The 57671-nt window shown below is 61.4% G+C and carries 47 protein-coding genes (2 of these 47 cut by a window edge); 22 read left to right on the plus strand and 25 right to left on the minus strand.

The features are described from left to right. On the plus strand, positions 1-126 hold the 3' portion of the coding sequence (locus ACYU81_RS00255; protein WP_460985846.1) for an alpha/beta fold hydrolase. The gene continues 963 nt to the left of window position 1, outside the view; the window shows 126 of its 1089 coding nt (coding positions 964-1089); the start codon falls outside the window, past its left edge; the stop codon is at positions 124-126. 45 nt (positions 127-171) lie between these two features. Further along, complete coding sequence (locus ACYU81_RS00260; RefSeq protein ID WP_460985847.1) at positions 172-1344, plus strand: acetyl-CoA C-acetyltransferase; 1173 nt, start codon at positions 172-174, stop codon at positions 1342-1344. A 45-nt stretch (positions 1345-1389) separates the two neighbouring features. Here the strand turns inward: ACYU81_RS00260 and alr are convergent, their stop codons facing one another. From alr to ACYU81_RS00290, 6 genes are all read right to left on the minus strand, one after another. Beyond that, positions 1390-2436 carry an alanine racemase gene (gene alr, locus ACYU81_RS00265; protein ID WP_460985848.1) on the minus strand — a complete coding sequence of 349 codons (1047 nt, stop codon included), beginning with the start codon at positions 2434-2436 and terminating at the stop codon, positions 1390-1392. A 253-nt stretch (positions 2437-2689) separates the two neighbouring features. Next, complete coding sequence (locus ACYU81_RS00270; protein WP_460985849.1) at positions 2690-4675, minus strand: acetyl-CoA carboxylase biotin carboxylase subunit; 1986 nt, start codon at positions 4673-4675, stop codon at positions 2690-2692. 169 nt (positions 4676-4844) lie between these two features. After that, positions 4845-5846 carry a biotin synthase BioB gene (gene bioB / locus ACYU81_RS00275; RefSeq protein ID WP_460985850.1) on the minus strand — a complete coding sequence of 334 codons (1002 nt, stop codon included), beginning with the start codon at positions 5844-5846 and terminating at the stop codon, positions 4845-4847. Continuing rightward, the gene (gene scpA / locus ACYU81_RS00280; RefSeq protein ID WP_460985851.1) at positions 5843-7996 is read right to left on the minus strand and encodes a methylmalonyl-CoA mutase; all 2154 of its coding nucleotides are present in this window, start codon (positions 7994-7996) and stop codon (positions 5843-5845) included. The genes bioB and scpA overlap by 4 nt, the downstream gene beginning before the upstream one ends. Positions 7997-8168: 172 nt before the next feature. Beyond that, positions 8169-8606: a methylmalonyl-CoA epimerase gene (mce, locus tag ACYU81_RS00285; protein WP_460985852.1), complete on the minus strand. Its 438-nt coding sequence runs from the start codon at positions 8604-8606 to the stop codon at positions 8169-8171. 87 nt (positions 8607-8693) lie between these two features. Next, positions 8694-10226: an acyl-CoA carboxylase subunit beta gene (locus tag ACYU81_RS00290; RefSeq protein ID WP_460988073.1), complete on the minus strand. Its 1533-nt coding sequence runs from the start codon at positions 10224-10226 to the stop codon at positions 8694-8696. Positions 10227-10349: 123 nt separating this feature from the next. On the opposite strand from ACYU81_RS00290, the gene ACYU81_RS00295 reads away from it, so the two are divergent. Next, positions 10350-11765, plus strand: coding sequence for a helix-turn-helix domain-containing protein (locus ACYU81_RS00295; protein ID WP_460985853.1), 1416 nt, complete (start codon positions 10350-10352; stop codon positions 11763-11765). A 72-nt stretch (positions 11766-11837) separates the two neighbouring features. Continuing rightward, a complete protein-coding gene (locus tag ACYU81_RS00300; RefSeq protein WP_460985854.1) occupies positions 11838-12554 on the plus strand; it encodes a 2OG-Fe dioxygenase family protein in 717 nt (238 codons plus the stop codon). A gap of 1 nt (position 12555) precedes the next feature. Here ACYU81_RS00300 and gor read toward each other — a convergent pair whose 3' ends face one another. Both gor and pgi read right to left on the minus strand, forming a co-directional pair. Beyond that, positions 12556-13902: a glutathione-disulfide reductase gene (gene gor / locus ACYU81_RS00305; RefSeq protein WP_460985855.1), complete on the minus strand. Its 1347-nt coding sequence runs from the start codon at positions 13900-13902 to the stop codon at positions 12556-12558. Positions 13903-13969: 67 nt separating this feature from the next. Beyond that, entirely contained in the window at positions 13970-15475 is a 1506-nt protein-coding gene (gene pgi, locus ACYU81_RS00310) for a glucose-6-phosphate isomerase (protein WP_460985856.1), read from the minus strand. A gap of 178 nt (positions 15476-15653) precedes the next feature. On the opposite strand from pgi, the gene lepB reads away from it, so the two are divergent. The 4 genes from lepB to era all read left to right on the plus strand — a co-directional run bounded on the left by lepB (position 15654) and on the right by era (position 18456). Further along, positions 15654-16478: a signal peptidase I gene (gene lepB / locus ACYU81_RS00315; protein WP_449472415.1), complete on the plus strand. Its 825-nt coding sequence runs from the start codon at positions 15654-15656 to the stop codon at positions 16476-16478. Next, entirely contained in the window at positions 16433-17146 is a 714-nt protein-coding gene (gene rnc / locus ACYU81_RS00320) for a ribonuclease III (protein ID WP_460985857.1), read from the plus strand. Before lepB ends, rnc begins: the two co-directional genes overlap by 46 nt. Before the next feature lie 79 nt (positions 17147-17225). Further along, positions 17226-17510 (plus strand): GIY-YIG nuclease family protein, encoded by a 285-nt coding sequence (locus tag ACYU81_RS00325; protein WP_460985858.1) that lies wholly within the window; start codon positions 17226-17228, stop codon positions 17508-17510. A 37-nt stretch (positions 17511-17547) separates the two neighbouring features. Beyond that, positions 17548-18456: a GTPase Era gene (era, locus tag ACYU81_RS00330; protein WP_460985859.1), complete on the plus strand. Its 909-nt coding sequence runs from the start codon at positions 17548-17550 to the stop codon at positions 18454-18456. Between the two features lie 57 nt (positions 18457-18513). Here era and topA read toward each other — a convergent pair whose 3' ends face one another. From topA to plsY, 3 genes are all read right to left on the minus strand, one after another. Then, complete coding sequence (gene topA / locus ACYU81_RS00335) at positions 18514-21069, minus strand: type I DNA topoisomerase (protein WP_460985860.1); 2556 nt, start codon at positions 21067-21069, stop codon at positions 18514-18516. A gap of 74 nt (positions 21070-21143) precedes the next feature. Next, positions 21144-22226 (minus strand): DNA-processing protein DprA, encoded by a 1083-nt coding sequence (gene dprA / locus ACYU81_RS00340; protein ID WP_460985861.1) that lies wholly within the window; start codon positions 22224-22226, stop codon positions 21144-21146. Next, on the minus strand, positions 22223-22822 hold the full coding sequence (plsY, locus tag ACYU81_RS00345; RefSeq protein WP_460985862.1) for a glycerol-3-phosphate 1-O-acyltransferase PlsY: 600 nt from the start codon (positions 22820-22822) through the stop codon (positions 22223-22225). The genes dprA and plsY overlap by 4 nt, the downstream gene beginning before the upstream one ends. 270 nt (positions 22823-23092) lie before the next feature. Between plsY and murI the strand changes: the two genes are divergently transcribed. The 4 genes from murI to ACYU81_RS00365 all read left to right on the plus strand — a co-directional run bounded on the left by murI (position 23093) and on the right by ACYU81_RS00365 (position 28040). Beyond that, positions 23093-23896, plus strand: a complete 804-nt coding sequence (gene murI / locus ACYU81_RS00350) for a glutamate racemase (RefSeq protein ID WP_460985863.1) — start codon at positions 23093-23095, stop codon at positions 23894-23896. Positions 23897-24050: 154 nt separating this feature from the next. Next, positions 24051-25271 carry a 5-aminolevulinate synthase gene (hemA, locus tag ACYU81_RS00355; RefSeq protein ID WP_449472429.1) on the plus strand — a complete coding sequence of 407 codons (1221 nt, stop codon included), beginning with the start codon at positions 24051-24053 and terminating at the stop codon, positions 25269-25271. A gap of 50 nt (positions 25272-25321) precedes the next feature. Further along, on the plus strand, positions 25322-26314 hold the full coding sequence (locus ACYU81_RS00360; protein WP_460988075.1) for a ligase-associated DNA damage response exonuclease: 993 nt from the start codon (positions 25322-25324) through the stop codon (positions 26312-26314). 142 nt (positions 26315-26456) lie between these two features. Continuing rightward, positions 26457-28040, plus strand: coding sequence for a cisplatin damage response ATP-dependent DNA ligase (locus ACYU81_RS00365; RefSeq protein ID WP_460985864.1), 1584 nt, complete (start codon positions 26457-26459; stop codon positions 28038-28040). Positions 28041-28044: 4 nt separating this feature from the next. Here the strand turns inward: ACYU81_RS00365 and ACYU81_RS00370 are convergent, their stop codons facing one another. After that, the gene (locus tag ACYU81_RS00370; protein ID WP_460985865.1) at positions 28045-29394 is read right to left on the minus strand and encodes a hypothetical protein; all 1350 of its coding nucleotides are present in this window, start codon (positions 29392-29394) and stop codon (positions 28045-28047) included. Between the two features lie 135 nt (positions 29395-29529). Here ACYU81_RS00370 and ACYU81_RS00375 point away from each other — a divergent pair, with 135 nt between their 5' ends. Continuing rightward, positions 29530-29877: a GFA family protein gene (locus ACYU81_RS00375; protein ID WP_460985866.1), complete on the plus strand. Its 348-nt coding sequence runs from the start codon at positions 29530-29532 to the stop codon at positions 29875-29877. A gap of 54 nt (positions 29878-29931) precedes the next feature. Here ACYU81_RS00375 and ACYU81_RS00380 read toward each other — a convergent pair whose 3' ends face one another. Further along, a complete protein-coding gene (locus tag ACYU81_RS00380) occupies positions 29932-30330 on the minus strand; it encodes a DUF1801 domain-containing protein (RefSeq protein ID WP_460985867.1) in 399 nt (132 codons plus the stop codon). Between the two features lie 122 nt (positions 30331-30452). Between ACYU81_RS00380 and ACYU81_RS00385 the strand changes: the two genes are divergently transcribed. The 3 genes from ACYU81_RS00385 (at position 30453) to ACYU81_RS00395 (ending at position 34280) form a co-directional block, all read left to right on the plus strand. Then, complete coding sequence (locus tag ACYU81_RS00385) at positions 30453-31658, plus strand: saccharopine dehydrogenase family protein (protein WP_460985868.1); 1206 nt, start codon at positions 30453-30455, stop codon at positions 31656-31658. Between the two features lie 109 nt (positions 31659-31767). Beyond that, positions 31768-32940 (plus strand): carboxynorspermidine decarboxylase, encoded by a 1173-nt coding sequence (locus ACYU81_RS00390; RefSeq protein WP_460985869.1) that lies wholly within the window; start codon positions 31768-31770, stop codon positions 32938-32940. Between the two features lie 149 nt (positions 32941-33089). Beyond that, positions 33090-34280 (plus strand): type III PLP-dependent enzyme, encoded by a 1191-nt coding sequence (locus ACYU81_RS00395; protein ID WP_460985870.1) that lies wholly within the window; start codon positions 33090-33092, stop codon positions 34278-34280. A 67-nt stretch (positions 34281-34347) separates the two neighbouring features. Here the strand turns inward: ACYU81_RS00395 and ACYU81_RS00400 are convergent, their stop codons facing one another. From ACYU81_RS00400 to ACYU81_RS00435, 8 genes are read right to left on the minus strand one after another with little or no spacing between them, the layout of a single operon-like run. Next, a complete protein-coding gene (locus ACYU81_RS00400) occupies positions 34348-35562 on the minus strand; it encodes a class I SAM-dependent RNA methyltransferase (protein ID WP_460985871.1) in 1215 nt (404 codons plus the stop codon). After that, the gene (locus tag ACYU81_RS00405) at positions 35559-36950 is read right to left on the minus strand and encodes an NAD(P)H-hydrate dehydratase (protein WP_460985872.1); all 1392 of its coding nucleotides are present in this window, start codon (positions 36948-36950) and stop codon (positions 35559-35561) included. The genes ACYU81_RS00400 and ACYU81_RS00405 overlap by 4 nt, the downstream gene beginning before the upstream one ends. After that, the gene (locus ACYU81_RS00410; protein ID WP_460985873.1) at positions 36947-37330 is read right to left on the minus strand and encodes a hypothetical protein; all 384 of its coding nucleotides are present in this window, start codon (positions 37328-37330) and stop codon (positions 36947-36949) included. The genes ACYU81_RS00405 and ACYU81_RS00410 overlap by 4 nt, the downstream gene beginning before the upstream one ends. After that, positions 37311-39032, minus strand: a complete 1722-nt coding sequence (ilvD, locus tag ACYU81_RS00415; protein WP_449472452.1) for a dihydroxy-acid dehydratase — start codon at positions 39030-39032, stop codon at positions 37311-37313. Before ilvD ends, ACYU81_RS00410 begins: the two co-directional genes overlap by 20 nt. Before the next feature lie 44 nt (positions 39033-39076). After that, positions 39077-39793, minus strand: a complete 717-nt coding sequence (locus ACYU81_RS00420) for an N-formylglutamate amidohydrolase (RefSeq protein WP_460985874.1) — start codon at positions 39791-39793, stop codon at positions 39077-39079. After that, positions 39790-40659: a 4-(cytidine 5'-diphospho)-2-C-methyl-D-erythritol kinase gene (locus ACYU81_RS00425; protein WP_460985875.1), complete on the minus strand. Its 870-nt coding sequence runs from the start codon at positions 40657-40659 to the stop codon at positions 39790-39792. Before ACYU81_RS00425 ends, ACYU81_RS00420 begins: the two co-directional genes overlap by 4 nt. Then, positions 40646-42277 carry a tetratricopeptide repeat protein gene (locus tag ACYU81_RS00430; RefSeq protein ID WP_460985877.1) on the minus strand — a complete coding sequence of 544 codons (1632 nt, stop codon included), beginning with the start codon at positions 42275-42277 and terminating at the stop codon, positions 40646-40648. Before ACYU81_RS00430 ends, ACYU81_RS00425 begins: the two co-directional genes overlap by 14 nt. A 16-nt stretch (positions 42278-42293) precedes the next feature. Further along, on the minus strand, positions 42294-43946 hold the full coding sequence (locus tag ACYU81_RS00435) for an electron transfer flavoprotein-ubiquinone oxidoreductase (RefSeq protein WP_460985878.1): 1653 nt from the start codon (positions 43944-43946) through the stop codon (positions 42294-42296). Between the two features lie 138 nt (positions 43947-44084). Here ACYU81_RS00435 and ACYU81_RS00440 point away from each other — a divergent pair, with 138 nt between their 5' ends. The 4 genes from ACYU81_RS00440 to ACYU81_RS00455 are packed head-to-tail and all read left to right on the plus strand — an operon-like array spanning position 44085 to position 48219. Continuing rightward, a complete protein-coding gene (locus tag ACYU81_RS00440) occupies positions 44085-44795 on the plus strand; it encodes a uracil-DNA glycosylase family protein (protein WP_460985879.1) in 711 nt (236 codons plus the stop codon). Then, on the plus strand, positions 44792-46579 hold the full coding sequence (locus ACYU81_RS00445) for a lytic transglycosylase domain-containing protein (RefSeq protein WP_460985880.1): 1788 nt from the start codon (positions 44792-44794) through the stop codon (positions 46577-46579). Before ACYU81_RS00440 ends, ACYU81_RS00445 begins: the two co-directional genes overlap by 4 nt. Then, positions 46579-47106, plus strand: coding sequence for a molybdenum cofactor biosynthesis protein B (gene moaB, locus ACYU81_RS00450; protein WP_460985881.1), 528 nt, complete (start codon positions 46579-46581; stop codon positions 47104-47106). The genes ACYU81_RS00445 and moaB overlap by 1 nt, the downstream gene beginning before the upstream one ends. Positions 47107-47151: 45 nt before the next feature. Next, positions 47152-48219 carry a PA0069 family radical SAM protein gene (locus ACYU81_RS00455; protein WP_460985882.1) on the plus strand — a complete coding sequence of 356 codons (1068 nt, stop codon included), beginning with the start codon at positions 47152-47154 and terminating at the stop codon, positions 48217-48219. Here the strand turns inward: ACYU81_RS00455 and dnaE are convergent, their stop codons facing one another. Further along, on the minus strand, positions 48220-51762 hold the full coding sequence (gene dnaE / locus ACYU81_RS00460; protein ID WP_460985883.1) for a DNA polymerase III subunit alpha: 3543 nt from the start codon (positions 51760-51762) through the stop codon (positions 48220-48222). It lies immediately after the preceding gene. Positions 51763-51931: 169 nt separating this feature from the next. On the opposite strand from dnaE, the gene ACYU81_RS00465 reads away from it, so the two are divergent. Next, positions 51932-53740, plus strand: coding sequence for a diguanylate cyclase (locus ACYU81_RS00465; RefSeq protein ID WP_460985884.1), 1809 nt, complete (start codon positions 51932-51934; stop codon positions 53738-53740). Here ACYU81_RS00465 and ACYU81_RS00470 read toward each other — a convergent pair. Continuing rightward, a complete protein-coding gene (locus ACYU81_RS00470) occupies positions 53726-54415 on the minus strand; it encodes an ABC transporter ATP-binding protein (protein ID WP_460985885.1) in 690 nt (229 codons plus the stop codon). The genes ACYU81_RS00465 and ACYU81_RS00470 overlap by 15 nt on opposite strands. Next, entirely contained in the window at positions 54408-55658 is a 1251-nt protein-coding gene (locus ACYU81_RS00475) for a lipoprotein-releasing ABC transporter permease subunit (protein ID WP_449472472.1), read from the minus strand. Before ACYU81_RS00475 ends, ACYU81_RS00470 begins: the two co-directional genes overlap by 8 nt. Before the next feature lie 459 nt (positions 55659-56117). On the opposite strand from ACYU81_RS00475, the gene ACYU81_RS00480 reads away from it, so the two are divergent. Then, complete coding sequence (locus ACYU81_RS00480) at positions 56118-56582, plus strand: Hsp20 family protein (protein WP_460985886.1); 465 nt, start codon at positions 56118-56120, stop codon at positions 56580-56582. 47 nt (positions 56583-56629) lie between these two features. On the opposite strand, the gene ACYU81_RS00485 is transcribed toward ACYU81_RS00480, so the two are convergent. Beyond that, a protein-coding gene (locus ACYU81_RS00485) for a potassium transporter Kup (protein ID WP_460985887.1) crosses the window boundary here: on the minus strand, positions 56630-57671 show its 3' portion. Its footprint extends 887 nt past the window's final position; only the last 1042 of its 1929 coding nucleotides appear in the window; its start codon lies beyond the right edge, outside the window — the gene reads right to left on this strand; it ends in the stop codon at positions 56630-56632.

Here is a 57671-nt window from a genome sequence, read left to right on the forward strand (position 1 = left end):
GCCGCACCGGAACTGGCCGAGGGTTTTACACTGCAACTCGGCCATGTCGGGATGATCGTCGGAAGCAACGCCCGTCACCTGCTCTGGGACCCGCTGTCTCTATGGCTTTCAACCCATGGAGGTTGATGATATTGCAACTGCGAACTGAAACCCTTCATTGAGGACAGGACTTTGTCAGACATCGTCATCACCGCTGCAAAGCGTACCGCCGTCGGCAGTTTCATGGGCGCATTCGGGTCCACGCCTGCGCACGAGTTGGGACGCACCGCCATCATCGCGGCGCTCAATCAGGCCGGGGTAACCGCTGAGGAAGTCGACGAGGTCATATTGGGCCAAGTCCTGAGTGCGGCGCAGGGGCAGAACCCCGCGCGTCAGGCCGCCGTTAACGCCGGAATACCTGTGGAACGCACCGCCATCGGCATTAACCAGCTGTGCGGATCGGGCCTCCGCGCCGTCGCGCTCGCGGCGCAGGCGATCAAGGCGGGCGATGCGCGCATCATGATCGCAGGCGGGCAGGAAAGCATGTCGCTCGCCCCCCATGCGCAATATCTGCGTGGCGGCGCGAAGATGGGTCCGGTCTCGTTCATCGACACGATGACGCATGATGGCCTGACCGATGCGTTCAACAACTATCATATGGGCGTCACCGCCGAAAATCTGGCGGAACGGTATCAGATCAGCCGCGAAGCGCAGGATGCGTTCGCCGTGGCAAGCCAGAACAAGGCGGAAGCCGCGCGAGCTTCGGGCCGGTTCAGGGACGAGATCGTCCCGGTGACCGTAAAGGGCCGCAAGGGCGATACCATCGTCGATGCCGACGAATATATTCGCGCTGGCGCGACCCTGGAAGCAATGCAGGGCCTGCGCCCGGCGTTCAAGAAGGACGGCAGCGTAACCGCAGGCAATGCCAGTGGCATCAATGACGGTGCTGCCGCACTCGTTCTCATGACCGCAGCCGATGCCGCCCAGCGGAGCGCTGCCGTACTTGGGCGCATCGCAGGCTTTGCTACCTGTGGGGTGGACCCTTCCATCATGGGCATCGGCCCCGCCCCCGCGTCGCGCAACGCGCTGGCCAAGGCGGGTTGGTCGCTGGCCGACCTCGACCTGATCGAAGCGAACGAGGCTTTCGCGGCCCAGGCGCTGGCGGTAGGTCAGGAACTGGGATGGGACCCGGAAAAGGTCAATGTGAACGGCGGCGCGATCGCCATCGGCCATCCGATTGGAGCATCGGGCGCGCGCGTGCTGACCACGCTGCTTTACGAAATGCAGAAGCGCGATGCGAAGAAGGGCCTTGCAACCCTCTGCATCGGGGGTGGCATGGGCGTCGCCATGTGCATCGAAAGATAATGGGTAATTGGGCCGCCGGATCAAGTTCGGCGGCCTACCACATCCTTATTCCCATAGCCGATCGTAACGGGGACCAAGGCCGGTCAGCAATTCATATTGCGATAGGCCGGATAGCGACGCGGTCGCGGGCAAGTCATATGCGATGTCGAGCCAATCCCCTTCCGACACCGACGGCATCGCAGAGACATCCACCGCGACGAGGTCCATCGAAACCCGTCCCACGACCGGCAGTTGAACGTCGCCCGCGCTAACCATCCCTCGGCCGGAAAAGCAGCGCAGATATCCGTCCGCATAGCCGATGTTCAACACGGCTATTTCCATGTCGCGCTCGGCGATATGAACCGCGTTATAGCCGATGCCATCGCCTGCGAGCACATGACGCCTTTGCAGGACCTGCGCCTGGGGAAAGACGACCTGCGCGATGTTTCCGGCGGCTTCGGCTCTGGGGATGCCGCCATAAAGCGCCAGTCCCGGCCGCGTCAGGTCAAATGCATAGGCTTGCCCCAAGCAAATGCCCGCGCTGTTCGCCAGGCTGTAACGGCGCGCGGTAGCTTTACCAGTTAGGGCGCCGAACCGATCAAGTTGCAGTTTGCTTAGCCCGGTATCCTCATCGGCCGACGCCAGGTGACTGAGCAGCGTGTCGACCGTCAACCCGTCCAGAGCGGCGGCGACGTCACTCCGCCAATCCAGTCCGAGCCGGTTCATGCCCGTATCGACCATGACGTCGCAAGCGCCTCCGCCCGCCGCCTTCCACCGCGCGATCTGATCCGCCGTGCAGAGAACAGGCCGCGCACGCGACGCGATCGCCGTCTGCATATCCTCGGAGCGCACGCCGTGGAATACCGACAGGTTGATCCCATCCTGCAGCATCGGCTCCAGCAAAGCCGCTTCAGCCCAGTTTGATACGAAAAAGTCCCGGCAGCCCGCGACAAGCAGTCGGCGCATCACCTCGACCGCGCCGGTGCCGTATCCGTTCGCCTTGATAGCGGCGCCACATGCTGCGCCGCCGCTATGCCGTTGCAACCAGCGCCAGTTGTTCACAAGTGCGCCGCCATCTAGGCGAAGGTGCAGCGGAGCGGTAAATGCGGTCATCGCCGTTGCGATAGCGGCATCCAGTACAGGCGTCGAGGGTTTCCAGGGCGCGGCTTCTTGCTCCGGGGTCAGCGGCACTGCCGACGTGACAGCCTTTGAAAGCTGGACCCGTCATGCAATCGCGGACAGCCCGTCGGCCCCTGAAAGACCGAGCCTGATGCAGCCCCTATCGGCTTACGCAGCGCGGGGTTTGGGCATCAACAAGATCTGGGCGCGGAAAGGAGACAATCCCCACCGCGCCCAACTCCAATTCCTATTCCAGTTCCAGAATGATCGCGTCCACGGGCAGGCTTTCGCCTTGCGCGGCCGAGACGCTCTTCACCACGCCCGCCTTGGCAGCGCGCAGGATATTTTCCATCTTCATCGCCTCGATCACGGCAAGCGGCTGACCGGCTTCGACCTTGTCGCCTTCCGTGACGTGCAATGCGACGAGCAGGCCCGGCATCGGACAGATCAGGAAGCGCGACAGATCGGGCGGAATCTTTTCGATCATGTGCTTGGCATGGACCGCTGCATGGGCGGGCAAAATGCGCAGCTTGTGGCTTGCGCCATGAGCCGTCAGCACGAAGCCGGAGCGAACCGGCGCGATCTTCACCGCCAGCAATTCCTCGCCAAACTCCGCCTCGATCAGGCGATCACCCGGTGTATATTCCAGCGCCAGGTCGATCGCTTCGCCATCCACGGTGACGTCATCCCCGTTGATGACCACGCCATGGACCGCCTCGCCAATCTTCACCTGCCAGCTGGTGGGAGCGCGCAACTTCTTGCCAAGCTGTCCATCGATGCGGCGGGCACGATCGGCCTGCGCCATCGCTGCGAACGCGCCAATCGCCGAAAGCTTCTTCAGCAGCGTTTCGGAAGCGGGCGCGCCGGTAAAGCCATCCGGATATTCCTCGGCAATGAAGCCGGTGGTGATGTTGCCTGAACGGAAACGCTCATGCTGCATCAGTGCTGATACGAAATCGATATTGTGGCCCGGCCCCTCGATCTCGAACTGGTCGAGCGCCGCGATCTGCTTGTCGATCGCTTCCAGACGGGTCGGCGCCCAGGTGATCAGCTTGGCAATCATCGGGTCGTAGAACATCGACACTTCGCCGCCTTCGACCACGCCGTCATCAACCCGCACGCCATCGCCGGTTTCGGGTGGATTGTAGCGGATCAGGCGGCCCGTTGAGGGCAGGAAGCCACGATAGGGATCTTCGGCATAGACGCGGTTCTCGATCGACCAGCCGTTGATCTTCACATCTTCTTGGGCGAAGCTCAGTTCCTCACCATTGGCGACGCGGATCATCTGCTCGACCAGATCAAGGCCGGTGATCTCTTCGGTGACCGGATGCTCGACCTGCAAGCGGGTGTTCATTTCCAGGAAGTAGAAGCCGTCGCCGGTCTTGTCCGCGCCCGACACGATCAGTTCGACCGTGCCCGCGCTGAAATAGCCGACCGCGCGCGCCAGGGCGACGCACTGCTCACCCATCTTCTTGCGCATTTCCGGCGAAACGAAGGGCGAAGGCGCTTCCTCGACTACCTTCTGGTGGCGGCGCTGGATCGAGCATTCACGCTCATTGAGGTAGACGATATTCCCGTGCTGATCGCCCAATATCTGGATTTCGATATGGCGCGGGCTTTCGATGAACTTCTCGATGAAAACGCGGTCATCGCCGAAGCTGTTGAGACCCTCACGCTTGGTTGCCTCGAAGCCTTCGCGGACGTCCTGCTCGCTGTAAGCCAGACGCATGCCCTTGCCGCCGCCGCCGGCCGAAGCCTTCATCATCACCGGATAGCCGATCTCGTTTGAGATCTTCACGGCATGTTCGGTGTCCTCGATCACGCCGACATAGCCGGGGACGACATTGACGCCCGCTTCCATGGCAAGCTTCTTGGATTCGATCTTGTCGCCCATCGCGGCAATGGCATTGGCGGGCGGGCCTACGAAGATGATACCCTCCGCGTCCAGCGCCTTGCGAAAGCTCTCGCGCTCCGACAGGAAGCCATAGCCCGGATGGACTGCATCAGCGCCGGTATCCTTGCAGGCCTGAATGATCTTCTCGGCGATCAGATAGGACTGGGCGGCAGGCGACGGGCCGATATGCACGGCTTCATCGGCCAGCAGCACGTGCGGCGCGCGGGCATCGGCGTCCGAATAGACCGCCACGGTCTTGATGCCCATCTTCCGCGCGGTGCGGATGACGCGGCACGCAATTTCGCCACGGTTCGCGATCAGGATCTTGGTGATTGCCATTATCTATCCTTGCCCCAGTCCTATTTTCGGCCGTGCGGGCCGAGCTAATTCAAAGCTCACCTCTTCCGTCATGCCGGACTTGATCCGGCATCCCGCTGCCTTCTCTCCACGCAGGGAAGAAGCGGGACCCCGGATCAAGTCCGGGGTGACGAGCAGGTGGGTGTTTCGGTTACTCAGCCGCTTCCAGATGCCCGTGCGGCTGCGCCATCATCGGCGTCAGCCCGAGCTTCGCAAGCAGCGCGCTATCCTTGTCATCCCCGGCATTGGCTGCGGTGAGCAGCTTGTCGCCGGTGAAGATGCTGTTCGCGCCCGCCATGAAACAGAGCGCCTGACAGGCTTCGCTCATGCTCTCGCGGCCGGCGGACAACCTCACCATCGACTGCGGCATCACGATCCGAGCCACGGCGACCGTGCGAACGAACTCGACCTCATCGATCTTGGCGAGCGGCGTGTCCTTCAGCATGTCGCCCAGCACGGTCCCAGCCACGGGCACCAGTGCGTTGATCGGCACGCTCTCAGGATGCGGCATGGTCGCCAGGGCATGGAGAAAGCCGATCCGATCCGCCCGCGTCTCACCCATGCCGACAATCCCGCCGCAGCACACATTGATGCCCGCCGAACGCACATTTTCCAGCGTCTCGATCCGGTCCTCAAAGGTCCGGGTGGTGATAACGTTGGCGTAATTTTCCGGCGAGGTGTCGATATTATGGTTGTAATAATCCAGCCCCGCATCCGCGAGCTGCTTCGCCTGATCGGACGAGAGCATCCCCAGCGTCATGCAGGTTTCCATGCCCATCTGGCGCACGCCCTTCACCATTTCGATGAGCTTGGGCATGTCCCGTTCCTTGGGATTGCGCCACGCCGCGCCCATGCAGAAACGGCCCGAACCATGATCCTTCGCCTGCGCCGCCGACTGTAGCACCGCCTGCACGTCCATCAGCTTGGTAGCTTTCAAGCCGCTTTCCGCTTCGGTCGACTGGCTGCAATAGCCGCAATCTTCCGGGCAACCGCCAGTCTTGATCGACAGCAGCGTCGAAAGCTGCACCTCATTGCGCGGAAAATTCGCGCGATGGATCGACTGCGCTTCGAACATCAGGTCGTTGAAGGGTAGGTCGAACAACGCGGCGATTTCGTCGCGGGTCCAATCGGTGCGGGCAGCAGTCTCGGTCAAGCGGCTTCCTCCAGCCCCGCGGGGGGCATGTTGTGGCCGAGGAGGCGCAGCACATCGGCGGCGCATTCCACGACGTTGGAGCCCGGTCCATAAATGCCCTGCACGCCCGCGTCACGGAGATAGTCATAGTCCTGCGGCGGGATGACGCCGCCCGCGATCACCTTGATGTCGTTGCGGCCCTTTTCGCGCAGCTGCCTGATGAGCTCAGGGATCAGCGTCTTGTGCCCCGCAGCCAGCGACGAAGCGCCCACCACATCTACGCCGCTATCCAGCGCCAGCACCACCGTTTCCTCCGGCGTCTGGAACAGCGGGCCGGACACGATGTCAAAGCCCATGTCCCCAAAAGCGGACGCGATCACGTTAGCGCCCCGGTCGTGGCCGTCCTGTCCCATCTTGGCGATGAGGAGTTTCGGTTTGCGACCGAGGCGCCGCTCGACGGCCTGCACGCCGTCAAGAACCTGTTTCCAGCGGCTGTCCTGCGCATAGGGCTTGCCATAGACGCCCTTCACCGGCGTCGGCACGGTGCCGTAGCGATCGAAGCTGTCCTCCATGGCGGAGGAAATCTCGCCCAGCGTGGCGCGCGCGCGCGCCGCTTCGACCGCATGGGCGAGCAGATTGTTTTCGATCGACTGCGGACCCGCAGCAGCTTGACGCAGCGATTCCAGCGCAGCCTGGCACTTGGCCTCGTCGCGCTCGGCCTTGACCCGGTTGATGCGGGCGATCTGCGCCTCGCGCACCTTGCTGTTATCGACCTCCAGCGTTTCGAGCAGGTCTTCGTTCGCCAAACGATATTTGTTGACGCCGACGATCACATCCTCGCCCCGGTCGACCCGCGCCTGACGAGCCGCTGCCGCGGTCTCGATCATCGCCTTGGGCCAGCCTGCCGCCACGGCCTTCGCCATGCCGCCTTCTGATTCCACACGGTCGATGATCTCCTGCGCCGCATCGACCAGTTGCTGGGTCAGCGCCTCGACATAATAGCTGCCACCCAGCGGATCGACGACATTGCACATGCCGGTCTCTTCCTGAATGACGATCTGCGTGTTGCGCGCAATGCGGGCCGAGAAGTCGGTCGGCAGCGCAATCGCCTCGTCCAGCGCATTGGTGTGCAGCGACTGGGTGCCACCCAGCATCGCCGCCATCGCTTCGATGGTGGTGCGCATGACATTGTTATAGGGGTCCTGCTCGGTCAGCGACACGCCCGACGTCTGGCAATGGGTGCGCAGCATCTTGGAGCGCTCGTCCTGCGCGCCCAGCTTCGTCATCACCCGATGCCACAGCACGCGGGCAGCGCGCAGCTTGGCGATCTCCATGAAGAAGTTCATGCCGATGGCGAAGAAGAAGCTCAGACGCCCCGCGAATTTGTCGATGTCGAGGCCCGAGGCCACACCGTAGCGCACATATTCCGCGCCGTCCGCGATGGTGAAGGCCAGTTCCTGGACCTGCGTCGCGCCCGCTTCCTGCATATGATAGCCGGAGATGGAGATGCTGTTGAACTTGGGCATCTCGCGCGAGGTGTAGCCGAAAATGTCGGAGATGATCCGCATCGACGGTTCGGGCGGGTAGATATAGGTGTTGCGGACCATGAACTCCTTCAGAATGTCGTTCTGAATGGTTCCGTCCAGCAGCTTGCGCTCAACCCCCTGCTCCTCGCCCGCGACGATAAAAAAGGCGAGGATCGGGATCACCGCGCCGTTCATGGTCATGGATACGGACATCTTGTCGAGCGGAATGCCGTCGAACAGGATCTTCATGTCCTCGACGCTGTCGATCGCCACGCCCGCCTTGCCGACGTCGCCGACGACGCGCGGATGATCGCTGTCATAGCCGCGATGGGTGGCGAGATCGAAAGCGACGCTGAGGCCCTTCTGCCCTGCGGCCAGGTTGCGGCGATAGAAGGCGTTGGATTCCTCGGCGGTCGAAAAGCCTGCATATTGTCGGATGGTCCAGGGGCGGCCCGCATACATGGAGGCGCGCACCCCGCGCGTGAAGGGCGCGAAACCCGGCAAGCCCGGTTCGACGGTCACATCCTCGGCAGTGTAGAGCGGTTTGACGGTGATCCCTTCTGGGGTCTCCCAGTTCAAATCCTTGCCCTTCACTTCCTTGGCGGCGGCGGTCGCCCACTGATCCAGCGTCGGCTTGTCGGTCATCTGTCCCATTCCTTTCCTCGCCCCTTCAGGGGAGAGGATACGCAGGCTTGTCAGCTTGGCTGACTAGCCGAAGTTGGAGAGGGGGTGGCGTGCCCCGCCCCTCTCCGCTGCGACTAAGGCCTACTACGCAGGCCCAAGTCTCGCCGCCTCTCCCCTGAAGGGGCGAGGCAAATCAATGCGCCTCTTTCGGCGTCTCCATGATCTCGGTCAGCACCCCGTTCATATCCTTGGGGTGAACGAAGAAGATCAGCGTCCCATGCGCCCCGATGCGGGGTTCGCCCAGCACCTTCTTGCCCAGCCCTTCGAACCACGCTTTGGCTTCATGAATGTCGGGCACCTCATAACACATATGGTGCTGCCCACCCGCCGGGTTCTTGGCGATGAAACCGTAGATCGGGCTGTTCTCACCCAAAGGTTCGATCAATTCGATCTGCGTGCCTTCAGTGCCGTTCTCCCCCGGCGTATCCACAAAGCATACCTTCACCCCCTGCGCGGGCAGGTCGAACGGCTCATGCGTCAGCGTCGCGCCCATCACATCGCGATAATAAGCGAGCGAGACTTCCAACGAAGGCGTCGCCACGCCGATATGGTTCAAGCGACCGAGTTTCATCACATCTTCCCTACTTCGTCACCCAGCGAAAGCTGGGGTCTCGTGAGGCACGAGATGCCAGCTTCCGCTGGCATGACGCTTATCTAATCAAAGCGGAATATTGTCGTGCTTCTTCCACGGATTCTCCAGGCTCTTGTTGCGCAGCTTGCGCAGCCCCAGAGCAATCCGCTTGCGGGTCGAATGCGGCTGGATCACCTCGTCGATGAAGCCCTTGCCCGCCGCCACGAACGGATTGGCGAAGCGGTCTTCATATTCCTTGGTTTTGTCCGCAATCTCTTCAGGCGTCTTGCCACGGAAGATGATCTCCACCGCACCCTTCGCGCCCATCACCGCGATTTCCGCAGTCGGCCACGCATAGTTGAGGTCGCCTCGCAGATGCTTGGAGCTCATAACGTCATAAGCGCCGCCATAGGCCTTGCGCGTGATGACGGTGATCTTCGGCACGGTCGCCTCGGCATAGGCGAACAGCAGCTTGGCGCCATGCTTGATGATGCCCGAATGTTCCTGCGCGGTGCCCGGCAGGAAGCCCGGCACATCGACGAAGGTCACGATCGGAATTTCGAACGCATCGCAGAAGCGGACGAAACGCCCGGCCTTTTTCGATGAATTAATGTCGAGCACCCCGGCAAGCACCATCGGCTGGTTGGCGATGATCCCAACCGTCTTGCCCTCGATCCGGCCGAAGCCGCAGAGGATATTGCCCGCATGAGCAGGCTGAACCTCGAAAAAGTCGCCTTCGTCCACGACCTTGCGGATCAGCTCATGCATGTCATAGGGCTGGTTCGCATTGGCCGGGACGAGCGTGTCCAGGCTCTCCTCCATGCGGTCCCACGCATCAGCGCTCGGCCGCTCGGGCACCGGCTCCCGGTTCGACGCGGGCAGGAAGTCCACGAAATCGCGGGTCGCCAGCAGCGCCTCGATATCATTCTCGAAAGCCACGTCCGCCACGCCCGACTTGGTCGTGTGGGTCACCGCGCCGCCCAGTTCTTCCTGCGTCACGATCTCGTTGGTGACGGTCTTCACCACGTCGGGGCCGGTCACGAACATGAAGCTCGAATCCTTCACCATGAAGATGAAGTCGGTCATCGCGGGTGAATAAACCGCGCCGCCCGCGCACGGCCCCATGATCACGCTGATCTGCGGCACCACGCCCGACGCCAGCACATTGCGCTGGAAAATCTCCGCATAGCCCGCCAGCGATGCAACGCCTTCCTGAATGCGCGCGCCGCCGGAGTCGTTAAGACCGATCACCGGCGCGCCAACCTTCAGCGCCATGTCCATGATCTTGCAGATCTTCATCGCATGCCGTTCGGACACCGCGCCGCCATAAACGGTGAAATCCTGGCTGAACACGAAGACTAGGCGGCCGTTGATCGTGCCCGATCCAGTGACGACGCCGTCGCCCGGAATATGCTGTTCATCCATGCCGAAGTCGACGCAGTTATGCTCGACATACATGTCGACTTCTTCAAAGCTGTCTTCGTCCAGCAGGACTTCCAGACGCTCCCGCGCGGTCAGCTTGCCCTTGGCATGCTGGGCATCGATGCGGCGCTGGCCACCGCCAAGGCGCGCGGCCTCGCGCTTGGCTTCCAGCTGTTCGATAATGGCGAGCTTCGACATATAGAATATCTCTCCGGCAACGGGACGGTCGGCTTCATCTGTCCCCTTTCCCTGCTTTCGCATTTTTCGCAAATGCAAATTTGCCAATTTGCAAATCACCATTTCGCAAATTAAGAGCCGCGCATGGCACGAGGCAATCGTATTTTCGCAGGTCCACGGCTGCGGCAGCTCCGCCTGGACCACCGGATGGACCAGGCCACTATGGCGCAGGCGTTGGGGATTTCCGTCTCTTATCTCAGCCAGCTGGAAAATGACGACCGCCCCCTGACCGCCAAGGTAAAGGCTGCCGTTGCCAGCGCCTTCCCCACTGATTGGGCCAGCTTCGACAGCCGCGAGGAAGAGCAGTTGCTCGGCGCCTTCACCTATGCGCTGGCCCATCCCGAGCTTCCCGGCCCTTTGATGGAGCCGGAAAGGATCGAGAAGCTGCACCTCCAATTTCCGGAGTTCGCAGCCCGCTACATCGACCTCTACAACGCCCATATGCGCGCGAATGAGCGCATCAACATGATCGAAGAAGCGATCGCCAACGATCATGAGGTGCAGGCGCGCCTTCCTTGGGAAGCGGCGCGCGACTGGTTTCATGAGGCGGGCAATTATGTCCACGCGCTCGATTGCCTAGCGGAGGACATGGCGTCCAGCTTCACCGCAGGCCAGGTGCTGGACGAAGGCATGCTGGTGGAGGCGCTGGCACGGCGGCACGGCATCGAAACGCTGATCGCCGACACGCCCGATTCCGCCCTGCGCGCCTATTCGTCGGCCGATCGGCGATTGTTCGTCAACGCGGCTTTGCCCATCGAAAGCCGCAAGTTCATGCTGTCTCACCAGCTCATGATGCTGGAAGGGCAGGCCGTGATTGCCGACGTCGTGAACCGGGCCGCCTTGCCGGTTGAAGGCGCCGACCGACTGCTGGCCGTCGGTTTGGGCAATTATGCAGCGGGCGCGTTGCTGATGCCTTACGCCCAATTCCGGCAGGCCGCGCGCGAAGTACGCCATGACATAGATCGCCTCAGCCGCCGCTTTGGCGTCAGTTTCGAACAGGCCTGCCATCGCCTCTCAACCCTTCAGCGGCCCGGCCTGCGCGGAATCCCCTTCTTCTTCTGCCGCGTCGACATGGCGGGTAACATCACCAAGCGGCACAGCGCCACTCGCCTGCAATTCGCCCGTTTCGGTGGCGCCTGCCCGTTGTGGAACGTACATGAAGCCGTCGCCATACCCGACCGCATCAATGTTCAGCTCGGCGAAACGCCGGACAGCGTGCGTTACGTGTCCATGGCCAAGGGTTTGGTAAAGCCTTCGGGCAGCTATTCGCGCACCCCGCGCCGCTACGCCGTTGTTTTGGGATGCGAAGTCGCCCATGCGGCGAACTTCGTCTACGCCGACGGGCTACAGTTGGAGATGGAGGGGGCAGCCACCCCCATCGGCATAACCTGCCGCCTCTGCCCGCGCCAAAGCTGCGACCAGCGCGCCTTCCCGCCCGCCGACCGGCCGATCCGGGTCGATCCGGACAACCGCCAGATTGTGCCTTACTGGATCGGCTGATCCGCTGCGCCAGCACCCAGCTTGCGGAAACTGGCCCTTTGCGGGCTTCTCCGGCTGCTTAAGATCGGACTTATGGACCACGGCCTTTTTCACGGCGCCGAATTGCAGGCAGACCTAATGCGCGATGGCTTTGCCCGCATCGCCGGACCTCAAATGCTGGCGATGCTGAAAGCCGATGCAGGATGCTGGACGCAATTCGCCGATAGCTGGAATGACCTTGGCCCCGACCTCTACATGGCGGACGGGGGACGTTATCGTCGGCGGCGGCACGCCGCATTTCGCTGTGAGCAGGGACGTTTTACGCGCAAGCCGCACCAGCCACATTTTCAGAGCCGCGACTATAACCCCCTTAACGGAGACGTGCAGCGCTGGTTCGACCCTGTCCATCAGGAGACGATCGACAATCCTGTCACGCAGGCGATCTTTGCTTTTTGCGCGGCAAACTTCGGAGCCGATAGCGCGCGGGAGTGGCATGTCGAAATGCACCAGTTCCGCATCGAAACGCGCAAGGACCATATCGGCCGCCCGACGCCTGAGGGACTCCACCGCGACGGAGTGGACTGGGTCCTGGTGATGCTGATCGAGCGGCGCAATGTGGACGAAGGCGTGACTCGCATCGGCGCGCCCGATGGTACGGCGCTGGGGGAGTTCACCCTCGCCCGGCCGGGGGATACGGTGTTGATAGACGACCGCCGCATCCTGCACGGCGTCACCGAAATCCGTCCGATCGATCCACGGCAAGCCGCGTGGCGCGATGCACTGGTCGTGACCTTAGCGGCGGCCCGCTGACCTATTTCAGCAGCACCAGTTCTTCGGCCATGCTGGGGTGGAGCGCCACGGTGTCGTCAAACTGCTGCTTGGTCAGTCCCGCTTTCACCGCTACCGCCGCAGCCTGTAGAATCTCTGGCGCATCCGGGCCGATCATGTACAATCCAACCACGCGGTTCGTGGTCGCATCCACCACCATCTTGTACAGCGCGCGTTCGTCCCGGCCCGCAAGAACGTTCTTCATGGGGCGGAAGTCTGAAGTATAGACCTTCACCGTCCCCAGCTTGTTCTTCGCCTGGGCTTCGGTCAATCCTACGCCAGCCAGGGGCGGATGACTGAATACGGCGGACGGGACGCATTCATAATCCACGGTCCTGGGATTGTCGCCAAACACCGTGTCGGCGAAAGCATGACCTTCCCGGATGGCGACCGGCGTTAATTGCAGCCGGTTCGTAACGTCGCCGACCGCATAGATGCTCTCGCAACTCGTGCGGCTATAATCATCGACCTTGATCGCGCCCTTGTCGTCCAGCTCCACGCCTGCATTTTCAAGGCCCAAGCCCTCGACATGCGGCTGGCGTCCCGTCGCAAACATCACCGTATCGCAGGGGATGGGGTCACCATTGCTGAAATGCATGCAAAGCGTGCCATCGTCATTTTTCTCGATCCGATCCATCTCCGCATTGAAGCGGAACTGGATGCCCTTCATCGTGGAGATCTGGAGCAGCCGATCGCGGATCTGCTCGTCATAGCCGCGCAGCAGCGTCGATGATCGGTTGACGATGGTCACATGACTGCCAAGCTGATGGAAGATGCCCGCAAATTCATTGGCGATATAGCCGCCGCCGACAATCACCATCCGCTTGGGCGCATCCTCAAGATGAAAGGCTTCGTTGGACGTGATGCCATGCTCCGCTCCCTCCATTTCCGGGATCGCGGGCCAGGCCCCCGTCGCGACAAGGATGTATCTGGCGCTGATTTCACGGCCGCTTGAGAGCTTCACCGAATGCGGTCCGGTGATCGTGGCGCGTTCCGCGATCAACTCGACCTTATGACTCTCCAGCGTGTTCCTGTAGAGCCCTTCCAACCGATCGACATCGGCCAGCACATTGTCGCGCAGGACTTTCCACTCGAAGTCGCAGTCGGGGACATGCCAGCCAAAGCGTCGCGCATCCTTCAAATCCTCGGCGAAATGGGCGCCGTAGATCAGGAGCTTCTTGGGCACGCAGCCTCGGATGACGCAGGTGCCGCCAACCCGATACTCCTCGGCGACCGCGACCTTCGCGCCATGCGCCGCCGCCACGCGCGACGCACGAACCCCTCCCGATCCCGCACCAATGACGAAAAGGTCGAAATCGTAGTCGGTCATGCTGCTCTCCGCTGGATGGAGGCCGGATATGGCGGCTATCCAGCGGAGTTACAATCATCTTAGGGCTCTATGCACCGCCTAACGCCAGCTCGATCAGTGCCATGGTCGAGGGGTCAAAGCCCTTCGCCCCTTCCGCCTCGATCGACTTGGCGATTTCCTTGCCCAGTTCCACGCCGAATTGATCAAAGGGGTTGATCCCCATCAGCACGGCGTTGGCAAAGGTACGATGCTCGTAAAAGGCGATCAGCGCGCCCAGCGCATCGGGCGTCACATCCTCCAGCAGGATGGTGGTGGACGGGCGGTTGCCAGGATAGGCGCGGGCGGGATCGGCCGCATTTTCCTTGCCCCGCATCAACGCCGCCCCTTGCGCGAAGCAGTTGACCAGCAGCGCCCGGTGATGCGCCGGATCCAGAGCATGGCCAGGCTCGATCGAAGCGACGAATTCGACCGGCGCCACGATAGTCCCCTGATGCAGAAGCTGGAACACGGCATGCTGCGCGTCCGTGCCCACGCCACCCCATGTAATCGGCGCTGTCGGCCCATCGACAGGCTGGCCATCGCGCGTCACGCTCTTGCCGTTGCTCTCCATCTCCAGCTGCTGGAGATAGGATGGCAGCAGCCGCAGCCGCTCGTCATAGGCGAAAAGCGCGCGCGTCTGGCACCCCACGACACGCGCATAATATTGGTCCACAAAAGCCGCGATCAGGGGAGCGTTATGAGCAGGATCGGACAGCCGGAAATGCCGATCCATGGCCGCCGCGCCTTCCAGCAGGCTTTCAAACGCATCCCAGCCAAGCGCCAGCGCAGCCGGGAAGCCGATGGACGACCAGAGTGAATAGCGCCCGCCTACCGTCTCGGAAAAGGGCAGAATACGCGTTTCGTCAACGCCCCATTCGATCGCCTTGTCAGGGTTGGCCGTCAGGGCGATCACCTTGCCATAGGGATCATCCACCCCCGCCTCGACAAGCCAGTTGATCGCGCTTGCGGCGTTCAACATGGTCTCGGTGGTAGTGAAGGTTTTGGACGCAACGGCGATCAGTGTTGCTTCCGGATCGAAGCGCGACATCGCCCGCTCCAGCGCGGTCCCGTCAACATTGGACACGATCGCCACGTCATAGCGGGCACCGTCGCCTCCCAGCGCGTCGATGATGAGGTCAGGTCCCAACGCCGACCCGCCGATACCGATGTGCAGGATGTGACGGATCGGTCCCAGCGCCTCCCCCTCGATCGCGTCGATCAGCGCGCGCATACGGGCGTGCAGCATCTTTGCGCGCGACACGCTTTCCGCATTGCCTTCGCCCCGTTCGGCAGGATGCTCGGCGGCGCGACCTTCGCTATTATTGATGGGCTCACCCGCGAAAAAGGCGTCACGCCATTTGGCGAAGTCCTTCTCCTCGGCCAGCTTCAGAAAGCCGTCCAGCAGATCGCTGGTCAGATGCGTCTTGGACCAGTCGAAACGGATAGGCCCCTGGGTCAGCGTGAACTTGCTCAGCCGGTTCGGATCCGCTGTGAAGATGGGCTTCAATTCGGGCTGCGGGAGGGCCGCAATGGCCTCCAGTGCAGGGCTGGACATGAAGGGTAAATCCTCTTTTTCAGTGGTTAGCGACGACGCCGCACCTGTCGATTCTCCCGTCTCTTACCCAAGCGTAACGGCCAATGCACCGCCCGCTATGCTTGACGGCGGGTTTACAACGCAGCAAAAGCCGCAACGGCCTGTTTTCAAGGCGGATCGAAGGACTAGACAATATAGCATGAGCGCAAAATCCGAAACGCGGGACTTCCTTTGGTTTCTCGCTAAGCTGGCGGTGTTCGTCTTTGTCCTGCGCAGCTTCATCGTCTCTCCGTTCAATATACCGTCTGAATCGATGCAGCCCCGCCTGTTGATCGGCGACTATCTGCTCGTTGCCAAATGGCCCTATGGCTATTCGCACTACTCGCTGCCTTTCAACTTGCCGCTGATCCCCGGCCGCATCCTAGCATCCACGCCCCAGCGCGGCGATGTGGTGGTTTTCAAGGCGCCGCCTACCCAGAAGATTGATTATATCAAGCGGGTGATCGGCCTGCCCGGCGACATGATTTCGGTACGCGGGGGCACGGTCTATCTGAACGGTCAGGCCATTCGGAAACAGAGGGTCGCCGACCTCGTCATCCCCGTCTCACCTAACATGGTCGATGCTGCAGCCAAGGAGGGCAGCCCTTCCCCCTGTTACCGCCCGAAGTTCGAGGAAGATGCAGCGAGCGGCGGGCGTCAGTGCCGTTATCCGCAATATCGTGAGACATTGCCCGGCGGCAAAAGCTACAACGTCCTCGATCTCGTGCCGGACGGCGCCGCCGACGACCGCGACACGGTGCTGGTGCCCGAGGGCCATCTGTTCATGATGGGCGACAATCGTGATCGCAGCGCGGACAGCCGATTCCCGGCGGTTGAAGGCGGCGGCATCGGGCTGGTGCCCGAGGAAAATCTGGTTGGAAAGGCGATGATCTCGGTCTTCTCCACCGATGGCAGCGCCAATTGGCTGCTCCCTTGGACATGGTTCACCGCAGCGCGCTGGAACCGCATCGGGGAAGGCTTTTGACCAAGGCCGACACGTCTGGCTGGCTCGCCGGGCTGATCGGACGAGCGCCTAGGGACGAAGCGCCTTTTCGTCAGGCGCTTACTCATGGCAGCGCGAATGCCGTCAATTATGAACGGCTGGAATTTCTCGGTGATCGGGTGCTTGGCCTGATCGTTTCCGAATGGGTTTACGAGCGTTTTGCCGGAGAACCCGAAGGCAAGCTGTCGCGCCGCTTCAACGCGCTGGTGTCGGGTGAGACGTGCGCCGAAGTAGCGCGCGCGGCTGGCGTCCCCACGCATCTTATCCTGGGTAAACAAGCCCGCGACGACGGCGCGGCCGACAGCGACAATGTGCTGGGTGACGTCATGGAGGCCCTGATCGGCGCGCTTTATCTGGAAGCAGGCATTGACGATGCCCGCAGGCTAGTGCGTTGTCTCTGGGCCGACCGCGTGGACACGCAGGAAAGCGCGCCAAAGCATCCCAAGTCCACCCTTCAGGAATGGGCCGCCGCCAACCGCCGCAAACCCCCGGAATATGCGATGACTGACCGCTCCGGGCCACACCATGCGCTGCGCTTCACGGTGACCGTGAGCATCAAGGGCGCAGGTGAAGCGAGCGCAACGGGGGGAAGCAAGCAAGAGGCGGAGACGGCTGCGGCGAAGGCGTTGTTGGATAAGCTGAACGGCTGAGTCCTGTTTTCCAACGTGCTACTTACGCCCGTTCGCCCTGAGCTTGTCGAAGGGCTTCACTTCCCTTCTTCGAGCCAACATGCCTTTCTACACCTACATGCTCCATTGCAGCGATCGCAGCTTTTACACCGGCCACACAGACGATCTGCAAACCCGGATCGCTCAGCATGAAGCGGGCGCGGTCCCTGGTCACACGCAAAACCGCCGTCCGGTAAAACTGGTCTGGTCGCAGGAGTTCGGAACACGTATGGAGGCGCTAGAAGCCGAACGCCAAATCAAGGGCTGGAGCAGAGCCACAAAGCTCGCTCTGATCCGAGAAGATTGGAGACTAATCTCCACATTGGCGCGCCCAAAATTAAAGTAGAGCCCTTCGACAAGCTCAGGGCGAACGGAGTTTTTGTTTGACGATTGATCCCGAATCCCCACGCTGCGGCGTCATCGCCATAGTCGGCGCCCCCAACGCTGGTAAATCCACGCTGGTCAACGCCCTGGTCGGCCAAAAGGTCGCGATCACCAGCCCCAAGGCGCAGACGACCCGCACCCGCGTCATGGGCGTCGCTATCGAAGGCGACACGCAAATTGTCCTGGTCGACACACCCGGCATCTTCGCCCCAAAGCGCCGCCTCGACCGCGCGATGGTTCAGGCCGCATGGGGCGGCGCGCAAGGCGCTGACCTGATCGCATTGATTGTCGATGGGAAGGCGGGCCTCGGCTCAAAGATGGAGCCGATCATCGAAGCGCTGATACATCGCCCTGAACGCAAATGGCTGATCCTCAACAAGGTCGATATCGCCATCAAGGAGAAGCTGCTGGTCCACACCCAAAAGCTTTACGAACGAATTGGCTTCGAAGAGACATTCTTCATCAGCGCCGCGACCGGCGACGGTCTCGCTGAACTCAAGACCGCCTTCGCCAATGCCATGCCCGAAGGCCCCTGGCACTTCCCGGAAGATCAGGTCTCCGACGCAACCGACCGCATGCTGGCCGCCGAAATCACCCGCGAGCAGCTTTATCACCAGCTCCACGCCGAACTGCCTTACGCGGCCGCGGTCGATACGGAGCAGTATAAGGAACGCGAAGACGGCTCGGTCGAAATCCATCAGCAGATCCTTGTCGGCCGTTCCAGCCAGCGTGCCATCGTACTCGGCAAGGGCGGTCAGCGCCTCAAGGAAATCGGTTCAAAGGCTCGGGCCGAACTGGCGCAGCTGCTGGGCGTCAAGGTCCACCTCTACCTCCACGTCAAGGTGAAGGAAGATTGGGAAGACGACCGCTTCATCTACCGCGACATCGGGTTGGATTGGGTGGAGTAGTCTTGCAGCCACGTGCTCCTGCGCAGGCAGGAGCACGCTGCTTATTCCGGTGGCGGATTACTCCGCCGCCGCCTTCTTCTTAGCCGGAGCCTTCTTCGCCGCTGGCTTTTTAGCCACAGCTTTCTTGGCCGGGGCCTTCTTTTTCCCCTTCTTCGCAGGCGCCGCAGCCGCCCGCGCATCGATCAACTGCGCCGCTTCCTCCAGCGTCAATGCATCCTGCTCGATCGTCTTGGGCAAGGTCGCATTGGTCGTGCCGTCGGTTACATACGGACCATAGCGCCCCGCCATCAGCTTGATCTCGGCCTCGGTACGCGGATGCTTGCCCAGCACCTTGAGCGGATCACGCGACGCACCACCACGCGGCCCCTTGTTCGCCGCGTCCGCCAACTTGGCGACAGCGCTGTTCATCCCCACCTCGAAAATCTCGGCGGTGGAGGACAGCCGACCATATTTGCCGTCATGCAGCAGATAAGGCCCAAAGCGTCCGATATTCGCGACGATCGGCTTGCCCGTTTCCGGATGCAGCCCGACCTCACGCGGCAGGCTCAATAGCTTCACCGCCCAATCCAGAGTCATCTCGCCATCGGGCAGGTCCTTGGGGATGGAGCCGCGCTTGGCCTCCTTGCCCTCGCCCATTTCGATATAGGGACCAAAGCGCCCGGACTTGCGCACGATATCCTGCCCGGTTTCGGGATGCTGCCCCAGCACCTCCGGCCCCTTGTCATCACCGCCATCGCTGCCGCCCGGTTGCCCGAACTTGCGCGTAAATTTGCACTCCGGATAGTTGGAGCAGGCGATGAACGCGCCGAACCGGCCGCCACGCAATGCCAGCTGTCCGTCGCCACACATCGGGCAGGCACGCGGGTTGCTGCCGTCCGCCTTCGGCGGGAACAGCATCGGCTCCAGGAACTTATCCAGTTCAGCCGTGATGTCGGAAGGCTTCTGCTCCATGACCTCGGCGGTCTTGGGCTTGAAGTCGCGCCAGAAGGCCTCCAAAACGGCCTGCCATTGCGCCCGGCCGCCCGAAATTTCGTCCAGCTCATCCTCAAGGCCCGCCGTGAAGTCGTAGGACACATAGCGTTCGAAGAAGCGCTCAAGGAACGCCGTCACCAGCCGTCCGCTCTCCTCGGCGAAGAAGCGGTTCTTCTCCACCCGCACATAGTCGCGGTCCTTGAGAACCTGCAGAGTCGAGGCATAGGTGGAAGGCCGCCCGATCCCCAGCTCCTCCAGCTTCTTGACCAGCGATGCTTCCGAATAGCGCGGCGGCGGCTGGGTGAAATGCTGCTCCGCCGTCACCTTCTTTTCGGCAGGCGCATCGCCCGCCACGAGACGCGGCAGCAGCTTGCTGTCATCATCCTCGGCATCGTCGCGCCCCTCTTCGTAGAGCGCCAGGAAGCCCGGAAAGATCACCACCTGACCTGTCGCTCGCAATGCATGCTGTCCCGTGCCATCGACCAGATCAATCACCGTCCGCTCCAGTCGCGCCGAAGCCATCTGGCTCGCCAGCGCGCGCTTGAAGATCAGGTCATACAGCCGTGCATGATCGCCCGATCCAACCTTGTCGCGGCCGAACTCGGTCGGACGAATGGCTTCGTGCGCTTCCTGCGCATTCTTGGCCTTGGTCTGATATTGGCGCGGTTTCTCCGGCAAATATCCGCCGTCATAACGCTCCGCGATCGCCTTGCGCGCGGCGGAAATGGCGCTGCCGTCCATCTGCACGCCATCAGTACGCATATAGGTGATCGCGCCATCCTCGTAGAGTTGCTGCGCGATCCGCATCGTATGGCTCGCGGAGAAGCCGAGCTTGCGCGCCGCCTCCTGCTGCAAAGTCGATGTCGTGAACGGCGCGGGAGGATTGCGCGAAACGGGCTTCGTCTCGACCTTTTCGACCGTAAAACGACCAGCCTCCACGTCCGCCTTCGCGGCCATGGCGTCGCCTTCCTTGCCGATGGTCAGCCGGTCGATCTTCTCGCCCTTCCAACGCACCAGCCGTGCGGTGAAGCCCTGGCCGCCTTGCTCCATCTCGGCCGCGACCGACCAATATTCCTGAGCGACGAAGCTCTCAATCTCACGCTCACGTTCAACCACCAGACGCAGCGCCACCGACTGCACGCGTCCGGCGGATTTCGCCCCCGGCAGCTTACGCCACAATACCGGCGACAGCGTGAAGCCCACCAGATAGTCCAGCGCCCGCCGCGCCCGATAGGCGTCGATCAGATCTTCATCCAGCGCTCGCGGCTTCGCCATCGCATCCAGCACTGCCGCCTTGGTGATCGCGTTAAAGGTCACCCGGTCCACGGTCGCAGGCAGCGCCTTCTTCGCGCGCAGCACTTCCTGCACATGCCAACTGATCGCTTCCCCTTCGCGATCAGGGTCAGTCGCGAGAATCAATCGGGTCGCCTTCTTGGCCTCATCTGTGATGGCCTTGAGCTGCTTGCCCTTGTCGCCATAATTCTCCCACTGCATGGCAAAGCCCGCGTCGGGGTCCACCGACCCGTCCTTCGGCGGCAAGTCGCGGATATGGCCATAGCTGGCGAGGACGTGGAAATCGCCGCCCAGATATTTCTCGATGGTCTTCGCCTTGGCTGGCGATTCAACGATGACAAGCTGCATTAATGCCCCGGTTTTTGAGTTCTCTCACGTACACGCGCGAGTCTGGAAGGCGGTGGCACCCCGCGTCAAGAGCGTCACGACAGGCTTACCTTGCCGCCCGCACGACGTTCCAGCCGCCCTGCCAATTCCAGCTCCAGCAGCACGGTCTGAACAATGGCTGGGGAAAGGCCGGATAGACGAATAACCTCGTCCACGGGCACCGGCGCATGGCCCAGCAGTCCCAGAACGACCTCCCGCTCCTGCCCCGCCACATCGGACGAAACCGGCGCGCCGCTAAAGTCGAGCCGCCCCTGCCGCACCATGCGCGCGTCAATGCCTCCAATTGCCTCGATCACATCCGCGCCATTCTGCACCAGCGTCGCGCCTTCGCGGATCAGGTGATTGCAACCTTGCGCCCGTGGATCGGCTGGCGATCCCGGCACCGCCATGACCTCCCGCCCGGCCTCGACAGCCAAGCGCGCCGTGATGAGCGATCCCGATTTGGGCGCCGCTTCCACGACCACCGTCCCTGCGGCCAGTCCAGCAATGATGCGATTACGCGCCGGAAAGTGACGCGCGAGCGGCTGCGTACCGGGAGGATGCTCCGTAACCAGCAAACCCTCACTCGCGACCTGCTCCTGCAAGTCGCCATTTTCTGGCGGAAACACGACATCGATGCCGCAGGCGATAACCGCGATCGTTCCGGTTCCCACCGACCCTTGATGCGCGGCCGTATCGATACCCCTCGCAAGGCCCGACACCACCACCGCGCCCTGCTGTCCCAATTCCTGCGCCAGCGTCCGCGCGAAACGGCAAGCGGCGGCAGAAGCATTTCGCGCACCCACCATGGCCACGCATTGCCGCCCCGCCAGTCCCACATCGCCGCGCACAATCAACGCAGGCGGCGAACCATCCATCTGCTCCAGCAAAAACGGATAATCCTGATCCCCCATCAGCAGGTAGCGCGCGCCAAGCGCCCGGCTGCGGGCAATCTCCTGCTCAACAGCGCCTGCGTCCGCCACTGCCGCCTTCCCGCCGCCTCTTGCGGCAAGCTCCGGCACCGCCCGCAAAGCATCTCCCGCCTTTCCGAAGCGCGCCATCAACTGCCGGAAAGTAACCGGCCCGATGCGGGGCGAACGGATCAGGCGGAGGCGATCGAACCGCTCCTGCTCACTCACTCTCTGGCAGCCCCGATCTTGGGTTCGGTCCCCTTCGCAAGCCGCGCGATATTGGCCCGGTGCCGCCACAACAGGATCAGCGTCATTGCCAACGCTACAGGAACCAGATCAAACCGCCCCATGAACCACAACGCGACCGGGGCGCTAATCCCCGCCGCCATGCCTCCGACTGAAGACCATTTCGTCCCGAACAGCGCCCCCAGCCATACAAGCGCAAACACTATTCCCGCAGGCCAGTGCAGCGCGGTCACCACGCCCATCATCGTCGCTACGCCCTTGCCACCCGCAAAGCGCAGCCACACAGGATAGCAATGCCCGATAAAGGCCATCGCGCCCGCCATCGGCCCGCCATTGTCGATCAACGCCGCGCCGATCAGTACGGCCGCCGCGCCTTTCAGCAGGTCGAGCAACAAGGTCGCCGCCGCAAGCCCTTTGCGCCCCGTCCGCAACACATTGGTCGCGCCGATATTGCCCGACCCAATCTGCCGCAAATCTCCGGCACCTGTGATGCGCGTCAGCAGGAGTCCAAAGGGTATGGAGCCCAGCAGATAGGATATCAGCAGGACGAATGCGGGAAGTAGCCAGGGAGGGTTCATGATCTCGCCGAAATGATTGCGGCGCGACCATAGCGTTGCCGCCGTGGGGGGCAATGGCGAAGCTGCTCCAACCGAAACAAATCCTCCCCATGCCGCGCATGGGGAGGGGGACCGATCGCGAAGCGGGCGGTGGAGGGGAAATGCAAAGGTCGCGCCTTTTTCCCCTCCACCAGCCTTCGGCCGGTCCCCCTCCCCACGCCTTCGGCGCAGGGAGGATCAGGAAACCCCAATATTGACAGCCTCATCCTCACCCGCGACATGTGCGCCATAATGAAGGTCGCCCCATCAGCCCCCCTGCTCTTCTTCGATTCCGGCGTTGGCGGGCTCTCCATCCTCGCGCCAGCACGCGCAGCGTTGCCCAACGCCCCTATCGTCTATGCCGCCGACAGCGCAGGCTTCCCTTATGGAACGAAGGGCGAGGCGGAGATCGCCGCCCGCGTGCCCGCGCTGCTCGGCCGCTTGGTCGAACGCTTCCGCCCCCGCCTTGCCGTGATCGCCTGCAACACCGCCTCGACCATCGCGCTGTCCGCTGTCCGCGCCGCGCTGGACATCCCCGTCGTCGGCACCGTCCCCGCGATCAAACCAGCCGCGCTTCTTTCCAAAAGTCGCGTATTCGGCGTGCTAGGCACCGACGCCACCGTGCGCCAGCCTTATGTCGATCGCCTCACCGCCGAGTTCGGAGCAGACTGCACCGTCCTGCGTCACGGTTCTGCCGCCCTTGTCCAGCTGGCCGAAGCCAAGCTGGGTGGCGAGCCTTTGAACCCCGCTATCGCCCGCGACGCTCTTGCTGGCCTTCTCGATCAGCCCGGCGGCGACCTTATGGACACGGTGGTGCTCGCCTGCACGCACTTCCCGCTGGTGGAGGCGGAACTCGCGGCCGCCGCGCCCAGGCCCCTCACCTTCGTCCACGGCGGGGAGGGCATCGCGCGCCGCATCGCCTACCTGACCCAAGGACAGGGCTGGCCAGCCTCCCCCCCGTCCGGAAAAGCCGTGTTCACGCGCCTCGACAATAGCGTCGCGACGCTCGCCCCGGCGCTGGCTGACTTCGGCCTTACCCAGATGGAAGCGCTTTGAGGGGTGAGACCTTTGGTCCACTCCCAATTTCCTCTATCATCGTGATAGGTATTTCTCCCTAACGCTGCGAACGGTTATCGCTGGTAATGACGCGCGGCAGCAGGTAAACGCCCGCAAGAGGGGAATGCGGGCCACTAAGGGACTAGGGCGTTACGTGAACTACAAGCATATCTTCGCGCAGGCGATCGACCGGCTTCACAGCGAAGGCCGCTACCGCGTGTTCATCGATATTCTGCGGAACAAGGGTGCCTTCCCTAACGCCCGCTGCTTCCACGGCCATAATGGCCCGAAGCCCATCACCGTCTGGTGCTCCAACGACTATCTCGCCATGGGGCAACACCCCAAGGTCGTAGCCGCGATGGAAGAGGCGCTGCACGATGTGGGCGCAGGCTCCGGCGGCACCCGCAACATCGGCGGCAACACCCATTATCATGTCGATCTGGAGGCTGAACTGGCCGATCTGCATGGCAAGGAAGCGGCTCTGCTCTTCACGTCCGGCTATGTGTCGAACGAAGCGGCGCTCTCCACCCTCGCCAAGCTGCTGCCCGGTTGCATCGTGTTTTCCGACGAGCTGAACCACGCGTCGATGATCGCGGGCATCCGCAATTCCGGCTGTGAAAAGCGCGTCTTCCGCCACAATGACGTCGATCATTTGCGCGAGCTGCTCGCCGCAGAAGATCCCGACGCTCCCAAGCTGATCGCCTTTGAAAGCGTCTATTCGATGGATGGCGACGTCGCCCCCATCGCCGAAATCTGCGACCTGGCCGACGAGTTCAACGCGCTCACCTATCTGGACGAAGTCCATGCGGTCGGCATGTATGGCGCGCGTGGCGGCGGCATTTCCGAACGTGACGATGTCGCGCATCGCCTGACGATCATCGAAGGCACGCTGGGCAAGGCTTTCGGCGTCATGGGCGGCTATATCACGGCCGATCAGATGATCGTCGATGTGATCCGCAGCTACGCGCCCGGTTTCATCTTCACCACGTCACTTTCGCCCGTCCTCGTCGCGGGCGTCCTCGCGAGCGTCCGCCACCTCAAGCAGTCCAATGAAGAGCGCGAAGGCCAGCAGGTCGCCGCTGCTACGCTCAAGCGTTTGATGGCGGAATCGGGCTTGCCGGTCATGCCGTCCGTCACCCACATCGTCCCGCTGATGGTCGGCGATCCAGTGAAGGCCAAGCGGATCAGCGACATCCTGCTCGCCGAATATGGCGCCTATGTTCAGCCCATCAACTACCCCACCGTCCCGCGCGGCACCGAGCGGCTGCGCTTCACGCCCGGCCCCGCGCATACGGTGGAAATGATGCAGGACCTGGTTCAGGCGCTCGTCGAAATCTGGGATCGGCTGGAGCTGGAACTCAAGAAGGCCGCCTAACCGGACCTCTTGCGGAACAATAGGGGCATTTCCCATCTTCTTGGATGGATATGCCCCATTGGATCGAACCGCACCCCACCGGAATATACGTCCGCCCCGCTGACGCCTGGATCGATCCATCCCAGCCAGCCGAACGCGCGCTCGTCACCCACGGTCATGCTGATCACGCGCGCGGCGGCCACGGCCATGTCTGGGCGACGCTAGAAACCCTCGCCATCATGGCGCTGCGCTACGGCACGGCGAGCGGGACGCCCGTCGGCTACGGCGAGCATATCCGCATGGGCGGGGTGGACATCTCCTACATTCCCGCAGGCCATGTACTCGGCTCGGCGCAAATCCTGCTTGAACATGCGGGGGAGAGGGTGGTCGTCACCGGGGATTACAAACGCCGCCCCGACCCCACCTGCAAACCGTTCGAACCAGTCCCCTGCGACATCTTCGTAACCGAAGCGACCTTCGGCCTCCCCGTCTTCCGCCACCCTGACACAGGCAGCGAAGTCGACCGCCTGCTCGCCGCCCTCCACGCCCTTCCCGACCGCTGCGTCCTCGTCGGCGCCTATGCACTTGGCAAAGCCCAACGCCTGATCTGCGAAGTCCGCGCGCGCGGCCATCATGACCCCATCTACATCCACGGCGCGATGGAGCGCATGTGCGCGCTCTATCAGGATTTCGGCATCGACCTTGGCGAACTCCGCCCCGCGACGGGCATCCCGGCAAAGGAGATGCGAGGCCACCTCATCGTCTCGCCCCCTTCCGCCCTCAACGACCGCTGGAGCCGCCGCCTGCCCGATCCCATCACCGCCATGGCGTCAGGCTGGATGCGCGTCCGCCAGCGCGCCCGGCAGAAGAATGTCGAACTGCCGCTCGTCATCTCCGACCATGCCGATTGGGACGAACTGACGAGCACCATCCGCGAAGTCGCCCCATCAGAAACCTGGATCACCCACGGCCGCGAGGAAGCCCTGCTCCACTGGTGCATGACCCACCAGATGCGCGCCCGCGCCCTCGAACTGGTCGGCCGCGAAGATGAGGATGAGGGTTGATGATCACCAAACGCCCTCTATCCCCGTTCGCCCTGAGCCTGTCGAAGGGCTTTTCTTTCCTGACAGGAAGTAAAGGGCTTCGACATTCGAACGAGACAAGCGGCTCATTCGGACAGCCCGAACGGACGAGAGCTTTCATTCCATGAGGCAATTCTCCCAACTCCTCGACGGCCTCGTCTATACCCGCTCCCGCAACGGCAAGCTGGACCTCATCGCCCGCTACATGCGCGAAGCTCCAGACCCCGACCGAGGCTGGGCGCTCGCCGCCCTAACCGGCAATCTTGACATCAAAGCCGTCAAAGCCTCAGCCATCGGCGAAATGATCCGCGCCCGCACCGACCCGGTCCTCTACGAAATGAGCCGCGACTATGTCGGCGACCTTGCCGAAACCGTAGCCCTCCTCTGGCCCAAGCGCGAAGACCAGCCCGCCGAAATAGACGACGCCACCCTCACCCTCTCCGCCATAATCGACCGCCTCCACAACGTCAGCCGCGCCGCCGCCCCCGATACACTCGCGCAAATGATGGACCACCTGGACGCCTCCGGCCGCTTCGCCCTCCTGAAACTCGCCACCGGAGGCCTGCGCGTCGGCATCTCCGCCCGCCTCGCCAAGACCGGCTTCGCCCACGCCTTCGACCTAGACGTCGATGATGTGGAGGAATGCTGGCACGCCCTCTCCCCGCCCTACACCGCCCTGTTCGACTGGGCCGAGGGCAGGTCCGGTCGCCCCGACCCCGCAGGCACACCCTTCTTCCGCCCCTTCATGCTCGCCCACCCGCTCGAAGCCGACAGCGTGGACCTGACCCACTATGCCGCCGAATGGAAATGGGACGGCATCCGCATCCAGATCGTCGGCACGGGCGAGCAGACCCGCCTCTACAGCCGCGCCGGAGACGACATCAGCGGCAGCTTCCCCGAAATCGCACAAGCCTTCACCGCCCACGCAGTCCTCGACGGCGAACTCCTCGTCAAAGGCGAATTTCAGGGCGGAGAAGCGGCGAGCTTCAACGCCCTCCAGCAACGCCTGGGCCGCAAGGCGGTGACGGCCAAGATGATGGCCGACTACCCCGCCTTCGTCCGCCTCTACGACATCCTCCTCCACGCCGACGAAGACCTGCGCCCCCTCCCCTGGGCCGAGCGCCGCCCCCGCCTCGAAACCATCGTCCCGATGTTAAACCCCGACCGCTTCGACATCTCTGCCCTGATCGAAGCCCCCGACTTCGAAACCCTTGGCCAGATCCGTGCAGGCGCCCGCGACGCCGCCATCGAAGGCGTCATGCTCAAGCGCCGCGACAGTCCCTATGTTGCCGGTCGCAAGGCCGCGCTCTGGTACAAATGGAAACGCGATCCCCTGACCGCCGACTGCGTGATGATGTACGCCCAGCGCGGCCACGGCAAACGCTCGTCCTTCTATTCCGACTATACTTTCGGCTGCTGGACCGAGGAAGGCGAACTGCTCCCGGTCGGCAAGGCCTATAGCGGCTTCACCGACGAGGAACTGAAGTGGCTAGACCGCTTCGTGCGCACGAACACGGTCAACCGCTTCGGCCCCGTGCGCGAGGTGGAAAAGTCACTGGTGCTGGAAGTCGCCTTCGACAGCATCCACGACAGCAAGCGACATAAGTCCGGCTTGGCGATGCGCTTCCCGAGGATTGCCCGGATCAGACGAGACAAGCCTGCGGCGGAAGCGGATACGGTCGAAGGCTTGAGAAGACTGGTAAGTTAATCCGTCAGTATGTGTCCCTCACCCGAACATATACTTGTCCTCTGGAAGCGAACCCCTCTGGCGAACGACCGGTATAGGTAAAAGAGCTAAGACCGATAAAACTGCCAACTCGCGAGACTGTTACGACACCCTGCGCTGACAATGACACAGCTATTTCGCTAGGATTGTCATTGATGACAGACGTTATTACTCCTGATGGCATGCCTGAAAACAGAACATAGTCATTGCAGAAGAGCGCCCGCATCGAACTACAGTCATTTGGTGCAGTATATGAGTAGGGCACGACGCTAAATGGGTTCAGCTCTCTATAATCCGTTATACCTACATAGTCGGTCATAGCAGGGACTGATGCTGAAGCGAATGTTTGCACTGCCGTTTGAATGTCTACTTCTGTGATCGAACTGATCCGCGCGGTCGCCGGGTTGGGCCATTGCGCTAGTAGAATGGCGATTTCCGGAAGAACATAAAATCGATAGGCGTATGCCCATGCTTCGATGGATGTATCATCACTAAGCCTTTCCGGCATTGCGGAAAAATATTTTTGAAGCAAGTCCGCCGCAGCCTCCAGGCGTCCTGGAGGTGAAGACACCACATTGCGACTTTTATTCAAAGCCGCCAAGATGGCGGATTTTTCCGTCAAGCGAGCGTCCCCATTTTCATTTATAATCTGGGCCAGATAGTTCGCTACTTCCTGCACGGAAACGCTTGCATCTATCGAATCGCCGTTCGTATCCTTGGTGAGAACACCCAACGCCAATATCTGCATGTTGATGGTCGTAATGCGCGCGGCATCTTCGCTCACCATCGAACTACTGCTGTTGCGACCCTCAACAGGATTGAAGGTGAGCAAATTCGTCTCACTCCTCAGCGCCATAGGACCAGTCGAAAGGCCTAATGCATTTCGCACGGTTGCTTGATTTCCATGAGCGTCAATCACCGTGCTGAGAGGCGAGATCACCGACGCCCCCACTGGTGCCCTCAACCGTGAAAACGCAAAGCCCATAGTTGAGTCAACACCCAAGGCCTGCATACGATAAAGTGGAGAAGCCGGGATGGTTCCACTAATCCGGGACGGCTTTGCGACGGTGACGGCCGTACCGAAAGTTCCGGTCATTGAAGTGGGAGTGTTGCCGTCCGAGCCGTCACCAAACTGACCATTGCCATTAGCGTCGATCAACACTGTCGATAGAAGTGGGCCGACTGCTACCACCGAAAAGGTTGTGGGCGTCGGTGTCGGGGCAGGCGTTGATGGTGCCGGAGGAGCAGATTCCTCGCCGGATCCGCCTCCGCAACCAGATGTCATTGCTATAATCGAAATAGCCAAAAGGCTATGTTTGAGATATTTAGACTTCATGCCTGCCCCTTGAATGAGTTCCGGAGCTAATCGGAGCTGAGCCAGACGGCAATGACAAATGTTGTCTTTTTAAACAGGGCATTAGCCGAGAGCCGCGAAGCTCTCGCTGTTGGATAGCATAAAGGAGAGCCCCCAATGCCCTACACCGGAAGCTGCCACTGCGGCGCAATCACCTTCACCGTAGCCGCCGACGCGCCCACCGAAGCCATGTCCTGCAACTGCTCCCATTGCAGCCGCAAGGGCTTCCTCCTCACCTTCGTCCCCGCCGATCAGTTCACACTAGACAGTGGCGAGGACAAGCTGACCGACTATCAATTCTACAAGCACAAGATCACGCACCGCTTCTGCAATATCTGCGGCACGCAGTCCTTCGCTGAGGGCAATTCCCCCGACGGCCCGACCCGCGCCATCAACCTGCGCTGCGTGCCCTCGGTCGATATCGACGCGCTCAAGATCAAGAAGGTCGATGGCGCCAGCTTCTAGGACGGACCGCGCGCACCGCATTTCTGCTCGCGCGGAGGCGCACGAAGGGACGGCCTAAGCCCTCTTCCTACCCCTTGGCGGCTTCGCTTCATTCAGCGCAACCGCCGAAAGCACCAGCGCCTTGAACGCCTCCACATCGATATCCTCATTCTCGCGGATATCGATCGCGCGCCTGACATTGCCCTCAAGGCTCGCATTGAACAGCCCCGCCGGGTCATCCAGCGAAGCCCCCTTGGCAAAGGTCAGCTTCACCACCGCCTTGTAAGTCTCGCCCGTGAAGATGATCCCGGCATGGCTCCAGGTCGGAACGCCCCGCCATTTCCATTCCTCGACAACCGCCGGATCAGCCTCCCTGATCAGCCCCCGGACCCGCGCCAGCATCTTGCCCCGCCAGTCGCCAAGTTCCGCAATCCGCGCGTCGATCAGTGCGGAAGCCTGCTGCTCATCGCTCATCCGTTTCACCCATCCCTCGATGAAGGTTCCCGCTTCTGCCAGACTGACTTTGCGCTGTCACGCGCAGCCCCTATATGGGCGCTTTCGCGCGGCGCGCGCGGTTCAGTCATGGAGCAGTGGAATTGAGCAAGGTTCTGGTCATTGGCGCAGGCGGCGTCGGGTCTGTCGCGGTTCACAAGATGGCGATGAACAGTGACATTTTCAGCCATATCACGCTCGCCAGCCGCCGCATCCTCAGCTGCGAGAAGGTAGCCGAATCTGTGAAGGCGCGCACCGGCGTCACCATCGACGTGGCGCAGGTCGATGCCGACAATGTCGCGGAAACCATCGCCCTGATCGAAAAGGTCCAGCCCAAGCTCGTCGTCAATCTGGCCCTGCCCTATCAGGACCTGGCGATCATGGACGCCTGCCTCGCGACCAAGACCGACTATCTCGACACCGCCAATTACGAACCGCGCGACACGCCCAAGTTCGAATATGGCTGGCAGTGGGCCTATCAGGATCGTTTCAAAGAAGCGGGTATCATGGCGCTGCTGGGTTCGGGCTTCGACCCCGGCGTCACCAGCGTCTTCGCCAGCTATATCAAGAAGCATCTGCTCGACCGGATCGACACGCTCGACATTCTGGACTGCAATGGCGGCGACCACGGCCAGCATTTCGCCACCAACTTCAACCCGGAAATCAACATCCGCGAAGTGACCGCCCCCTCACGTCATTGGGAAGGCGGCAAGTGGGTCGAAGGCCCGGCGCTCAAGCACAAGCAGGTCTTCAATTTCGATCAGGTCGGCGAAAAGAATATGTACCTCATGTATCATGAGGAACTGGAATCACTCGCCAAATTCTACCCGGAAATCAAACGTATCCGCTTCTGGATGACCTTCGGCGATGCCTATCTCAAGCATCTCGAAGTCCTCCAGAATGTCGGCATGACCCGCATCGATCCGGTGACCTACAACGGGCAGGAAATCATCCCGCTCCAGTTCCTGAAAGCCGTGCTGCCCGAACCGTCGAGCCTCGGCTCCACGACCAAAGGCAAGACCAACATCGGCGACATCGCGACCGGCATGAAGGACGGCAAGCAAAAGACCGTCTATGTCCTCAACATCTGCGACCATGAGGACGCCTATGCCGAAACCGGCAATCAGGCGGTCAGCTACACCACCGGCGTCCCCGCGATGATCGGCGCTGCTATGATGCTGACCGGCGCATGGAAGGGCGAAGGCGTGTTCAACATCGAACAGTTCGATCCCGACCCCTTCATGGACATGCTGAACAAGCACGGCCTGCCCTGGCAGGTGAAGGAACTGGACAAGCCGCTGGACTTCTGACGGTCCCGTAAGGGATCGTCACCCCGGACTTGATCCGGGGTCTCGTGCCGTCACGCCGTGCCCGACCACCTGAGATCCCAGCCTGCGCTGGGATGACGGAGTATTGAACATGGAAACCAAAGCCGGCGACCCCGCCGCCTTCGCGCATTTCGACCTGCACCGCGTCCCCTCACCCGCCTTTGTGGTGGATGAGGCCGCGATCCGCCGGAACCTGTCCATCCTGCGCGACATAGGCGATCGCGCGGGCATCAAGGTGCTGGGCGCGCTCAAGGCCTTCTCCATGTGGTCCCTCGGCCCCGTAGTCGCCGAATATCTCGACGGCGTCTGCGCGTCCGGTATCTACGAAGCCCGCCTCGGCCGCGAAGAATATGGCGGCGAGGTCGCGACCTACTGCGCCGCCTATAAGCCGGACGATCTGGCGGCGATCCTCAAAATCTCCGACCACGTCATCTTCAATAGCCCCGGCCAGATCGAGCGGCTGAAACCGATCATCGACAATGCCAGAATGAACGGTGTGAACTTCGACATCGGCCTGCGCATAAACCCCCTCCACGCCGAGGGAGAAGTGCCCAAATATGACCCCTCGCAACCCCACAGTCGCCTCGGTTTTCCGATCGACCAGCTACGTCCGGAACATCTCGAAGGCGTCGATGGCCTACACGTCCACAATCTCTGCGAGCAGGACTTCCTGCCCCTCGAACGCACTTGGGCGGCCATCGAATCGCGCGTGATACCGCATGTCGACGGCCTCAAATGGCTGAATTTTGGCGGTGGCCATCATGTCACCCGCGCCGACTATCAGATCGACGATCTGATCGCCTTCCTTCAGCGGATCAAGGCGCAGACAGGCCTCGAACTCTATATCGAGCCGGGCGAAGCAATGGCCCTCGACGCAGGTATCCTGATCGGCGAAATCCTGGACGTCATCGACAACGGCATGCCCGTTGCCATCACCGACATTTCAGCCACCTGCCACATGCCTGACGTCATAGAGGCGCCCTACCGCCCCGCCATGCTGCATGAAGAGGCGGACGGTCCCGCCACGCGACTCGGCGGCCCTTCCTGCCTGGCTGGCGACATCATCGGCGACTATCGAGTCCCCGGCGGCGCGACTCCGGGACGGCGCATCGCCTTCCTCGACCAAGCCCACTACTCGATGGTAAAGACCAACACCTTCAACGGTGTACCGCTCCCGTCTATCTGGCTGTGGAACTCGCAAACCGACGAACTCAAGCAAATCCGCCAGTTTTCATACGAGGATTTTAAGTCCCGTCTCTCCTGACGCACGCTTCATGCCCGCCCGCGCAACAAAATTTACGCATGCGCTTTACAGGGGGGACCCCTACGCATATATCGCCGTTCCGCTGCCCCATGGGACTTCCACCGCAAGGCAGCTTTTAATGCCCTGAACTACACTGGAGGTCCCTTGAGTTGCACAAGCACCATAGCGCGCTGGGGGTAGCGACCGCCCTCAAACCGGCAGCACCGGTAACGCTGATCCGCCCGCAGGCTGCGGCCCGCGCCGCCCGATTCTTCGCTGAGAAGTTTCCGGGGCGCTCGCTCTATGCTGTAAAGGCCAATCCCTCGCCGGACCTGCTCCGGACTTTGTGGGACAGCGGAATCACGCATTATGACGTTGCGTCCATCGCCGAGGTTCGCCTCGTCGCGGAAACGCTGCCGCAAGCGAAGCTGTGCTTCATGCACCCCGTCAAGGCTGAAGAAGCCATTGCGGAGGCGTATCATGTCCATGGCGTGCGCACCTTCTCGCTCGACACCATCGACGAGCTGGAAAAGATTGTGCGCGCCACCGACGACGCCACGGACCTTGAACTCTGCGTCCGCCTGCGCGTCTCGTCCGAACATTCGGAACTGAGCCTGGCGTCCAAGTTCGGCGCGGAACTCGGCGAAACCCGCGAACTGCTGATGGCCACCCGTCAGGCTGCTGATGCGCTCGGCATCTGCTTCCATGTGGGTAGCCAGGCGATGAGTCCACAGGCTTATAGCGACGCCATCGAACGCGTCCGCGCGGCGATCGTCGATGCGGCGGTTACGGTCGACATCATCGACGTCGGCGGCGGCTTCCCGTCCGTTTATCCCGGCATGGAACCGCCTGCGCTGGAAGCTTATTTCGACGCTATCTATCGCGGCTTTGAGAGCCTGCCGATCAGCTATTCCGCCGAACTGTGGTGCGAGCCTGGCCGCGCGCTTTCGGCCGAATATAGTTCCATCATCGTGCGGGTAGAGCGTCGTCGCGGCACCGAACTCTACATCAACGATGGTGCCTATGGCGCGCTGTTCGACGCTGCGCATATCGGCTGGCGTTTCCCAGTCGCCCTGCTGCGCGAGGATGAGAGCGAGGCGGATTTGACCGGCTTCTCCTTCTACGGCCCGACCTGCGACGACATGGATCACATGGTGGGCCCGTTCATGCTGCCCGACGATGTGGCTGCGGGCGACTATATCGAAATCGGCATGCTCGGCGCATATGGCGCGGCGATGCGCACCGGGTTCAACGGCTTCACATCAGAAGCGGTCATTGAGGTGGAGGACGAGCCTATGGCCAGCCTCTACGCCGATCCGGTTCCGGCACGCCGTCGCGCAACTGTCATCAAGCTGGGCTAAAAGGCTCAAGCTCCCCTTTGGAGAGGGTGCCTGTCCCTCGCCGCAAATATGTGGCGAGGGATTTTCTTTAAGGTCGGCGAAAGACCGCCGCCAGTTCGACATGGGTCGACCATCGGAACTGGCCGACCGGCTTCACCTTGTCCAAAACATATCCGCTCGCCACAAGATGCGCCGCATCGCGGGCAAAGCTTGCCGGGTTGCACGAAACATAGGCGATCACCGGCACTGTTGACGCCGCCAACTGCATCACCTGCTCCCGCGCGCCCGCCCGGGGCGGATCGATCACCACCGCTGCAAACCGGTTCAATTCTTCAGGAACCAGCGGACGCCTGAACAGATCGCGATGGTCGGCAACCATGCGCCGTTGAGCGCGATTGGCCGCCAGTTTGAGCGACAGCACCAGATCGCGCGCGCCCTCGGCCGCATATACCGGACACTCCTTACCGACCCCCAGCGCGAATGTGCCAAGCCCGCTAAAAAGATCGGCAACCGCACCGCCTGCAGGCAGAGCCTCTCTCACGACCTCCAGCAAAGCAGCTTCCCCATCCGGCGTGGCCTGAAGAAAGGCGAAGGGAGGGAAGGCTACGGCAACGCCACCAAATGTCATCGTGCCCGGCTCAGGCTCCCAGCGCGTTTGCGGGCCATCGCCTTCATCGATCGTCAATCGCGCCAGGCTGTGAACAGCAGCAAAGTCACGCAACGCCTCATCCGCCGCCAAGCCGGAAACCTGAACATTTTGCAGAAGCAGGTCCACGCCCTGATCGATGAGGGTCATGCGAACATGCGCGGCCCGCCTATCCGGCAGAATCAGGGGCAGCAACGCTCTCAGCGGCTCGATCAGGGCAAAAAGCCGAGGCTCCAATATCTCGCACATCGCAAGATCGATCAGCTTGTGACTACCCGATTCAGCAAAACCGATGGCGATCCGCCGCCCCTCCCGAACGGCCCGTAAGGATGTCCGGCGCCGTGTTCTGGGCGGCGACAAATGAGGCGGCAGCAATGACTCAGCCGCCAGCGGCAGGCCCTGCCCCATCAAGGCGCCGGTCACGCGCCCCGTGACGAACTCAGCGAGGCTTTGTTCATCGACATGCTGCAGTTCGCATCCGCCACAGGCGGGGAAATGAATACAGGGCGCTGCAACATGATGGGGACCAGTTGAAATGCTGCCATCGGCTGCAAGCCTGTCTCCCGGCGCTGCGAGCGGCACGTGCCTCCCATCGGCGGTTACGCCATCGCCCTTTGCGGCGATGCGAATTACAAGATCATTGTCGATGTCGGTCACAGGCGGGAGGCGATAGCCGCTGGCAACCGGGTGATCAAATCATCCGCAACAAACGCCGCTCCTGCACGTCTCGCTGCCTCGCCATGAAGCCACACGGCTTCGCTCGCCGCGCGAAACGGGTCTCCCCCTACCGCAAGCCGTCCAGCCGCCAGGCCCGCCAGAACATCCCCCGTCCCGGCGGTCGATAGCCAGGACGACGCGCCGGTTGCTACAGCAACGCGGCCATCGGGTGCCGCGATGATGCTGTCCGATCCTTTGAGGATCACTATGGCCCCGGTTCGCCGCGCCGCTTCAGCCGCACGATCAATCTTGCTGCCGGGCAGATCGCCAAACAGCCGCACGAACTCACCCTCATGTGGGGTCAGGATCGACGAAGGCGGAACTGGCCCTACCCGCCCCGTTGCCAATAATGTTAGCGCGTCAGCGTCGAGCACCAGTGGATGACCGCATTGCAGCACTGCTTTCAAACGATCGGCTGCATGCTCATCATGGCCCAAGCCAGGCCCGACCAGCACCGCCGCAAACCTCTCGTCCTTAAGTTGCGCCTCTACCTGATCAGGCTCGTCAGCCCGCAACATCACGATAGCGTCCGCAGTGGAAGAAGCTGCGTCCATGACCAGATGCCGAACCATGCCTGCGCCAGAGCGCGCCGCAGCCTCGGCAGCAAGTCGCCCTGCCCCCGCCATGCTGCCGCCCACTATGGCGACCAGTCCACGGCTATATTTATGATCTGTTGCTCCCGGCGCTGTCAGGCGAGGCGGAGCAAGCCTATGAACGGCTCCGTCATCTCCCACGCCAATTTCCGCACAAGTCAGCCGCTTGAACGTACCGGCCGCAGGATGCAGCACATGAGCAGGCTTGAGCGCCCCCAGCGCAATGCAAACGTCGAATTGCGGCACCGGGGACAGCAGTGCCCCACTGTTCGTATCGACCCCGCTCGGCAGATCGATGGTGTAGCTGAGACCGGCTCGCTCCGTGAGGCTGTTCAGCCGTTCGGCAACAACCGTATCCAGCCCACGCGAAAGCCCCGTGCCGAATAGAGCATCGACCATTTGGGTTGCCGAAGCCGCGTCATCGAGGGACTCGATCGGCCCATTCCATGCTGCCCGTGCACGGCGGCTCGAATCCGTGCGGCTTTCCCCCAACGCGGCGACACGGACGGGCACACCCCGCGCCCGCAGCAAACGGGCAATGACAAAGCCATCGCCGCCATTATTGCCTGGACCGCACAGCACCAGAAGGTCCCGCCGACCGCCCGCGCGCCAGATTACCTCTGCCGCCGCAGCCCCCGCGCGCTCCATGAGTTCATATTCTGGGATACCACCCGCGAACACGGCCTGTTCGGCTTGCCGCATCTGGGCTGCGGTCAGGATGGACGTCCCGATCATGGCATAGTTGCCGGAGTAACAGTCGCTGGCAGTCTGTAATGATCCTGGCCCGCGCTTACTTCGATAACAGCGTCGCTAATTACGGCGATCTTCGCGGGCTCCGCACCATCAGCCGATGCCAGACCCCGCCTGTCGTCCAGAATATGAAAACGGCGGAACCCACCATCCGGGTGGCGGATGATTAGAAGCTCTCCGTCCTGTTCGACCGCGCAAATGCGCGCCCATTTGGCGTCGGCACCGATCGCGCAGTCCGCAAGAGCCCTCTTTTCCGATGCAGAGTTCGCAAAGGGGCTCTGCGCCCCTTCGCCCTGATCACAGCCTACCAGGGCGAGGCACAGGAGCCCCGCCCCGGCGATCTGTTCAGATATCCGCATAGACATGGGTTTCGGTCTTCGCTCCGGGATGCGTCACTGCCCCCTTGTAAGCCGGTCCCACATTCTGTGCATAGCGCCAGAGCGCGCCTGACTGATAATCATTCTGGCGAGGCTTCCAGTTCTTTTGCCGCTCGGCCAGCACGGACTCGGAAACCTTCAGGTCGATCGTGCCTGCTTCGGCGTCGATAGCGATGAGGTCGCCATTCTCGACCAGCGCGATCGGACCGCCCTCGGCAGCTTCCGGCCCCACATGGCCAATGCAGAAGCCGCGCGTCGCGCCGGAGAAGCGCCCGTCGGTGATCAACGCCACCTTCTCGCCCATGCCCTGGCCGTACAGCGCGGCAGTGGTCGACAGCATCTCGCGCATGCCGGGACCGCCCTTGGGACCTTCGTAACGGATGACGATAACCGATCCTTCGGCGATGTCGCGCGCTTCGACCGCCGCAAAAGCGTCTTCCTCACAATCGAAAACGCGAGCAGGCCCTTCGAACTGGAGGCGGTGCATGCCCGCGACCTTCACGATCGCGCCATTGGGAGCAAGCGACCCCTTCAAGCCCACGACCCCGCCGGTCGGCGTGATCGGCGACTTGACGTCATAAATGACCTTCTGGTCAGGATTCCAGGTCACTTCCTCGATATTCTCGGCGATCGTCTTGCCGGTGACGGTCATGCAATCGCCATGCAGCAAGCCGTTGTCGAACAAGGTCTTCATCAGCATGTAGATGCCGCCAGCATCATACATATCCTTGGCGACATATTTACCGCCGGGCTTGAGGTCAGCGATGTAAGGCGTCGACTTGAAGATTTCCGCCACGTCGAACAGGTCGAAATCGATGCCGCACTCGTTCGCCATAGCGGGCAAATGCAGCGCTCCGTTGGTCGAGCCGCCCGTCGCAGCGACGATGCGGGCCGCATTCTCGAAGGCCTCACGGGTGCAGATATCACGCGGACGTATATTCTTCGCCAGTAGTTCCATCACTTGACGGCCCGCTGCGACGGCGACCTCTTCGCGGCTCTTGTAGGGAGCAGGCGCCATGTTGCTGTTCGGCAGCGAGAGGCCGATCGCCTCACCCACACAGGCCATGGTGTTCGCCGTATACTGACCGCCGCAAGCGCCGTGTCCGGGACAAGCGACCTTTTCTAGCGCGATCACATCCTTCAGCGGACAAGCGCCCGCTGCATATTTGCCGACCACCTCGAACACATCGACGACGGTAACGTCGCGATTTTCAAAACGGCCCGGCAGGATCGACCCGCCATAAACGAAGATCGACGGCACATTCAGGCGCAGCATCGCCATCATCATGCCCGGCAACGACTTGTCGCATCCGGCAAAAGTGACGAGAGCGTCATAACAGTGGCCGCGCACCGAAAGCTCAACCGAATCCGCGATGACTTCGCGGCTCGCCAGCGAGCTCTTCATGCCCTGATGGCCCATCGCGATGCCGTCGGTGACGGTGATGGTGTTGAACCGGCGCGGCATGCCGCCTGCCTCATTCACGCCCTGACGGCAGAAGTCCGCCTGCATGTCGAGCGTCGTGTTGCAAGGCGCGCTGTCATTGCCGGCCGAAGCAATGCCTACGAAGGGACGGCCAATCTCTTCTTCAGTCAGGCCCATCGCATAATAATAGCTACGATGCGGAGCGCGCTCCGGACCAACCGAGACGTGGCGGCTCGGGAGTTTCGACTTGTCGAATGTATGAGACATAAAACCTACCCTTCTTGCGCGCCTCCTTTCCAAAAAGGGACGAGTCACGCAAGGCTATTGCGGCATTGTAGCACGATGGGGCCAATTATGCTGGCGAAGCGGCTTTGCCCGTTGCCGTCGCTCACCAGATCTTGCCGCATCTCGATGCCGAGATAAGGTATGCCATTGGCTTCGGCATGACGGTTCATGGTCGCGTTCAGCAACCGCCCCGAATAGGGCAGCTGATCGCCGACCATCAGGCCAGCCTCCTCCAGCATCGGAATGGCGATGCGGGCCGCACGGTCATCTTCATTGTAAAGCACGCCAATGTCCCATGGCCGTTCTGCCTCGGGGTCACTTGCCAGTTGCGGGGTGAAGCTGTGCACTGAGAGGATGAAAGGCGACGTCATTCCGTCGAGCAGTCCGCCGATCTGATGATGATAGGGATGATGAAAGCGGATCATGCGATCAGAAAGGTCCGCATGGCGATTGCCCGGAATGGCATGGCCGTCGCTCATCACGGGCAGCAGGCCCGGCGCGTCATCCTCACGATTAAGGTCGATCACAAGCCTGGAAATGCCGCCCAATATCGCAGTGCATCCCAACTGCTCCGCCAGTAACCGGCTGACCTCGGCCGCTCCGATGTCTATGGCGATGTGGTTGCTCAGCAGGGCAGGATCGATATCCAGATCGATGTCGGCAGGCACGTGAGCCGACGCATGATCCGCGATGATGAGCAGGTCGAGGGGGCCGCCTTCCACCTGTGTAAATGCCTCGCTCACGCTCCGCCGATCTCCGTTTCCATTACCCACCAGCCGGGTTGCATCGCTGATATTGTGCGCGCGGCCACAGCTCGCTCGCCCGGATCATCGAACAACGCAAAGCAGGTTGCGCCAGACCCCGACATCCGAGCCAGCCTGACACCCACTTGCTCCCATAGCAGGGAAAGCACGTCGGCAATGACAGGCGCTACCGCGATCGCCGCCGGTTCCAGGTCATTGCGCGCACTTGCGATCACATCGTCGAGGGTCGCAGCGGTTAAGGGGCCTCGATCTAGCCGGTCCCATCGACTGAAGACATCGGCCGTGGAGACGCCGACACCTGGATTGACCAGGAGCATCGCCGTCCCCTCCAAGCCTTGGACATCCAGGGCCTCGAGCACTTCGCCCCGGCCGCGCACCATCTGCGTAACGCTGCTGACGCAGGCTGGCACGTCCGAACCCAGGGACAGGCCGATGCGCTCCAGTTCAGCGCTGGGGAGTCGTGCGTCCCACAACCGGTTCAGCAGTCGCAACATCGCCGCCGCATCCGCGGACCCACCGCCAATGCCCGATGCTACCGGAAGGTTCTTTGTCAGCTTCAACACCGCGCCGCGCGCTTCACCCAAATGGTCCTGCAGCGCCCGGGCGGCTCTCATGACAAGATTATCTGTGCCGGAACCCAATGCCGTGCCGAACGGCCCATCCAGCGTCAGGCTGATTTCCTCCCCATGACCTAGACTTCCGCTGAGGAGGTCTCCGTCCTTCGCAAAGACAAACAGGCTTTCCAGCGCATGATAGCCATCCGGCCGCCGGTCGCGAACGTGCAGGGCGAGATTCACCTTTGCGAAGGCGGTTTCCACCAACATTGCAGCTTCAGGGCGCGACATATTCTGGCGTCATCCCAGTTTTCGCCTTCGCATGAAGTCGCGCCGCCACTTCTCCTTCCGCGAAGATAGCCGCAGCCCGCCAGGCGTAGCGCGCTTCATAACGGCGTCCGGCGGCCCATAGCGCATCGCCCAAATGCTCGTTGATGGTCACATCAGCCGGAGCGCCTTCGGCCGCACGCTCCAGCACCGGCACCGCCGTTTGCACATCTCCAGCCACGAAATGCGCCCATCCAAGAGAGTCCGTTATGGACGGGTCGTCTGGTTTCAGGGCGCTCGCCTTCTTCAAAAGTTCAAGCGCAGCCGGAACATTCTGTCGCCGTTCGACCTGAGCATAACCCAAATAGTTCAGCACCGCCGGTTCATTGGGCGCGATCTTCGCAGCGCGCTCCAGGGCTGCACGCGCTTCGTCCCAGCGGCCCGCCTGCTCAAGCGCACTGCCCTGCATCAGCAACAGAGCCCAAGGCACATTGTCCGCGCCGTAGCGCCCTTCGGCCATCCGGAAAGCGTCAGCAGCCCCGGTGAAATCCTTCGCTTGCGCCAGCAACTGCCCCAGCTTCACCATATGATCCACATCCGCACCCGATGCGTTAGCCAGGGAACGGGCGAGCGATATTGCTGCCGTGCTGTCATCAGACGCCGCGAGTGCATTGACCATCGCCGCCTGCCTGAGCGATCCAAACCAACCTTCTGGCGCGACCTGGTTCAGTTCAGACACAGCCTGGTCCCCGCGCCCGGCCTCGGTCAGCAATTGCGCCAGGGCCAGCCTGCCATCAGCGCCGCCGGGATTGGCGAAGCTGGCGATGCGAGCCAGCCTGATCGCCAGCATACGCGTGCTCTCATCAGATGAAATGTCGGCAGCCAAACGCACAAGCAGCCGGGCAAACCCCTGCGCTGGCGTCAGCGCTCGCCCTGCTTCCCCGACTCCGCGTTTGCGCGCGATATCCTTCCGCGCCAGAGCATAGTCGGCCCGCCCATCAGGAAGCAAAGCCATCGCCTCCGTTCTTGCGCCCCGAGCCGCAAGCTGCGCCGCGAAGGTCAGCCGCATTTCGGCGAGTTCGACCGTGCGCAGCCCGAGCGCGCGATTGATCGCCAGCCTAGCGCCCGCAACGTCTCCACGGCCAAGCGCCTGGAGCGCGAGATGCTCATCAATGTATCGGCGCGCGAGGGAGGCATAACGATCCGCAGGGTTGATCTCGGGCGGCGCAACCCGGTCTTCGCCCACCGCAATCCAGCTGCGGATTATCGGCGCCAGAAAGCCGAAATTGCCTTCAGCCGCGACCCGATCCGTGATCTGACCGGCCGCCTTCCAATCCTTGCGGGTCAAAGCTTCGCCAAGGAACAGGAGCGTCCCGTCCCTCGGCATCAGGCCTTTGGCGTCGAGCAGCCTTGCCGATCGCATGGCCAGAGCCATGTCGCCGCTCATCAAAGCATGCAGGTAGGAACGCCGTGCCACCTCCACACTGTCCGAATCCCCGGCCAGCGCATCGCGATAGCTATTAAGCGCAATGCGCGCCGCTCCATCACTGTCGGCCAACCTGCCCCGCGCATAAGCATGCAGCGCGCTCGACCGATCCACCGATGCGCCAGCAGGGGAAGCCAGCAGCATCGGCAGCAACATCGCAGAGAGCAGGCGCCTACATGTTGGGATAGTTCGGCCCCCCGCCGCCTTCGGGCACGACCCAGTTGATGTTCTGCGTCGGGTCCTTGATGTCGCACGTCTTGCAGTGGACACAGTTCTGGGCGTTGATCTGGAACCGGGGATTGCCCTCATCCTGCCCAACCACCTCATAGACCCCCGCCGGGCAATAGCGCTGCGCCGGTTCGTCATACATGGGGAGGTTGTAGGCGATGGGGATGGACGGGTCCTTCAACTGGAGGTGAACCGGCTGGTCCTCCTCATGATTGGTGTTCGACAGAAACACAGAGGACAGCCGGTCAAAGCTGATTACCCCATCGGGCTTGGGATAGTCGATCTTGTGCCCGATCTCCTTGGGCCAGATCTTTTCATTGTCCGGCTTGTGCTTCATCGTGAAAGGCAGGCCGATCTTCAGCGTGCGCATCCACATATCGACACCCGCCAGCAACGTGCCGATCGTATTGCCGAACTTGGCCAGCAGCGGCTCGGCATTCTTGACCAGCTTCAATTCGTCCGCGATCCAGCTCGACCGCAGGCGATCATCATAGTCGTGCAGGACATCGCGCGAGCGTTCGTTCTGAATCGCTTCAAACGCCGCCTCGGCCGCCAGCATACCGGACTTCATCGCCGTATGCGTGCCCTTGATGCGCGGTACGTTGACGAAGCCTGCCGAGCAACCAATCAGCGCACCACCCGGGAACACCAGTTTCGGCACTGACTGCCAGCCACCTTCATTGATCACGCGCGCGCCATAGGACACGCGGCGCCCGCCCTCCAGATACTGGCGGATCGCCGGGTGCTGTTTCCAGCGCTGGAACTCCTCGAAGGGATAGAGGTAGGGGTTGCGGTATCCGAGGCCAACCACAAAGCCGATCGCAACCTGCCCGTTGGCCTGATGATAAAGGAAGCCGCCGCCGTAGGCGTCAGTCAGCGGCCAAGCCTGCGTGTGGATGACCAGGCCCGGCTTGTGCTTGGCGGGATCGATATCCCACAATTCCTTCATGCCCAGGCCATAGACCTGCGGTTCACAATCCTTGTCCAGTTCGAACTGGCGCTTGAGGATCTTGGTCAGGTGGCCGCGCGCGCCTTCCGCGAAGAAGGTATATTTGGCGTGCAGTTCCAGCCCCGGCTGATAATCGCCCTTGCGATTGCCTTCCCGGTCGATACCCATGTCGCCGGTGGCAACGCCTTTTACGCTACCATCTTCATTGTAGAGAATTTCGGCGGCGGCGAAGCCGGGGAATATTTCGACACCCAGGCCCTCAGCCTGCTCGGCAAGCCAGCGGCACAGATTGCCCAGCGACCCGGTATAGGTCCCCTTGTTGTGCATCCATCGCGGCGTGGCGATGTGGGGCACGGGCAATTTGCCGCGCTTGGTCAGGAACCAGTGCTGGTTATCGCGCACGGGAACCTCGGCAAGCGAACAGCCCATGGCGCGCCAGTCCGGCAGCAATTCATCCAGCGCCTTGGGATCGATCACCGCGCCCGACAGAATATGGGCGCCGATCTCGGACCCTTTTTCCAGAACGCACACCGCCAGTTCCTGACCGGCGTCATTGGCCAGCTGCTTCAGCCTGATCGCCGCGGACAGCCCCGCCGGTCCCCCGCCGACGATGACGATGTCATAGGGCATCGATTCCCGTTCGCTCATAATCCCTCCATCGAGACGGGCCGGATAGTTTCCCTCTCCTGTCCGGCCGCCGCATTACTCAAACGATTTACCACTGGTTGCCGATGAAGATTCTTGACCCCGGCGTCAACCTCTGGCCCTAGAAGAACGATGCGGGGAATGACGGAAGACTTGGCCGATGCTGCCAGCGCCTATCTGGCATGGTGGGACATGGCGGGCGTTGATGGCGCGACGACGGAAACGCCGGTCAATTGGCTGCGACCAACGCCCGCGACCGCTCCGCCATCATCCACTTCCCCTCCCGCCACGGTGAAGAAGCCCGGATCGCTTCAGGATTTTACGACCTGGCTCGCTGAGGATGCGGGACAACCCGAGCGCCGCTGGGCCGGAACGCCCATATTGCCGCAGGGACAAGCTGGATCTCCGCTGATGGTGATCACGGACATGCCCGATCCGGCCGACATGGACGCAGGCACATTGCTTGCCGACCGCGCCGGACGCTTGTTCGACGCCATGCTCTCTGCCATCGGCTTGTCGCGTGAAACGGCCTACATCGCTTCCCTCTTTTGCGCGCGCCCACCCGGCGGCATGGTGGAGGCGGCGGATCTGAATGCTGCGGCCGATCGCATGCGCACCCATGTTTCCCTCGCCGCTCCCGGCAAGCTGCTACTTCTGGGCGACCGGACGATCCGCACATTCCTTCCCGTACAAGACAAGCAAGGGATGGAAAGTTTACACTTTTTTAACCATGATGGCGGCATTGTGCCTACTTTAGCCACTTTCCACCCGCGGCTCCTGCTCGGGCAGCCTGCGGCGAAAGCGGAATGTTGGCGCACATTGCAACGCCTGGTCGAGGATATGCATCAGTGATTCGCGCGCTCACCCGATCTTCCTGTCTGGCTCTGGCCGCCATGAGTGCCGCCGCAGCCATGCCCGCAAAAGCGGATAACGCGCCGTCGGCCGCGGCATTCAGGTCCGACTTCAACTCCGCCTTGTCCATCAATGACGCCGACAAGGGGCGTTACTCGGCCATATACGCCGCACTGACGAGCCAGAGTTGGGCTGACGCAAAAGCCATGATCCTGGCGTTGGATCCGCAGGATCCGATGCGTTTCGTTGCCCTCTCCGACCTCTATGTGGCGAAGGACTCTCCACGCGTTGAGCTGTTCGATGTGCTCGACCTGGTGAACAAGGCAGCTTGGCTTCCCAACGCGGATCAGCTTTCGCGGCTGGCGCAAAAGCGCGGCGCGACGATCCTGCCGACCCTCCCGCAAATCCAGAAGATGGTATGGCTGGGTTCGGCCCCCCGCCGCGAATATGTCGCCACGACGAAGACCGACCTGCTGGCCCAGGCGCTGGTTGGCCAGATCACGCCTTTCATCAAGAATGATGATCCTGTCGGAGCGGAAACGCTGCTGGCGTCCGGGGAAATCGGCCTTACTCCTGAAGGTGTGACGGAGGTGCGCCAGCGTGTCGCCTGGTCCTATTATATCGAGAATAACGACGCCGACGCACGCCGCATGGCCAACCGAGCGCTCGAAACCCGTTCGGGCAGCGACTGGACGGTACAAGCGCACTGGACGTTGGGACTCGCATCTTGGCGGCAGCATGATTGCGCCACAGCCGCGCCTGCGTTCGCCAATGTTGCGGCTCTCGCTGGAAATGCCGACATGCGTGCAGCGGGAGCCTATTGGGCTTCCCGCGCCTATATGGTCTGCGGTCAGGCCGAAAAGGTCGAAAGCCTTCTAAAGACCGCAGCTCGTTCCGATGAAACCTTCTATGGCTTGCTTGCCCGCGAGACGCTGGGCATGCCCGTTGGCGGCGCCAAAATGGCGCCCCACTTTAGCGCAGCCGATTGGCAGCAGCTCAAGGACAGCCCGAATGTCCGCGCGGCCATTGCTCTTGCGTCCATCGGGCAGATCGCGAAAGCCGACCAGTTCATCCGCCACCAGGCGCGGCTGGGCGGCGCGGCCCAATATGACGCGCTGCTGAAACTGGCCAACGCTCTCAGCCTTCCCGCCACTCAGCTTTGGCTCGCGCACAATGGTCCGGCGGGTAAACAGCCTGGCAGCTTCGCCCGCTTCCCGACGCCCGACTGGCGTCCGGATGGCGGATGGCGCGTCGATCCCGCATTGATCTATGCCCACACACTTCAGGAATCAGGGTTCCGTAGCGACGTCGTCAGCAGTGCAGGTGCCCGCGGCCTGATGCAGGTCCTGCCTGGCACCGGCAGCGACCTGGGGCTTTCCTCCCCTGCCCAACTCTTCGTGCCATCGACCAACATGGAATATGGCCAGCGTTACCTGGAAAACCTCCGCAACATGAGCGCCACCGGCGGGCTGCTGCCCAAGGTCATGGCCGCCTATAATGCAGGCCCGCTGCCCGTCGAACGGTGGAACAGCGAGGTCAAGGACAATGGCGACCCTCTCCTGTTCATGGAGTCGCTGCCCTATTATGAAACCCGCGCTTATGTGAACATCGTCATGCGCAACTACTGGATGTATCAAATCCAGGCGAAGGGCAGCGCCGATTGCCTCACCGGCATGGCGCAGGGCATGTGGCCGACTTTCCCCACCGCCAAGGGGACGCGCATGGTCAGGCTGAGCCAGAACAGCAATCTGTCCGCACCCAGCATCGCGGGCGGCTCTGACTAATGCCGATCGATGAGGACCTGCCATTTCTGCCGGTGCGAATTGCGGTCCTGACGGTGTCCGACAGCAGAGGCCTTGCAGACGATCGATCCGGCGACACCTTGGTCGAGCGGATAAAGGCTGCGGGCCACATACTGGCTGCGCGCTATATCGAAAAAGATGATCGAGCCGCCATCGTTGCGCGCCTGCACAGCTGGATTGACGATCCACAGATTGATTGCATCATCTCCACGGGAGGCACGGGCGTCACCGGTCGCGATGTGACCCCGGAAGCGATCGCCCAGGTCCAGGACAAGGAAATACCTGGCTTCGGCGAACTGTTCCGCTGGCTCAGCTACCAGACGATCGGAACCTCGACGATACAGTCGCGAGCCACCGCCTGCGTCTCGCGCGGGACTTATATCTTCGCACTGCCAGGTTCTACCGGCGCGGTGAAGGATGCTTGGGACGGCATTCTCTCCACCCAACTCGACAGCCGTTATCGCCCCTGCAATTTCGTCGAACTGATGCCCCGCTTGATGGAGCGCTGACGAACTGGCCCTTGCTACAATGTTCCTATTATGTTCTAATGGAGCATGGTTGCTGAAAAGGGTCGAGGCGCGACGTTGAATGTCGCTAGTCACCGCTTCAATATCGCGGAACAGATCGCTGAAGGCGACTGGCTCGATACGCTAGATGCCATTGATGGCCCGGCACCGCGCCGTCGCACACAGATCACCGTCGAACATCCCCGCACTATCATCAGCCGCAACAAGTCGCCTGATCTCTCCTTTAGCCAATCGATCAACGCTTATCGAGGCTGCGAGCATGGATGCATTTACTGTTTTGCCCGGCCAACCCACGCCTATCATGATCTGTCACCCGGCCTAGATTTCGAAACCCGCCTCTTCGCCAAGCCGGATGCGCCCGCCCTGCTCCGCGCCGAACTGTCAAAGCCGTCCTACAGAGTCTCCCCTATCGCGATGGGGACCAATACCGATCCCTATCAACCGATCGAACGGGAATGGAAGATCACCCGCCAATCTATTGAGATATTAGCTGAATGCCGCCACCCACTCTTCATCACGACAAAGTCCGACCGGGTTCTTCGCGACCTCGATCTTCTGAAGGAGATGGCGCGCGACCGACTCGTTGCCGTGATGATCTCCGTAACGACCCTTGACCCAAAGGTCGCGCGCACTCTCGAACCCCGCGCGGCCCATCCATTTCGGCGGATTGAGGCTATCCGTCAGCTGGCGCAAGCAGGTGTGCCGGTCGTCGCCAGCGTCTCTCCCATAATCCCCGCCATCACGGACCATGAGATAGAGGCCATAGTCGAGACGATCGCCGCCGCCGGGGCTCGCGACGCCACCTTTATTCCGGTGCGACTTCCCTTCGAGGTGGCGCCCCTATTCCGCGCCTGGCTTCAAGAACATTACCCAGACCGAGCGGCAAAAGTCATGGGAATCATTCATGAAATAAGGGGAGGCCGCGACAATGATCCTGATTTTGGGACCAGAATGCGCGGTCAGGGGGTTTGGGCCGACCTGATACGCACCCGTTTCATCAAAGCGCGAAAACGCGTCGGCTTTTCAGGCGAGAAGCTGATGCTCAGGACCGACCTGTTCCATCCGCCCGCAGGTCCACAGCTTCAACTCTTTTGATCAGGCCGTTGCCGCAACCAGCCTGAAGCCGGAGCGCCGAGTCCGTGCCCGATACCCATCCGCTTTCGGCTCCATCCGTTCGAATCTTTGGATGGACAAGCCCGGAATGAGCGCGATCGCGTCCACCTGATCCGCCCCGATCAGGAAATCATCCCCAACGAACATCCGCGCAGCCTTTCCGCCCGCCAGTGGGGTACGCAGGAAAACTTCGCTGCGCCCGCCCCTGTTGCGTAGCAGCAGTTCCGCCAACGCGTTGACAGCTGATGCATCCTGCACATCCACGACCAATTCCATCCGCGATGCGCTGGCGAGTTGGTTAAACTGCTCCACGCCTCTGATCGTCACGCGAGGTGTTTCCTCGCCCGGCATACGATCCAGCTCTACCATCAACAGGGCGCAATCACCGTCCCGCGCCATAACCTCGATAGCCTTGCATGCATCTTCATCGAAGCAACTCGCCTGAAATTGCCCGCTGCTGTCGGAGAATGTCGCTGCCGCATAGCGCGCACCGCGTCGCGTTTCGCGCCAGCGCACCTCTTCCACCATCGCGGCCATGACCGCATTGGCGCGCCCGCCCTCCGCGACCTGCTCGGCACAGATCGCTCCGTAGCTTCTCGCGCCACGCGCCTCAGCCAGATGACGATAGCGATCAACAGGGTGCGCCGAGAAGTAGAAGCCAAAGGCTTCCTTTTCCTGCGCCATCCTGTCCGCAGTGGACCAAGTCTGATGGGGCGGAATTCGGACGTCTGCATGCGGCGTCTCGACGTCGCCAAACAAGCCGCCCTGCCCGCTTTCGCGCGCTTCAGCAGCACTGGCGGCAACGCTCAGGATAGTATCCGCCGCTGCATGCACTCCAGCCCGGTCGGGATGGATTTCGTCGAACGCGCCTGATGCTGCGAGACTTTCAAGCTGGCGGCGGTTCAATAATCGCGGCTCTATCCGGTCTGCAAAGTCATCGAGGGACTTGAACGACCCACCCGCATCCCGCTCGGCAACCAGCTGCTCCATCGCCTTTTCGCCGACGCCCTTTAGCCCCCCCAAGGCATAGCGCACCGCGAAACCAAGGCGCGCATCCTCACCCTCATGCTGGATCGGTTCAACGGAGAAGTCGGCAAGGCTGCGATTGATGTCGGGCGCAAGGCAGCTGAGGCCCATGCGCCGCATGTCATCGACAAAGATGGTCAGCTTATCCGTGAGATGGATATCGAACGCCATCGAGGCGGCATAGAATTCCGCCGGATAATGCGCTTTCAACCACGCCGTCTGATAGGCAAGCAGCGCGTAGGCGGCAGCATGGGACTTGTTGAATCCATAGCCGGCGAACTTGTCGATCAAATCGAACAGCTCATTGGCTTTGGCGGCCGGAATGTCGCTCCCGGCGCAACCTTCCACGAACCGCGCTCGCTGCGCATCCATCTCCGCCTTGATCTTCTTGCCCATGGCGCGACGAAGAAGGTCAGCGTCCCCAAGGGAATAGCCCGCCAAAATCTGGGCGGCCTGCATCACCTGTTCCTGATAGACGAAGATGCCATATGTCTCTTCGAGGATAGGCTTCAGGAGAATATGAGGATATTCAATATCTTCCTGGCCGTTTTTACGGCGCCCGAACATAGGAATATTGTCCATCGGACCGGGCCGATAGAGCGAAACGAGCGCAATGATGTCGCCGAAATTGGTGGGCCGAACGGCGGCTAGCGTCTTGCGCATGCCTTCCGATTCCAGCTGGAACACGCCGACCGTGTCGCCCCGCTGAAGAAGGTCATAAACCGCCGGATCGTCCCAACTGAGAATGCTCAAATCGATCTCGACGCCGCGCCCGGCCAGCAGCTGGACCGCCTTTTGCAGAACAGACAGCGTTTTGAGACCCAGGAAGTCGAACTTCACCAATCCCGCGCCTTCGACATATTTCATGTCGAACTGGGTCACCGGCATGTCCGACCGCGGATCGCGATAGAGCGGCACAAGCTGTGACAGCGGCCGGTCGCCAATGACGACGCCCGCCGCATGCGTTGAGCTATGTCGGGGGAACCCCTCCAGCTTCATCGCATAGTCGATCAGCCTTTTGACCTGATTGTCATTGTCATATTCGGCCTTGAACTCAGCCACGCCGTTCAAGGACCGTTCCAGCGTCCAGGGATCAGTCGGATGATTGGGCACCAGCTTGGCGAGCCGATCGACATGGCCATAGCTCATCTGCAGAACGCGTCCGGTATCCTTCAGCACCGCGCGCGCCTTCAACTTACCGAAGGTGATGATCTGCGCCACATGGTCGGAGCCATATTTCTGCTGAACATAGCGGATCACTTCACCGCGTCGCGTTTCGCAGAAATCGATGTCGAAGTCCGGCATGGAAACGCGTTCGGGGTTGAGGAATCGTTCGAACAGCAACCCCAGTTGCAGGGGATCAAGATCGGTAATGGTGAGCGCCCAGGCAACCACCGAGCCAGCGCCCGAACCGCGGCCCGGACCCACGGGAATATCCTGTTCCTTCGCCCATTTGATGAAGTCGGCAACGATCAGGAAGTAGCCGGGGAAACCCATCTGAATGATGATGTCGGTTTCGAATTTCAGCCGGTCGAAATAGGGCTGGCGGGCCTCATCTCCCTCAATCCCCGCCTTTTCCAGCCGCCACTCCAGTCCTGCCGTTGCCTGTTCCCGCAACATCTGCGCTTCGCCTTCGATGTCGCCAGCGAGACTCGGCAGGATAGGCTTGCGTTTTGGTGCAGCGACCGCGCAGCGTTGGGCGACTACAAGCGTGTTGGCTAGCGCCTCCGGCAAATCCTCAAACAGCCGCTTCATCTCTGCGGCCGGTTTCATCCAGGCGTCAGGCGAACTCGTCCGCCGGTCGGGAGTTTCAACATAGGCCCCGTCGGCGATGCAGAGCATCACATCATGCGCCTCGTGAAAGTGAGGCTCAGCAAAGCAGGTCGGATTGGTAGCGATCAGCGGCAGATCACGCGAATAGGCAAGTTCGAGCAATTCAGCTTCCGCCCTGCCTTCGACAGGATCGAGCCTCCGGCAAATTTCGACATATAAGCGATCCGGAAAGAGGGTCTGAAGCCGGTCAGCATAGGCAAACGCAGCGTCGGGCTGGTCCTCCGCGAACAATCGAGCAAGCGCTCCCTCCGCTCCAGCGGTCAGAGCGATAAGCCCTTCCGTCCTGCCGACCAGCGCATCCAAGGTAACGTGGGGGACTTCTTCGACCGGACGGTCGAGGTGAGCCATTGAAACCAGCGCGCAAAGATTATCGTATCCAGCTTCATCCTGAGCATAAAGCGCCAGCCAATCATGCACAGCAGCGGCATTGGCAGGGCGCCCGGGCCGCAATATGCCCAGCATGGCTCCGATTATCGGCTGAACGCCCTCGCCCTTGCAGGCATCTGAAAAAGCCATCGACCCATAAAGGCCATTGCGGTCAGTGATCGCTGCTGCCGGAAAGCCCAGCGTTCGCGCTTGCTTCGCGATCTTTTTCGGCTCGATCGCGCCTTCCAACATGGTGAAAGAGGAAAAAATGCGAAGGGGTACAAAACCGGCATGAGGCATTCGGCATTGATAGCGCCGCTACCACCTCGGGCGCCAGTCCTTCTTGAGAAATGCTGTGGATAAACGGCGGCGTTCGTCTGCTCGCAAGCTGCGCCAATGTGGCGCAATCTCCGGGCCGCTTGCCCCATGATTAAGCATTCTCCAACTTCTCACACATAATTGCACGCATATGCGTTTATCCACGATCACCAACTGGGCTTATGGCGCCACCGTACTCCTGACGCTCGCTTCCGGCACGACGATGCTCATGGCATCAGGCGCTGAAAAGGCGGAACGCACCGCAGTCGAGCAGCGCGCGGTCTTTGATCAGCTGACGGCCGCGTTGCTCGAAGACAGCTACCGACAGACGGAGCAGGCGCGGGCATTCTCGATTACCGGAGATCCCACTCACGTCATTGCGTACCGGCGCGAGAAAGCTGCACTGCGCTCGGTCGAACAGCGTATCGACAGGTTGCGTGATGCGGGTGCTACTGAGGCCGAACTTCGTGCTCTTCGCGACGCCCTACATTGGACCGACGCTCTCACCGATGAACAGGAAGCGGCCTTACGCGCCGTCGAGGCAGGCAATCGCGACACTGCACGGACGATATTGTTCGGCGATGAATATGGCCGCGAACTCGACCGCATCGGTGCCCAGATCGGCAAGTTTCAGTACATGCTAGATCAACGTACCGAAACGATGATCGCCCGTGCCACAACGACTGCGCGGCAATGGCGAAGCATGTCCGAAATCATGCTCGGCGCCACGGCGCTCCTTTTTCTCTGTGTTCTCTATTTCATTCTCAAACAGCGCATCCTGCACCCCGTCGTTCGCCTGAGCGATGTAGTTACCCGTTTGGCCGCACAGGACTTCGCAGCAATCCCGCCGGAATTTTCGCATGTCGACGAAATCGGAGATATGGCTCAGGCGATCCGGATCTTCCGCGAAAATGGCCTGGAGCGGCAACGGCTGGAGAAGGAACGCGACGCTGACCGGATCATGCAGGACCTTCTTTCCCGCATGACGCAGCGCCTTCAGGGTTGTGACAACAGCTCCGATCTGATCGACGTCGTGCGACGGTTCGCGCCGGAGATCGCACCCGGCTTCGCGGGCAGGCTATACATCCACGACGCCCGCCGGAATGCGATGCGCCAGGCTTGCGACTGGTTGTCGCCACTATGGTCGAACGAGGAATTTCCCCCTTCAAGTTGCTGGGGATTGCGTCGCGGCCAGACGCACCGGCCTTCGGGGAACATAATCGACATTCCTTGCGAACATCTGGGCGGGCAATGTTCGGCTTCGACCATCTGCATCCCGCTGGCTGCGCAAGGTGAGACCATTGGTCTCCTTTATTTCGAAGAGCCCAGCAGCCTCGCAGCCGATCAGATCGAGAGGACCGAGAAATATCTGGAGATGCTGGCCGAAAATATCGGGCTGGCGCTGGCAAACCTCCGCCTCCGCGATGCGCTGCGAGAAATGGCGATGGTCGATGCGTTGACCGGCCTCGCCAACAGGAGGCGGTTCGACACCGCACTTGAAGACGCGGTGGCGGTCAGCACGCGCGATCGCTCTCCTCTGGCGTGCCTCATGATCGACATCGATCATTTCAAACGCTTCAATGACGCATATGGCCATGATGCCGGAGATGCGGTGCTGCGGGCCGTGGGCGGTGTGCTCGATGACTCGCTCCGTGAAGACGGTGTCGCCTTCCGCTTGGGTGGTGAAGAGTTCGTGCTGTTGATGCCCGGATTTTCGCTGGATCAGGCGATCGATCGTGCGCGGCATGTCCAAGCGAGGATTCAAAATCTGCGCGTGCAGCATGGCCATCAAGAGCTTGGCCCTATCACGGCTTCATTCGGGCTCGCCGCCTATCCCGATCATGGCAAACCCGGACAACTCGTCCAAACCGCCGACGCCGCGCTCCTTCGCGCAAAGGCGCAAGGACGAGACCAGATCGTGGTAGCCACTGTCCGTGAAGATGCCTCAGTTCAGGCCTGAATCTTCCTCCAGCAACCCTTCATGAAGACGGACGACGCGATCCATCTTTTCCGCGAGCCTTTCATTATGGGTCGCGACCAGAGCGGCGGAGCCTTCCTCCCGCACAAGGCTGAGAAATTCGGCCAGCACGATATCGGCTGTCCGTTCATCCAGATTCCCCGTGGGTTCATCGGCCAGGATCAAGGCAGGCCGGTTTGCGAGTGCCCGAGCCACCGCCACGCGTTGCTGCTCGCCACCAGAAAGTTGGCTCGGCCGATGATCCAGACGATGACCAAGGCCCAAGGATGTCAGGAGCGACTCGGCACGTGCACGTGCCGCATGGAACTCCTTGTCGCGGATAACCTGGGGGAGGATGACATTTTCGGCCGCGTTGAAATCCGGCAGCAGATGGTGGAATTGATAGACGAAGCCCAATGCATCCCTGCGCAAACGCGTCCGCCCGTCATTATCGAGGCGCGCAGCTTCCTCACCATCGATGCGGATGGACCCGTCGAATCCGCCTTCCAACAGACCGACCGCCTGCAACAGGGTCGATTTGCCGGACCCTGACGGCCCGAGCAGCGCCACGATCTCTCCCTCTCCGACGGTCAGGTCGACGCCGCGCAGGACCTCGATCGTGACACCTCCTTGAGTGAAGCTGCGCTTCAGGCCCGCAACCTTCAATATGTCATTCATAGCGCAGCACCTGAACGGGATCGGTATTGGCAGCCTTGAAGGCTGGATAGAGCGTAGCAAGGAAACTGAAAATCAACGCCATCAGGCAGATGATCGTGATTTCGATAGGGTCTGGCTTGGCCGGCAGTTCGGTCAGAAAACGGATCGAGGGATCCCACAAATTCTGCCCGGTCAGGAACTGGATCGCATTCACCACACTCTGCCGGAAAAACAGGAAGGTGAAGCCCAGCACCATCCCGGCCACCATGCCCAACGATCCGATGGTCACGCCCACGGTCATGAATATCTTGACGAGCCCAACCCGGCTTGCGCCCATCGTTCGCAAGATCGCGATGTCACGTGTTTTCGCTCGCACCAGCATGATCAGCGAGGAAAGGATGTTGAAAACCGCGACCAGCACGATGATCGAAAGCACCACGAACATCGCGACCCGTTCAACGGCCAGTGCTTCAAAGAGGGAGGCGTTCATCTGGCGCCAATCGGTCACGACAGCCCGACCCGCAACCTTTCCAGCCAGCGGTTCCAAGATCGTTCCCACCCGATCAGCATCCACAGTCTCGATCTCGATCATCCCGACCACGTCGCCGAGCAACAATAGGGTCTGCGCATCTTCCACAGGCATCACGACGAACGCCTTGTCGTAGTCGTAGACACCCACCTCAAAGATCGCCGCCACCTGATAGGAAATCTGGCGCGGTACAGTACCGAACGGCGTCGATCGCCCTGCGGGATTGATTATGGTGATGCTGTCGCCAAGCTGAAGGCCCAGATTTTCAGCCAGTCGCGATCCTATGCCAACCTTGCCCGCGTTGGCGGTGAGGTTATCCATGCTCCCTGCCAGCACCTTCGCCTTTAGTGTCGCATTGTTCCGGATGTCCTTGACGGTCATGCCCCGGACGAGGACCGCTTCGACCCGTCCCTGAAAGCTGCCGAGCAGCGGCTGTTCGATAAGCGGCGTTGCGCTGGTGACGCCGGGCGTCGCCTTTGCTTCTTTCAATATGGATCGCCAATCGGGCAACCGTCCACCATAGCCCTGCACCACCGCATGGCCATTCAGTCCCACAATTTTGTCGAACAACTCAGCGCGGAACCCGTTCATCACACTCATCACGATGATGAGCGCGGCCACCCCCAACATCACGGCGGCGAGGCTTATTCCGGCGACGAGGAAAATGAATCCTTCCCCCTTCCCAGGCAGCAGATAGCGCTTGGCAATCATACGTTCGTAGCGTGACAAGATCATAGTGGCGCGAACGGCCCTTTGCGTGATGTTAATTACTGCCCGTCTAGCAGGGTCTCAACTAACGGCAAGCATCGCAGATTGTTGCACGCCAGCCACAGGCGTGAAGCTAAAATCTTCCCGTACGGAAATAGCCCGTGACAGCGGGCCTTCGGAGCCATAGCAAAGTCATCGAAGCACAGGTTAATGGCCGTGGTTCAGGGATACTGCTTCCCGCTTCAAGCTTAGGGGGCTGAGAAGTGGTTGAGGCAGACCAAGGGGGAGACGAGCAATCGTCCATTAGTGCCCGGATCGTGGAAACACGATCCGGGCACTTTTGATTCCGGCCGAAACAGGCCTCTTGAAACCCGATTTCGTTCAACCATATCAACGACGCACGGCCGCCTGATGGGGTCGCGCATCGTATCGCCGGACGCCAGCATGGGTCCGGTATGATCATTTTGCTCTGATGGAGATTATGACATGCGTGGTTTTGACCTTACCCCCTATCGCCGCTCCACTGTGGGTTTCGACCGACTTTTCGATCTGATCGAAAACAATGCCCGGTTGCAGCAGGGCGACAATTATCCCCCTTTCAATATAGAGCGTCTTTCGGAAGACCGCTATCGGGTTACGCTTGCCGTGGCGGGCTTTCGGCCTGACGAAATCGATATCACTGCTCAACAAAATCTGTTGCAGGTTGTCGGACGCAAGGAAGATAGCCCGAACTCCGATCGCTCAAAATTCCTGCATGTCGGTATCGCCAATCGCAGCTTCGAGCGGCGTTTCGAACTGGCCGACTTCGTGCGGGTGGAAAAGGCCGATCTTGCGGACGGCCTGCTGACGATCGAACTAGTCCGCGAAATTCCTGAAGCGATGAAGCCAAAGAAGATCGCTGTGAATGGCGTGCAGCTGGTCGATATCAACAAGGATCGCGACGCAGCCTGATCGGATGTTCATGGGGCGCGGCCTGAAGGTCGCGCCCTTTTTGCATCTCAAATCTCTACCTGGCTACCCAGTTCGACAACGCGGTTGGTCGGAAGGCGGAAGAACTCCATCGCGCTTTCCGCGTTTCGCAGCATCCAGGCGAAGATTTTTTCTCGCCACAGGGGCATTCCTGGATTGGCAGACGGCAACAGGGTCTGGCGTGCCAGGAAGAAACTGGTCTCCATCATCCTGAATGCCTGACCACATCCGGTGACATTCTTGAGGGCCGCGGGAACATCCGGTTCCTGCATGAACCCATATTCCAGCACGAGGCGGAAAAATCCCTTCCCAAGATCCTCCAGCCTGCATCGGCCATCATCCTCAACGACTGGAACGTCCTTGATCTTCACCGTCAGCAGGATGACCCGCTCATGCAACACCTTGTTATGTTTCAGATTGTGGAGCAAGGCATGGGGAACGCCGTTTGGCGTGGATGTCATGAACACGGCCGTCCCCGGAACGCGCACGGCGCTGTTAGCGGCCGAGGCTACGAACACAGGGATTGGCATCGCGCCTTCGCGCAAGCGATCCTGCACCAACCGACGTCCACGCGACCATGTGGTCAGCAGCGTGAATACGACGAACCCGATTAGCAGCGGGAACCAGCCGCCATCCGGAACCTTGGTAAAGTTGGCCGCGAGATATGCGCCGTCCACAATGAAGAATACCGCAAGCAAGGGTGCGGAATAATACCAGCGCCACTTCCACAGCCGATAGAGCAGCACGGTTAGCAGCAGATTGTCGATGAACATCGCTCCGGTGACGGCGATGCCATAGGCGGCAGTCAGATTGGACGATGTCTGGAACACCAGCACCAGCAGGATGACCATCACCATCAATCCCCAATTGATGAGGGGGATATATATCTGCCCCGCGGTCGAGGCACTGGTATGCGCGATCCGCAAGCGGGGCATGAAGCCCAGTTGGATCGCCTGCTGCGTCACTGAAAATGCGCCGGAAATGACTGCCTGGCTGGCGATTATCGCTGCCAGAGTCGCGAGGCCGATCAGAGGCAACTGCGCCCATTGGGGTGCCAGATGATAGAAGGGG

This window comes from Sphingobium sp. TomTYG75, assembly GCF_054771635.1.

What these genes read in the sequence shown, in the direction of transcription:
- ACYU81_RS00360 (WP_460988075.1), top strand. Translation starts at nt 25,322, where the DNA reads ATGCCCCATTGGATCGAACCGCACCCCACCGGAATATACGTCCGCCCC.
- ACYU81_RS00325 (WP_460985858.1), top strand. Translation starts at nt 17,226, where the DNA reads ATGCCTTTCTACACCTACATGCTCCATTGCAGCGATCGCAGCTTTTAC.
- ACYU81_RS00270 (WP_460985849.1), bottom strand. Translation starts at nt 4,675, where the DNA reads ATGGCAATCACCAAGATCCTGATCGCGAACCGTGGCGAAATTGCGTGC.
- plsY (WP_460985862.1), bottom strand. Translation starts at nt 22,822, where the DNA reads ATGAACCCTCCCTGGCTACTTCCCGCATTCGTCCTGCTGATATCCTAT.
- ACYU81_RS00440 (WP_460985879.1), top strand. Translation starts at nt 44,085, where the DNA reads ATGACGGAAGACTTGGCCGATGCTGCCAGCGCCTATCTGGCATGGTGG.
- pgi (WP_460985856.1), bottom strand. Translation starts at nt 15,475, where the DNA reads ATGTCCAGCCCTGCACTGGAGGCCATTGCGGCCCTCCCGCAGCCCGAA.
- ACYU81_RS00370 (WP_460985865.1), bottom strand. Translation starts at nt 29,394, where the DNA reads ATGAAGTCTAAATATCTCAAACATAGCCTTTTGGCTATTTCGATTATA.
- scpA (WP_460985851.1), bottom strand. Translation starts at nt 7,996, where the DNA reads ATGACCGACAAGCCGACGCTGGATCAGTGGGCGACCGCCGCCGCCAAG.
- rnc (WP_460985857.1), top strand. Translation starts at nt 16,433, where the DNA reads ATGGTTCACCGCAGCGCGCTGGAACCGCATCGGGGAAGGCTTTTGACC.
- ilvD (WP_449472452.1), bottom strand. Translation starts at nt 39,032, where the DNA reads ATGTCTCATACATTCGACAAGTCGAAACTCCCGAGCCGCCACGTCTCG.
- ACYU81_RS00295 (WP_460985853.1), top strand. Translation starts at nt 10,350, where the DNA reads ATGGCACGAGGCAATCGTATTTTCGCAGGTCCACGGCTGCGGCAGCTC.
- ACYU81_RS00455 (WP_460985882.1), top strand. Translation starts at nt 47,152, where the DNA reads ATGGTTGCTGAAAAGGGTCGAGGCGCGACGTTGAATGTCGCTAGTCAC.
- ACYU81_RS00425 (WP_460985875.1), bottom strand. Translation starts at nt 40,659, where the DNA reads ATGTCGCGCCCTGAAGCTGCAATGTTGGTGGAAACCGCCTTCGCAAAG.
- ACYU81_RS00380 (WP_460985867.1), bottom strand. Translation starts at nt 30,330, where the DNA reads ATGAGCGATGAGCAGCAGGCTTCCGCACTGATCGACGCGCGGATTGCG.
- mce (WP_460985852.1), bottom strand. Translation starts at nt 8,606, where the DNA reads ATGAAACTCGGTCGCTTGAACCATATCGGCGTGGCGACGCCTTCGTTG.
- ACYU81_RS00365 (WP_460985864.1), top strand. Translation starts at nt 26,457, where the DNA reads ATGAGGCAATTCTCCCAACTCCTCGACGGCCTCGTCTATACCCGCTCC.
- ACYU81_RS00470 (WP_460985885.1), bottom strand. Translation starts at nt 54,415, where the DNA reads ATGAATGACATATTGAAGGTTGCGGGCCTGAAGCGCAGCTTCACTCAA.
- gor (WP_460985855.1), bottom strand. Translation starts at nt 13,902, where the DNA reads ATGACCGACTACGATTTCGACCTTTTCGTCATTGGTGCGGGATCGGGA.
- murI (WP_460985863.1), top strand. Translation starts at nt 23,093, where the DNA reads ATGAAGGTCGCCCCATCAGCCCCCCTGCTCTTCTTCGATTCCGGCGTT.
- ACYU81_RS00390 (WP_460985869.1), top strand. Translation starts at nt 31,768, where the DNA reads ATGGAAACCAAAGCCGGCGACCCCGCCGCCTTCGCGCATTTCGACCTG.
- ACYU81_RS00465 (WP_460985884.1), top strand. Translation starts at nt 51,932, where the DNA reads ATGCGTTTATCCACGATCACCAACTGGGCTTATGGCGCCACCGTACTC.
- lepB (WP_449472415.1), top strand. Translation starts at nt 15,654, where the DNA reads ATGAGCGCAAAATCCGAAACGCGGGACTTCCTTTGGTTTCTCGCTAAG.
- dnaE (WP_460985883.1), bottom strand. Translation starts at nt 51,762, where the DNA reads ATGCCTCATGCCGGTTTTGTACCCCTTCGCATTTTTTCCTCTTTCACC.
- ACYU81_RS00480 (WP_460985886.1), top strand. Translation starts at nt 56,118, where the DNA reads ATGCGTGGTTTTGACCTTACCCCCTATCGCCGCTCCACTGTGGGTTTC.
- ACYU81_RS00375 (WP_460985866.1), top strand. Translation starts at nt 29,530, where the DNA reads ATGCCCTACACCGGAAGCTGCCACTGCGGCGCAATCACCTTCACCGTA.
- ACYU81_RS00405 (WP_460985872.1), bottom strand. Translation starts at nt 36,950, where the DNA reads ATGATCGGGACGTCCATCCTGACCGCAGCCCAGATGCGGCAAGCCGAA.
- alr (WP_460985848.1), bottom strand. Translation starts at nt 2,436, where the DNA reads ATGACCGCATTTACCGCTCCGCTGCACCTTCGCCTAGATGGCGGCGCA.
- ACYU81_RS00300 (WP_460985854.1), top strand. Translation starts at nt 11,838, where the DNA reads ATGGACCACGGCCTTTTTCACGGCGCCGAATTGCAGGCAGACCTAATG.
- ACYU81_RS00410 (WP_460985873.1), bottom strand. Translation starts at nt 37,330, where the DNA reads ATGTCTATGCGGATATCTGAACAGATCGCCGGGGCGGGGCTCCTGTGC.
- ACYU81_RS00435 (WP_460985878.1), bottom strand. Translation starts at nt 43,946, where the DNA reads ATGAGCGAACGGGAATCGATGCCCTATGACATCGTCATCGTCGGCGGG.
- ACYU81_RS00290 (WP_460988073.1), bottom strand. Translation starts at nt 10,226, where the DNA reads ATGTCGAAGCTCGCCATTATCGAACAGCTGGAAGCCAAGCGCGAGGCC.
- ACYU81_RS00475 (WP_449472472.1), bottom strand. Translation starts at nt 55,658, where the DNA reads ATGATCTTGTCACGCTACGAACGTATGATTGCCAAGCGCTATCTGCTG.
- topA (WP_460985860.1), bottom strand. Translation starts at nt 21,069, where the DNA reads ATGCAGCTTGTCATCGTTGAATCGCCAGCCAAGGCGAAGACCATCGAG.
- moaB (WP_460985881.1), top strand. Translation starts at nt 46,579, where the DNA reads ATGCCGATCGATGAGGACCTGCCATTTCTGCCGGTGCGAATTGCGGTC.
- ACYU81_RS00430 (WP_460985877.1), bottom strand. Translation starts at nt 42,277, where the DNA reads ATGTTGCTGCCGATGCTGCTGGCTTCCCCTGCTGGCGCATCGGTGGAT.